Source organism: Prevotella phocaeensis (assembly GCF_900065875.1).
Lineage (GTDB): Bacteria > Bacteroidota > Bacteroidia > Bacteroidales > Bacteroidaceae > Prevotella > Prevotella phocaeensis.
The window spans coordinates 1-57,671 of record NZ_LT160624.1 but is presented as its reverse complement, the minus strand read 5'-3'; the positions used below and the strand labels follow the sequence as shown (position 1 = coordinate 57,671).

45 protein-coding genes, 4 tRNA genes and 1 pseudogene (1 of these 50 running past the window's edge) are annotated in these 57,671 nt (G+C 40.9%); 17 read left to right on the top strand and 33 right to left on the bottom strand.

The features are described from left to right. The 5 genes from BN3912_RS05675 to abc-f form a co-directional block, all read left to right on the top strand. Positions 1 to 1,215, top strand: partial view of a sodium-translocating pyrophosphatase gene (locus BN3912_RS05675; protein ID WP_023983282.1) — the 3' portion only. The gene continues 987 nt to the left of window position 1, outside the view; only the last 1,215 of its 2,202 coding nucleotides appear in the window; its start codon lies off the left edge, out of view; its stop codon occupies positions 1,213 to 1,215. A 493-nt stretch (positions 1,216 to 1,708) separates the two neighbouring features. Continuing rightward, positions 1,709 to 2,497 (top strand): Cof-type HAD-IIB family hydrolase, encoded by a 789-nt coding sequence (locus BN3912_RS05665; protein ID WP_023983284.1) that lies wholly within the window; start codon positions 1,709 to 1,711, stop codon positions 2,495 to 2,497. An 80-nt stretch (positions 2,498 to 2,577) separates the two neighbouring features. Continuing rightward, positions 2,578 to 3,321, top strand: a complete 744-nt coding sequence (locus BN3912_RS05660; RefSeq protein WP_023983285.1) for a TIGR02757 family protein — start codon at positions 2,578 to 2,580, stop codon at positions 3,319 to 3,321. A gap of 16 nt (positions 3,322 to 3,337) precedes the next feature. Continuing rightward, on the top strand, positions 3,338 to 3,937 hold the full coding sequence (gene yihA, locus BN3912_RS05655; RefSeq protein ID WP_023983286.1) for a ribosome biogenesis GTP-binding protein YihA/YsxC: 600 nt from the start codon (positions 3,338 to 3,340) through the stop codon (positions 3,935 to 3,937). Then, a complete protein-coding gene (gene abc-f / locus BN3912_RS05650; RefSeq protein WP_023983287.1) occupies positions 3,938 to 5,719 on the top strand; it encodes a ribosomal protection-like ABC-F family protein in 1,782 nt (593 codons plus the stop codon). Positions 5,720 to 5,992: 273 nt separating this feature from the next. Here abc-f and BN3912_RS05645 read toward each other — a convergent pair whose 3' ends face one another. The 15 genes from BN3912_RS05645 to BN3912_RS05570 all read right to left on the bottom strand — a co-directional run bounded on the left by BN3912_RS05645 (position 5,993) and on the right by BN3912_RS05570 (position 23,636). Next, entirely contained in the window at positions 5,993 to 8,026 is a 2,034-nt protein-coding gene (locus BN3912_RS05645; protein WP_023983288.1) for an NAD(+) synthase, read from the bottom strand. 20 nt (positions 8,027 to 8,046) lie between these two features. After that, on the bottom strand, positions 8,047 to 9,267 hold the full coding sequence (locus BN3912_RS05640) for a DUF2027 domain-containing protein (RefSeq protein ID WP_023983289.1): 1,221 nt from the start codon (positions 9,265 to 9,267) through the stop codon (positions 8,047 to 8,049). 20 nt (positions 9,268 to 9,287) lie between these two features. Next, complete coding sequence (locus BN3912_RS05635; protein ID WP_023983290.1) at positions 9,288 to 10,502, bottom strand: S-adenosylmethionine:tRNA ribosyltransferase-isomerase; 1,215 nt, start codon at positions 10,500 to 10,502, stop codon at positions 9,288 to 9,290. Between the two features lie 16 nt (positions 10,503 to 10,518). Continuing rightward, positions 10,519 to 11,220, bottom strand: a complete 702-nt coding sequence (locus BN3912_RS05630) for a phosphatase PAP2 family protein (RefSeq protein WP_023983291.1) — start codon at positions 11,218 to 11,220, stop codon at positions 10,519 to 10,521. Between the two features lie 30 nt (positions 11,221 to 11,250). Next, positions 11,251 to 13,842, bottom strand: coding sequence for a BatD family protein (locus BN3912_RS05625; protein ID WP_023983292.1), 2,592 nt, complete (start codon positions 13,840 to 13,842; stop codon positions 11,251 to 11,253). Positions 13,843 to 13,889: 47 nt separating this feature from the next. Further along, positions 13,890 to 14,585, bottom strand: a complete 696-nt coding sequence (locus BN3912_RS05620; protein ID WP_023983293.1) for a tetratricopeptide repeat protein — start codon at positions 14,583 to 14,585, stop codon at positions 13,890 to 13,892. A gap of 5 nt (positions 14,586 to 14,590) precedes the next feature. Then, entirely contained in the window at positions 14,591 to 15,613 is a 1,023-nt protein-coding gene (locus tag BN3912_RS05615; RefSeq protein WP_023983294.1) for a vWA domain-containing protein, read from the bottom strand. A gap of 43 nt (positions 15,614 to 15,656) precedes the next feature. Next, positions 15,657 to 16,655, bottom strand: a complete 999-nt coding sequence (locus BN3912_RS05610; RefSeq protein WP_023983295.1) for a vWA domain-containing protein — start codon at positions 16,653 to 16,655, stop codon at positions 15,657 to 15,659. Positions 16,656 to 16,706: 51 nt separating this feature from the next. Next, the gene (locus tag BN3912_RS05605; RefSeq protein ID WP_394332701.1) at positions 16,707 to 17,798 is read right to left on the bottom strand and encodes a hypothetical protein; all 1,092 of its coding nucleotides are present in this window, start codon (positions 17,796 to 17,798) and stop codon (positions 16,707 to 16,709) included. Positions 17,799 to 17,855: 57 nt separating this feature from the next. Next, positions 17,856 to 18,728, bottom strand: coding sequence for a DUF58 domain-containing protein (locus BN3912_RS05600; protein ID WP_023983297.1), 873 nt, complete (start codon positions 18,726 to 18,728; stop codon positions 17,856 to 17,858). 38 nt (positions 18,729 to 18,766) lie between these two features. Continuing rightward, positions 18,767 to 19,762: an AAA family ATPase gene (locus BN3912_RS05595; RefSeq protein ID WP_023983298.1), complete on the bottom strand. Its 996-nt coding sequence runs from the start codon at positions 19,760 to 19,762 to the stop codon at positions 18,767 to 18,769. Between the two features lie 346 nt (positions 19,763 to 20,108). After that, positions 20,109 to 21,644, bottom strand: a complete 1,536-nt coding sequence (rny, locus tag BN3912_RS05590) for a ribonuclease Y (RefSeq protein WP_023983299.1) — start codon at positions 21,642 to 21,644, stop codon at positions 20,109 to 20,111. Between the two features lie 112 nt (positions 21,645 to 21,756). Next, positions 21,757 to 22,059 carry a cell division protein ZapA gene (locus tag BN3912_RS05585; RefSeq protein ID WP_004370285.1) on the bottom strand — a complete coding sequence of 101 codons (303 nt, stop codon included), beginning with the start codon at positions 22,057 to 22,059 and terminating at the stop codon, positions 21,757 to 21,759. A 9-nt stretch (positions 22,060 to 22,068) separates the two neighbouring features. Beyond that, positions 22,069 to 22,362: a hypothetical protein gene (locus BN3912_RS05580; RefSeq protein WP_016665154.1), complete on the bottom strand. Its 294-nt coding sequence runs from the start codon at positions 22,360 to 22,362 to the stop codon at positions 22,069 to 22,071. A 644-nt stretch (positions 22,363 to 23,006) separates the two neighbouring features. Then, positions 23,007 to 23,636, bottom strand: a complete 630-nt coding sequence (locus tag BN3912_RS05570; protein WP_023983301.1) for a hypothetical protein — start codon at positions 23,634 to 23,636, stop codon at positions 23,007 to 23,009. A gap of 201 nt (positions 23,637 to 23,837) precedes the next feature. Between BN3912_RS05570 and rfbA the strand changes: the two genes are divergently transcribed. From rfbA to BN3912_RS05555, 3 genes are all read left to right on the top strand, one after another. After that, the gene (gene rfbA / locus BN3912_RS05565; protein WP_023983302.1) at positions 23,838 to 24,713 is read left to right on the top strand and encodes a glucose-1-phosphate thymidylyltransferase RfbA; all 876 of its coding nucleotides are present in this window, start codon (positions 23,838 to 23,840) and stop codon (positions 24,711 to 24,713) included. A gap of 15 nt (positions 24,714 to 24,728) precedes the next feature. Next, entirely contained in the window at positions 24,729 to 27,236 is a 2,508-nt protein-coding gene (locus BN3912_RS05560) for a GumC family protein (protein ID WP_023983303.1), read from the top strand. 73 nt (positions 27,237 to 27,309) lie between these two features. Next, positions 27,310 to 27,738, top strand: coding sequence for a BT0820 family HAD-type phosphatase (locus BN3912_RS05555; protein ID WP_004370279.1), 429 nt, complete (start codon positions 27,310 to 27,312; stop codon positions 27,736 to 27,738). A 576-nt stretch (positions 27,739 to 28,314) separates the two neighbouring features. Here BN3912_RS05555 and BN3912_RS05550 read toward each other — a convergent pair. The 7 genes from BN3912_RS05550 to ileS form a co-directional block, all read right to left on the bottom strand. After that, a complete protein-coding gene (locus BN3912_RS05550; protein ID WP_036859147.1) occupies positions 28,315 to 29,961 on the bottom strand; it encodes a dipeptidase in 1,647 nt (548 codons plus the stop codon). Between the two features lie 7 nt (positions 29,962 to 29,968). Next, the gene (locus tag BN3912_RS05545) at positions 29,969 to 31,543 is read right to left on the bottom strand and encodes a M23 family metallopeptidase (protein WP_394332700.1); all 1,575 of its coding nucleotides are present in this window, start codon (positions 31,541 to 31,543) and stop codon (positions 29,969 to 29,971) included. A 99-nt stretch (positions 31,544 to 31,642) separates the two neighbouring features. Further along, positions 31,643 to 32,491, bottom strand: a complete 849-nt coding sequence (gene nadC, locus BN3912_RS05540) for a carboxylating nicotinate-nucleotide diphosphorylase (protein WP_023983306.1) — start codon at positions 32,489 to 32,491, stop codon at positions 31,643 to 31,645. Positions 32,492 to 32,497: 6 nt separating this feature from the next. Beyond that, positions 32,498 to 33,439 (bottom strand): DUF4296 domain-containing protein, encoded by a 942-nt coding sequence (locus tag BN3912_RS05535; RefSeq protein WP_023983307.1) that lies wholly within the window; start codon positions 33,437 to 33,439, stop codon positions 32,498 to 32,500. Then, on the bottom strand, positions 33,432 to 34,133 hold the full coding sequence (locus tag BN3912_RS05530) for a lipoprotein signal peptidase (RefSeq protein ID WP_394332699.1): 702 nt from the start codon (positions 34,131 to 34,133) through the stop codon (positions 33,432 to 33,434). Before BN3912_RS05530 ends, BN3912_RS05535 begins: the two co-directional genes overlap by 8 nt. Before the next feature lie 3 nt (positions 34,134 to 34,136). After that, positions 34,137 to 34,517, bottom strand: a complete 381-nt coding sequence (locus BN3912_RS05525) for a TraR/DksA family transcriptional regulator (RefSeq protein ID WP_004370273.1) — start codon at positions 34,515 to 34,517, stop codon at positions 34,137 to 34,139. Between the two features lie 49 nt (positions 34,518 to 34,566). Continuing rightward, positions 34,567 to 38,172 carry an isoleucine--tRNA ligase gene (gene ileS / locus BN3912_RS05520; protein ID WP_023983309.1) on the bottom strand — a complete coding sequence of 1,202 codons (3,606 nt, stop codon included), beginning with the start codon at positions 38,170 to 38,172 and terminating at the stop codon, positions 34,567 to 34,569. 152 nt (positions 38,173 to 38,324) lie between these two features. Here ileS and BN3912_RS05515 point away from each other — a divergent pair, with 152 nt between their 5' ends. The 4 genes from BN3912_RS05515 (at position 38,325) to BN3912_RS05500 (ending at position 42,203) form a co-directional block, all read left to right on the top strand. After that, complete coding sequence (locus tag BN3912_RS05515; RefSeq protein WP_023983310.1) at positions 38,325 to 40,703, top strand: TonB-dependent receptor; 2,379 nt, start codon at positions 38,325 to 38,327, stop codon at positions 40,701 to 40,703. A gap of 3 nt (positions 40,704 to 40,706) precedes the next feature. After that, on the top strand, positions 40,707 to 41,966 hold the full coding sequence (locus BN3912_RS05510) for a type IX secretion system plug protein (protein ID WP_016665157.1): 1,260 nt from the start codon (positions 40,707 to 40,709) through the stop codon (positions 41,964 to 41,966). Positions 41,967 to 42,028: 62 nt separating this feature from the next. Next, positions 42,029 to 42,101, top strand: a tRNA-Thr gene (locus tag BN3912_RS05505). Between the two features lie 29 nt (positions 42,102 to 42,130). Beyond that, positions 42,131 to 42,203 (top strand) — tRNA-Gly (locus BN3912_RS05500). A 151-nt stretch (positions 42,204 to 42,354) separates the two neighbouring features. Here the strand turns inward: BN3912_RS05500 and BN3912_RS05495 are convergent. The 7 genes from BN3912_RS05495 to dnaB form a co-directional block, all read right to left on the bottom strand. Further along, positions 42,355 to 43,032, bottom strand: coding sequence for a tetratricopeptide repeat protein (locus BN3912_RS05495; RefSeq protein ID WP_023983311.1), 678 nt, complete (start codon positions 43,030 to 43,032; stop codon positions 42,355 to 42,357). 105 nt (positions 43,033 to 43,137) lie between these two features. Further along, positions 43,138 to 44,199, bottom strand: a complete 1,062-nt coding sequence (gene leuB, locus BN3912_RS05490) for a 3-isopropylmalate dehydrogenase (protein ID WP_023983312.1) — start codon at positions 44,197 to 44,199, stop codon at positions 43,138 to 43,140. A gap of 4 nt (positions 44,200 to 44,203) precedes the next feature. After that, entirely contained in the window at positions 44,204 to 45,775 is a 1,572-nt protein-coding gene (locus tag BN3912_RS05485) for an alpha-isopropylmalate synthase regulatory domain-containing protein (protein WP_023983313.1), read from the bottom strand. Further along, positions 45,754 to 46,344 (bottom strand): 3-isopropylmalate dehydratase small subunit, encoded by a 591-nt coding sequence (gene leuD, locus BN3912_RS05480; protein ID WP_023983314.1) that lies wholly within the window; start codon positions 46,342 to 46,344, stop codon positions 45,754 to 45,756. The genes BN3912_RS05485 and leuD overlap by 22 nt, the downstream gene beginning before the upstream one ends. A gap of 32 nt (positions 46,345 to 46,376) precedes the next feature. After that, on the bottom strand, positions 46,377 to 47,768 hold the full coding sequence (gene leuC, locus BN3912_RS05475) for a 3-isopropylmalate dehydratase large subunit (RefSeq protein WP_023983315.1): 1,392 nt from the start codon (positions 47,766 to 47,768) through the stop codon (positions 46,377 to 46,379). A gap of 43 nt (positions 47,769 to 47,811) precedes the next feature. Then, positions 47,812 to 49,314 carry a 2-isopropylmalate synthase gene (locus tag BN3912_RS05470; RefSeq protein ID WP_023983316.1) on the bottom strand — a complete coding sequence of 501 codons (1,503 nt, stop codon included), beginning with the start codon at positions 49,312 to 49,314 and terminating at the stop codon, positions 47,812 to 47,814. Between the two features lie 316 nt (positions 49,315 to 49,630). After that, positions 49,631 to 51,136, bottom strand: coding sequence for a replicative DNA helicase (gene dnaB, locus BN3912_RS05465; protein ID WP_023983317.1), 1,506 nt, complete (start codon positions 51,134 to 51,136; stop codon positions 49,631 to 49,633). Between the two features lie 482 nt (positions 51,137 to 51,618). On the opposite strand from dnaB, the gene BN3912_RS05460 reads away from it, so the two are divergent. The 5 genes and pseudogenes from BN3912_RS05460 (at position 51,619) to BN3912_RS05440 (ending at position 55,578) form a co-directional block, all read left to right on the top strand. Next, positions 51,619 to 52,953: an NADP-specific glutamate dehydrogenase gene (locus tag BN3912_RS05460; protein ID WP_023983318.1), complete on the top strand. Its 1,335-nt coding sequence runs from the start codon at positions 51,619 to 51,621 to the stop codon at positions 52,951 to 52,953. Between the two features lie 139 nt (positions 52,954 to 53,092). Continuing rightward, a tRNA-Asp gene (locus BN3912_RS05455) sits at positions 53,093 to 53,166 on the top strand. Between the two features lie 36 nt (positions 53,167 to 53,202). After that, positions 53,203 to 53,276: transfer RNA gene (locus BN3912_RS05450), tRNA-Asp, on the top strand. Positions 53,277 to 53,633: 357 nt separating this feature from the next. Further along, positions 53,634 to 54,674, top strand: a pseudogene (locus BN3912_RS05445) (site-specific integrase); the annotation flags it as partial. Positions 54,675 to 55,314: 640 nt separating this feature from the next. After that, positions 55,315 to 55,578: a hypothetical protein gene (locus BN3912_RS05440; protein ID WP_023983321.1), complete on the top strand. Its 264-nt coding sequence runs from the start codon at positions 55,315 to 55,317 to the stop codon at positions 55,576 to 55,578. Between the two features lie 18 nt (positions 55,579 to 55,596). On the opposite strand, the gene BN3912_RS12440 is transcribed toward BN3912_RS05440, so the two are convergent. The 4 genes from BN3912_RS12440 to BN3912_RS05420 all read right to left on the bottom strand — a co-directional run. Beyond that, a complete protein-coding gene (locus BN3912_RS12440; protein WP_196808016.1) occupies positions 55,597 to 56,085 on the bottom strand; it encodes a hypothetical protein in 489 nt (162 codons plus the stop codon). A 150-nt stretch (positions 56,086 to 56,235) separates the two neighbouring features. After that, on the bottom strand, positions 56,236 to 56,640 hold the full coding sequence (locus tag BN3912_RS12435; protein WP_023983323.1) for an RNA-directed DNA polymerase: 405 nt from the start codon (positions 56,638 to 56,640) through the stop codon (positions 56,236 to 56,238). Beyond that, positions 56,621 to 57,232: an RNA-dependent RNA polymerase family protein gene (locus BN3912_RS12430; RefSeq protein WP_196808017.1), complete on the bottom strand. Its 612-nt coding sequence runs from the start codon at positions 57,230 to 57,232 to the stop codon at positions 56,621 to 56,623. Before BN3912_RS12430 ends, BN3912_RS12435 begins: the two co-directional genes overlap by 20 nt. A gap of 173 nt (positions 57,233 to 57,405) precedes the next feature. Continuing rightward, the coding region (locus BN3912_RS05420; RefSeq protein WP_195906771.1) for an ATP-binding protein at positions 57,406 to 57,671 on the bottom strand (266 nt) is incomplete at its 5' end.

Genomic DNA, 57,671 nt, shown 5'->3' with positions numbered 1-57,671 from the left:
AACATGGAGAATTGGATGGGATTATCGTTCTCTGTTATCAGTGGGTTGCTCGCCGGTGTCATTATCGGGCAATCTACAGAATACTATACCTCACAAACTTATAAGCCTACCCAGAAGATTGCCGAGGCTTCACAAACCGGTTCCGCGACCGTAATTATAAAAGGTATCGGTACCGGTATGATTTCTACTTGTATACCGGTTGTAGTTATTTCCGTTGCAATCATGATGAGTTATCTCTGTGCAAACGGTTTCGATATGAGTATGAGCGCCCAAAGCATCAGTCGTGGTCTTTATGGTATCGGTATCGCTGCAGTAGGTATGCTTTCTACTTTAGGAATAACTCTTGCCACAGACGCATACGGTCCTATCGCCGATAATGCCGGTGGGAATGCCGAGATGAGCGGATTAGGTGAAGATATCAGAAAGCGTACCGATGCTTTAGATGCCTTAGGAAATACTACTGCAGCAACTGGAAAAGGGTTTGCCATCGGTTCTGCCGCACTTACAGCCCTCGCTCTTCTGGCTTCATACATTGAAGAAATCAAGATTGCAATGATTCGTGCCGTAGAACAAGGCGAACAATTCATCAGTGCAGCCGGTACGGTGTTCGATCCGAAATCGGCAACAATGACAGATTTCATGCAATTCTTCCAAGTAAACTTAATAAATCCGAAAGTGCTTGTAGGCGCATTCATCGGTGCAATGGCAGCCTATCTTTTCTGTGGTCTCACCATGGGAGCGGTAGGAAGAGCTGCAGGTGCTATGGTTTCAGAAGTACGCCGTCAGTTCAAGGATATCAAAGGAATTCTTGAAGGCAAGGCAACTCCTGATTATAGCCGTTGTGTGGAAATATCTACTCAGAGTGCACAACGCGAGATGGTTCTGCCTTCTCTTTTGGCAATCATTATTCCCATCATCGTAGGTATAGTGCTTGGAGTAGCGGGAGTATTAGGACTTCTTACAGGAGGATTGGCAGCCGGTTTCACATTGGCCATATTTATGGCTAACTCCGGTGGTGCATGGGATAATGCCAAGAAGATGGTAGAAGAAGGCAACTTCGGCGGAAAAGGCTCTGCATGCCATAAGGCGACTATCGTTGGCGACACTGTCGGAGATCCGTTCAAAGACACTTCAGGGCCATCGCTCAATATTCTTATCAAGCTCATGTCGATGGTAAGTATCGTAATGGCAGGCCTAACCGTAGCATTTATTTAATAATATTGTGGCGTTCTCAATATTTTTTATTACTTTTGCGGCATATTATAATGAAAAATATGTTAACAACACAAAATTCACATAGGGGAAAGAATCATCGCCAACGTCTAATAAACTTAGACAATATGCAGATGGAACAAAAGCGGAGATTGCGGAAAAGACGTACCAAAAATCTTATCAACATTCTCTTCGTTACCATGTGCATTCTTGCCTTACTTATTATTGTTGCTATTATATTTTCATATACAATAGATAAATAAACGATAAGATAAAAACAGGAAATAGAAACAAGAAGAAGAACAAGAATATTCCCTCTTGTTTCTATTTTTATATTGCCAGCTACATTAATCCTACATCTAAGGTTCTTACCCCTTATTGGTAATTTCGTTGGATATATCATTAATCATTGTTACATATACACTTTAATATTGAAAAATATCGTATCTTTGTATCCTATAACGTATATCATAATTCAATAATAGGATAATATAATATGAGCAAACATAAGGCGCTTTTTTTCGATATAGACGGTACTTTGGTGAGTTTCCAAACACATTCCATTCCCGAATCGACTATTCATGCTTTGGAATTAGTAAAGAAAAACGGCCTCAACATATTCATTTCTACGGGTAGACCAATACAAATAATCACGAATCTAAAGGCTATAGAGCATCTTATCGACGGCTATATTACTACAAACGGGGCTTACTGTTTTGCCGGAAAAAGAGAAATTTGTTGCACACCTATTCTCTCCAGCGATGTAGAAACTTTACTTAAAGACGCTACAGAGAAAGATTATGCGGTGATTGTGGTGGGCGAAAAAGACATTGCCGTATATAATTACAAAGATATCGTAGACAGGTTGTTTCGTGTAGGTTTTAATGTTACGAATATCGATTATAACCTACCGGTTGAAAAAGTGTTACACCAAAGGATATTACAACTTACACCTTTCATCCCCCAGCCCATAGAAGATTTGCTCATGCCACAGTTGTGTAACTGTGAATCAGAACGGTGGCATCCCGAGTTTACCGACATTACTGTAAAGTGTACCGATAAGGGTAGCGCATTAAAAGCTATGGCTTCGGCATTGAATATCGATATTAAAGATACGATGGCGTTCGGTGATGGCGGAAATGATATTAGCATTCTCCAAAGTGCAGGAATAGGTGTTGCCATGGGAAATGCAGACGATCATGTAAAAAGCTATGCCGATTACGTAACTACCGATGTAGACCACGATGGCATCTTGAATGCTTTCAAGCATTTTAATCTAATTTAATTCAACCGAAAGTAAGAAAGGACAGAAAGAATACTCCCCATAATAGAATTTTGTACGAGTTATAAATAAGACGCTAATCAATGACATTAGTACCCGAAACAAAAGAAATTTTACTGAAACATGCTGCCATGTATGAAACGGAAGACTTTCTGACTACTGATCCGAGTTACTTTATGCATCAAGTAAAGCAACCGCATAATCAGGAGACGATGGCACTTATCGCATCAGTTCTCAGCTACGGTTCGCGCAAACAATTCTTCCCTAAAATACAATACATACTCAACTCTTCCGAAGGAAATGTTTACGATTGGATTAAGTCGGGCAAATATATAACCAACATACCCGATAACAATCAATGCTATTACCGTCTACACACCAACCATTCCATATTCGTATTTCTGCAAGTTCTGCAAAGACTTATTACTGATTACGGTAGCCTGAAGCACTATATTACTGCCGAAGCTCATGACGGATATACGGCCATCAAGGCTATTTGTAAGTACTTTTCCATGCAATCGGCCCATCATATCATCCCGAAAGATACAACTTCTGCATGCAAAAGAATTTGCATGTTCCTCAGATGGATGGTTAGAGATGACTCTCCTGTAGACTTGGGATTATGGGCCGACATCATAGATAAACGTACACTTATCATACCTTTAGACACGCATGTATTGCACGAAGCAAACAAATTGGCGCTTATCCAAAGCTCTACAACCACGATGTCTACAGCCCGAAAATTAACAACAATCCTGAAAGAGGTGTTCCCCGATGATCCTTTAAAAGGAGACTTCGCCCTTTTTGGATATGGTATCAATCATTAATATTTATTGAAGTATAATGGAAATAAAGAAATCTGAATTTGTAATATCCGCGCCGACGATTGGCAAATGTCCTAATGATAATAAGCCGGAATATGCTTTTATCGGTCGGTCGAATGTAGGCAAATCGAGTCTTATCAATATGCTCTGCAACCATAAAGGTTTGGCTAAAACTTCGGCTACACCGGGCAAGACCTTGCTTATCAACCACTTCATCATCAACAATGAATGGTATTTGGTTGACCTTCCGGGCTATGGTTTTGCCAAACGTTCCAAGAGTGTGCAGAAACAGTTGCAGCAGATGATTTCATCGTATATACTGCAACGCGAGCAATTAGCCAATGTGTTCGTGCTGATAGATATCCGACATGATCCCATGACAATAGACCGTGAGTTCATCGACTGGCTGGGAGAAAGTAGCATTCCCTTTGCTATCGCCTTCACGAAAGCCGACAAATTGGGTTTCGTAAAGGCAAGACAGAATGCGGAAAAATGGATGAAAACACTACAAGACCGATGGGAAACGCTTCCTCCCTACTTCATTACAAGTGCCGAAAAGAAACAAGGACGCGACGAAATACTCGAATATATCGAAGGTATCAACAAAACATTGAAGTAAATGGCAAATCCTATTCCATACTTAGACGTACAGAACCTCACGAAATCTTTCGGTGCCCAAGTTCTTTTCAGCGACATTTCGTTTTCAATAGCCGAGGGACAACGCGTTGGACTTATTGCACAAAACGGTACAGGCAAGTCCACCCTGCTCTCGATTCTTATGGGTAAAGAGGGCCACGATTCGGGTTCCATCATATATAAACGTAATCTGAAAGTGAGCTGTTTGGAGCAATCGCCCCAATTTGATCCCGCAGAATCGGTATTGGATGCGTGCTTTAATCACCACGGAGATCCCGACAAGGTACTTAAAGCGAAGCAGATACTCACTCAACTTAAAATTTCAGACCTGCTTCAACCTATGGGACAGCTCAGCGGTGGGCAGCAGAAACGCGTAGCATTGGCCAATGTACTGACCACAGAACCTGATTTTCTTATCCTCGATGAGCCTACCAATCACCTCGATTTAGAAATGATAGAATGGCTAGAAGGCTTTCTATCGAGGGGAAACAGAACTCTGTTGATGGTTACACATGATCGTTTCTTCCTCGACCGCGTATGCAATCTTATCCTCGAACTCGATAACAGAACCTTATACACTTATAGAGGCAATTATAGTTATTATCTCGAAAAGCGACAGGAACGCATAGACAACACACGGGCAGAGATTGCAAGGGCAAATAACTTGTACAGAACCGAACTCGAATGGATGAGAAGAATGCCACAGGCACGCGGGCACAAGGCCAAATACCGTGAAGATGCGTTCTACGATCTTGAGAGAAAGGCTAAACAAAGGATTGAAGAACGGCAGATACGTCTCAAGGCAAACAACGTATACATAGGCTCAAAAATCTTCGAATGCCAATATGTATCGAAAGCATGGGACAAGAATAACGTTATTCTGAAAGATTTCTATTACAATTTTTCGCGTTTCGAAAAGATGGGAATTGTAGGAAGCAACGGTACAGGAAAGTCTACTTTCATTAAGATGCTGCTTGGGCTGGTACCGGTAGATTCCGGTAAGTTCGATATTGGAGATACCGTGAAGTTCGGCTATTTCTCGCAAGACGGGCTCAAATTCGATGAACAACAAAAGGTAATCGATGTTATTACCGATATTGCCGACTATATAGATTTGGGTAAGGGAAGACACATGACTGCCTCGCAATTCTTGCAATACTTCATGTTTTCGCCCGATCAGCAACATAACTACGTGTACAAACTTAGCGGGGGCGAGCGGCGCAAGCTGTATCTTTGTACGGTGTTGATGAGAAACCCGAACTTTTTAGTGCTCGATGAGCCGACAAACGATCTTGATATTCAGACATTACAAGTGCTCGAGGAGTATTTGCAAGACTTTCCGGGCTGTGTGATTATCGTCAGTCATGACCGTTATTTCATGGATAAAGTGGTAGACCATCTGTTGGTATTCAAAGGAGCAGGCGTGATAAAAGACTTTCCCGGGAACTACACCCAATATCGCGAATGGTCATCGTTGCAAAGCAAAGAAGACGAAAAACCTCGTAATGAAAAACCTGAAAAGGATAAGAAAGACCATTATCAAAGCAATAAACGCAAGATGTCTTTCAAAGAGAAACGCGAATTTGAACAACTTGAGAAAGACATAGCCATACTTGAAGCCGAGCAGAAACAATTAGAAGAATTGCTTTGCAGTGGAAACCTCTCCGTCGAAGAGCTCACTGAAAAGAGCAAACAACTACCTGCAATTAAGGAAGAACTCGATGAAAAAGGCATGAGATGGCTGGAATTATCGGAACTGGCATAAAACCATTTTCTAACAAGAATATTCCCTTAACCTGACAAACAATAACAATCTGAAACACAACATATTATTTTACATTAATTTATATCGTAGTGCGTTCAAAGAATGTAAGACAAAATGGTTTGACTTTTATAATCCTTATATATGCTTATATGCTTCTATTATTTTCTTTCCATGGTGTTATAATGGTATTAGATTATGTATATAACAAGCATACATGCACAATCTAACACCATCAAGCGTTATCCGTACCGCATCGCTTTACGGCAAACGTCGCTACAATGTTTCGCATTCTTCTATCCAAAGTTTACTTACTGCATCGCTCGGCATGCGCCAATCGCCCCGTGGACTTAGGCTTACACTACCGACTTTCGGCCCATCCGGTAGACACGAACGCTTGAACTGTTGCGAGAAAAATCTGCGAAAGAATGTTCGGAGCCAGTGTTTTATCACCTCATCCGTATATTCACTATGTGCATCCTTCCCCATTTCATCAGCATACCCCTGCCGTGTAGCAAAAGCCTTCTGTGCAAGTATAAAGATTTTACGTGGGCGGAAACCGAAACGCAGGAAATAATAAAGAAAGAAATCATGCAATTCGTACGGACCTACAAGGTCCTCGGTTTTCTGTTTGATCTGACCGTCGGCATCGGCAGGTATCAGTTCAGGCGAAATCGGAGTATCCATAATATCCGCCAGAATGTCCGAGACATCACCCATCAGCGTTGCTACATAATGCACAAGATGGCGGATCAGCGTCTTTGGAATACCTGCATTCACACCATACATCGACATGTGGTCGCCATTATAGGTAGCCCATCCCAGCGCCAGTTCAGACAAATCGCCGGTACCGACAACCAGTCCGCCGACTTGATTGCTCAAATCCATTAGTATTTGAGTGCGCTCACGAGCCTGCGAATTCTCGTAAGTGACGTCATGAACGGCAGCATCATGCCCGATATCTTCGAAATGTTGGGCTACACTCTTGGCGATATTGATTTCACGAATGGTGATACCAAGCCGTTGCATAAGACTTATTGCATTGCGATAAGTACGGTCTGTGGTTCCAAAACCCGGCATAGTAACGCCGATAATTCCTTTGCGATCGAGTTTAAGCGTATCGAACGTGTTCACACATACAAGCAAAGCCAGCGTAGAGTCGAGCCCTCCACTCACACCGATAACCACCTTTGTACAACCCGTATGCACAAGCCGTTTGGCAAGCCCCATCGACTGAATGGTGAAAGCCTCGTCGCAACTTCGTTTCATATCGGCACTCTTAGGGATAAACGGATGAGGATCTACGTACCTTTCCAAGATAAAATCGCGTTCAACTTTCATTGGGTAAAGCGTGTGCAACACGGCGGTAGAACGGTGTTTCACATCGCCTCCCGACAGTTCGGCAGCTATTCCGTAACCATCGCGTTGCTGTAACAGCGAAATATTCCGCACGGCATTCACGTATGTTGAATTAGTACGTCGCTCCGAGCGCAGACGGTCGATATCTATTTGCTGTACCTGTATCTGATTTTCGAGAGCAAAACGTTTTCCCTGCGCCAACAGATGTCCGTTCTCATAAATCAGCGCATTACCTCCATAAACCACGTCTTGTGTACTTTCTCCGAACCCGCTGCTGCTGTATATATATCCGGTTATTGTACGTGCACTTTGCTGTGCCAATACACTCATCAGGTAGTTATGCTTGCCTATCAGTTCATCGCTTGCGGAAAGATTGAAGATCAATTCGGCACCGGCAAGCGCCAGATGATTGCTCGGAGGTACCGGCGCCCATACATCTTCGCATATCTCTACACCGAAATTAACGCCATCATCGGTAACAAAAAGTTGAGGCTCCGGAGTAATTTCTATCTTCTGCCCTGCAAAACGAACCACAGTAGGCTTCAAATCTTGCGATGATGCAAACCACCGCTTTTCGTAAAACTCGCTGTAATTGGGCAGATAAGTCTTGGGAACAATGCCGACAATCTGCCCTTGTTGGATGACTACAGCGCAGTTAAGCAATAAGTCGCCGGCCACGATAGGCAAGCCTACGATGCTGACAATGTCGAGCTGACGCGTGAAATCGAGCAAATGGAACACGGCATCTTCGGCAGCATCGAGCAACACCTGCTGACGAAAAAGGTCTTGACAACTATATCCGGTAATGCTCAACTCGGGAAAGACAATTACTTCTACTCCCTTTCCTTCTGCCTGAACAATCAATGTTTCTACCTGTTCCAGATTATATTTACAGTCTGCTACCCTAATCGCAGGTACGGCAGATGCTACTTTTATAAATCCCTGTTTCATTTTATTTCGGCATTAAGATATCAGCGTATAGTTACTTGAGTGGCGCCATATCCGTATTCTTGGAAACTGGCGTCTTGATACAGATACCGCTTATAACGGTAGTTGAGTTCGTGTATGATTGCGCTTCGAAGTACTCCTTCACCCTTTCCATGAATAAAAACGATCTTTTGTCCTTTCTTGCTACTGTAATCGGCAAGGGTATCACGGAACTTTTTCAATTGATAATTCAGAATATCCGCATTATTCATACCGGCAGTAGTTTCAAGCAATGCTTCGGCATGGAGGTCTATCACGACCGTGTCTTCATCGTCCCGATGCTTTATCCGAAACGGGTTCGCTTGTTTTCTTCTATCATCATATCTCCTTACATAGCTGTTGTTATGACCAGCAGAAGCATTAGAGGACACTGTACTTGCAAGCTGATTATCGGAAGACTTGGCATACATTTGCTCTTTCAAACTTTTAGCATCCGTTACAAGAGGACGGGCCGGCTTATCGTTTTCGATAATGGTATAAAGCAAAGCCGGCTGCTCAAAGAAGTCGTTTTCTTGGAAAGTATGCAATTTATAGAACTTGACATTATCGATACGGAACTGGACATCTACCGATGGTTTCAAGATAAACGATTTGTCGCGCTTATAAGCAACGAGCTGAACGGACACATGTTCTAAGGAATTCAGGTCTTCACGTCCGAATTCCTCGATAAACTCTTTGGTATTAGGCTCTATTTCTCCCTGCGATTTCAGCGACCAGTTCTGCCCTTCGGCGGTCATATAAGCGTATTGCATATAGTAATTACTATCGTTTACAAAATAACATTCGAAACGAGTATTTGTAATTTCCTTGATATCGACAGGCACAAACGCGAGATATGCACTTAGCAAATTTCCGCCTTTACGCTCCTCCAAAGGCTTCTGAAACGATATCTCTCTATCGGCAGGATCATAGCTTTCTACGTTCATATCTATCGCCTCATCCATTCCTTCCTTTATTTTAGCTTTCACAGACTGCCCGTCTACGGCTGCACCGCCCATTTGCTTCGCAGATAGAGCCGATACTGTTTTGTCGATAACCTTGGCAATACTGTAATCTTCATTCTCTATCACCACCACATCGCGAATAGATGTAGGTATCTGAAAACCGTCTTCATCTTCTACCAATACGATATTCTTGCCTTGGAAACCGGCTATCTTTCCGCCACCGGTTTCACTGAGAAACCGAACTTTATCTCCTATTTTCATAATCTGTACTGTATTATAAGTTAAGGAATAAGCAAACTGCTGTCGCCATAACTTAAAAACCTAAAGTCGTGCGACAGAGCATTATCGTAGATTGTACGCCAATCTCCATGCACAAAAGCACTGACCAAAAGCAACAAGGTGCTCTGTGGTTGATGGAAATTGGTTACCAACATCTTTACTATTTTATATTCATACCCGGGTGCAATAATAATTTGAGTAGACGAATGCAACGCACTAAGCCCGTTTCTATCCAAGTAATTGAGCACATTTTTGATAGCTTCCATAGGCGTAAGCGCTGCCTTTGTTTCATAAGGAGTCCACTGCCCGACATGAAGTTCCTCCTCTGTAGCGTCGGGATGTGCAGCAAGGTACACACCCATGTAGTAAAGGCTCTCCAGCGTGCGCACACTTGTAGTACCCACAGCAATGGCCTGACAATCGTGTTTCAATAGCTTTTCAAGTGTTTGCCTATGCACACAAATGTACTCAGTATGCATCTTATGGCCTTCTATTTCATCGCTCTTCACCGGTTTAAAGGTTCCTGCTCCTACATGTAACGTAAGTTCTTCGCGGTCTATACCGTGGGTATCGAGGTCCTTCAATACACTGTCAGTAAAATGAAGACCGGCAGTAGGCGCCGCCACAGAACCTTTAATCTTGGAGTAAACAGTTTGGTAAGTCGTCTTATCACTCTCTTGCGTATCCCTATTCAGGTAGGGAGGTATAGGTAGTTCGCCCGCAGTTTCAAGGATTTCGGCAAACGATACTTTGTTATTATTCCAGCTAAAATCCACCCAATGGCCAGTACCATATTCTTCTTTTCTGGCAGCTATAAGCGTAAGACGATGCCCATTTATTTCGAAATCGCGCTTTAGTGTTCCCTCTTTCCACTTCTTTAAATTACCAATCATACAAAGCCACGAACAATGTTCGGAAGTTTGGAACATCAATTCATAATCTGTAGGATCGACAGGCTCAAGTAAAAATACTTCGATCAGTGCCCCCGTTTCTTTACGAAAATGTATTCTTGCCTGAATAACCTTCGTATTATTGAAAACCATCAGAGCACCTTTCGGCAAATATTCGGGGAGATTATAAAATAAATCATCACTCACTTTGCCATGTTTATAGACAAGCAATTTACTATGATCGCGTTGCGAAATGGGAAATTTAGCAATACGTTCATCGGGAAGTTGGTAATTGTAATCGCTGATATGTATATGTTTTGTATCCATCAATTTAGGAAAGACATTAAATATAAAATACGAACAATGCGCGGAGAACTGCATATATAAGTATCAGACAGATAACCGTGATCACGATATTGATATCGGTAAGTACGTAACCTGTAACAGTATATTGTGATGACACATAAATGTTTTGGGGTGATATGCGATTATAAACGTACCTAAAAAGAATATAAGAGAGCGTTCCGCAAATGGTTCCCCACAACAAACCTACCAAGATATCTAAAGGATAATGCACTCCTAAATATAAACGGGTATAGCAATTCAAGACAGACCATCCGATCATAAAAACGGTAAAAATCCTATCCTTCACAAGCAAGCTGAAGAACAAGGCCAAAGAAAAGGTATTAGCAGCATGAGCAGAGAAGAAGCTATAGCCTGTTTCACGCATATTGCCGACGATATCAATAGTATATTTAATGATAGGATCATTACTCGGACGGCTCCGTGCCACAAGGGGTTTCATTATTCCATCGGCCATTCCGTCTGCAAGAACCACACATAACAATGCACAACCGATAATCAGACATATTTGTCCCATCGTCTCATTATTCTTGACAACAAGGTAAAACAAAGATAAATATAAAGGCACCCATGTCAGACCGGATGTAAATATTGCCATCAAACCATCCAAGAATAGGGAGTCGGAACCGTTGAAGAAACCTAACAACATCCTATCTGCCTCTATCAATCCTTGTATATCCATCAATCGATATTATTTTATACGCGTTCTTTCTTAGATTTCTTCAATCTGCGAAGTCAATATCCATCCTTCCCTACCATCGGCAAGACGTATTCCACGCCACCCCTTCATACTATCATCAGTGACGTCTACACGCGTGCCTTCGTGTATCACAAACTCATCATTACCACTATGTACAGGCGTATTTTTTATACCGGCCGAGGGGACTATAACGACAGCTCCCGTTCGTTTTTCAAACTGCAATTTCTGTTGATAAGCCAATACATTGCTTAAAAGAAAAAGTAATACGAAAGCTACTCCGCCATAAAAACCAATCTTGCGCAGCACAAGACGAGGCCCGAACAAATAGAGCAACATTAAAATTAGCGCAATAATCAATGAACTGACAGCTGTTACAGCCCACTCATCGACACTCATCAAATTAACAAGCGAATGATACCAAGTAATAAAAAACATTTCACTTTCCGGCGTAATCTTATCTATCGTACGACTACGTGCGAACTGCAAATTGAAACGAATATCCTTATCTCCGGGCGATAACACATAAGCACGTTCATAAGCCAATACAGCTTGTGTGATATTATTAGTACGGAAATAGGCATTACCCAGATTATAATATAAATCTGCAGATACCCCCTGCTTTAGCAATTCTTCGTAATCTTTAATTGCTTGTTGGTAATTACCTTTACGATATTCCGTATCGGCATTTTCTTTTGTTATTGCCAATGAAGACAATGGCACGAAAATAATCAGTAACAACAACAGCACGGTACGATTCGTAAAGATACGACCTTTCGATCCATGTCCCTTCTTCATTACTCTTTCAATATCCATAATTGCAGTCATTGCCGACTCGAAAGTCTTGTTCATATTGCCGGCTGTATCTCCGGGAGCATAACGTTCAAATTCACATTCATCAAGCGCAGAAATGAACTTGCCGACCGTTTCATCGTTTACCCGATACCGATGCAAATTATCTGCAATATTCTCTCGCGACAGTTGTTCTGCCGGCATATTCAATTTATCGCTTACATATCCCCAAAGAGCATGTAGCACCTCATCGTAGAATTCGTTCTGCCTACCAGCCAACATCAGGCTATTGGCTTTCTTCAATCGTTTGGTTGCAACTTTATTAGCCTTTTTACCACGCATCTTTACAATATCTGCATTATCAAGAGCTCTTTTACGGAAAATAACAAGGAGCGTTATAAAAACCATCAATAAAAAGAGAAGACAAATCCAATAGGTATTACTTCCATAGAAAAATTCCCCATCCTTATGTAAAACGGTTGCGCCTAACTTAAGTGCGTGGATATCCTTGTCTTCTTCCGAAGAATAATCGGTTATGGCACCTCCTTTCCCATCCCCTTTCTCTACCGTTACACGAAAAGCCTGCGTTTTGATAGTCTTATAAGCATTAATAGATGTGTCATAATAAGTAAAAGCGATTGCCGGAATAGTATAATTTCCTTGGTTACGAGGAACTACAAGGAAATCATATATCATATTTCCCTCTACTCCATTCTCCGTAAGTTTAGTTTTATCGATTATTTTGGGATCATATTTATCAAAATCTTTCGGTAAGTGTAATTCGGGTTGCTTTATCAACTTCAGATTACCAATACCGCCAACAACTACACGTAACGAAACAGGATCGCCGGCTTTCACTGTATTATGATTTATCTGGGCAGTAATATTAAATTTACCGACTCCACCGGAGAAGTCCGCCGGGCGTTGTGGCAACGGATCTACTTGTATGGCAACACTCGGAGCCACAATATTACGTTTGACTTCCACATAACCGGAACCTCCGTTAAAGAACGCCTCGAAAGGATCGACAGAACGGTTTTCCTGAACCACTATACCCTTAAACGTGATGCTCGGAATTTCAAGTTTACCCGTCATTTGAGGATACATTACATACTGACTCCATGTTACACAGCGGTAATTCCTTCCGTTTACTTTCTCTATATGAAAACTCTTCTGTTGCGGGAGCTTTACTTCTTGAGTATGGAAACCATTAAGGTCGGGCATCTTACCTTCAAGTTGTGTCAACTCAACCAAAGTATAAACTTTATAAGTAAGCAAAATAGGTTCCTGCTCATGCACTCTCCTTTTATTAGCACTAACCTTAATAAAAAGATCGTTACCCGAAATGGCAGAACCGGCAGAACGCACCTGTGAGCCGTCATAGTCGTTATGCATATTCGGAGCTCCGCCATTGTTACGAGCTTTCCCCGAGACACTTATTCTGACAGCTTTCGATGCAATTGTTCTCCCTCCAACAACAGCATGAGCAGCCGGTATCGTAAAAGTACCATTTTTAGAAGCATAAAGCGTATAAGTAAAAGTTATGGACGAAGAGCTGCTTGTATGCCCATTAACCATTTGATAACTTGATTGTCGGGAGGTGTATGGCCCTGCAATAACTTCCAAGGCTGCAGGAATATTACCGGCTCTAAAATCTTCCACTTCATCAGTGCTAACCGTATATGCAAGTCGGAAATTTTCTCCGGCAGCAACTTGTGACGGAACAGAAACAGAAATAGCTTGTGCGTAGACTGTTCCTCGACCGTATACAACGGACATTATAAGAATGAATATATATCTGAAATAGTTATTCATAATGGCCTTTATTAACATATATCTACCAACACAACGATGCCTTATAATCACCAATTTTTCTGTAAACGCTTGGAACGCTGCTGTTGCATAGATTGTCTGAGCCGTTGTTGAGTGGCCTTTTCTTCCTGCATAGCTGCATTCAAAAGCTGTTCTGCATTGTCTTTACTCATTTGGTCTTTAGGTTGTTGTTGCTGTTTATCCTTGTCTTTATCTTGTTTATCTTTGTCTTTATCCTTATTTTGCTTTTGCTTATCGTTATTCTTATTATTTTTTTTATCTTTATCTTTGTTCTGATTTTGTTTCTGGTTCTTAGAGAGCTTTTTGCAAAGAGCAAGATTATAGCGAGTTTCATTATCATTAGGATTGTTCCTCAAACTTTCTTTATAAGCCTCAATAGCTTCATTGTACATCTGATGTTTTTGGCATACAACCCCAATATTGTGATAGATCATGGCCTTTCTTGCCTTTCCGCTCTCTGCTTTACCGGCATTCTGAAACTGAATGACTGCGGCCGAATCTTTCTGTTGCTGCATCAAGGCGCAACCCAAATTATACATAGCCTGTACATTATTGGGATTTTTCCCTAATGCTTTACGGTACTCTACTTCAGCTTTCGTGTAATTTTGCTGCCGATACAATCTGTTTCCACTGCGAATGGACTGTCGATCGGTCTGCGAGTAAGCATTATTACATAACACCAAAACAAGCATAACAAATATGTAGCGTAGAAAATTATTCATCATTCCAATCATTTCTTTTTAAACAACCGTACATTTTTCAACAGCGGATTTTTACTTTCAAGAATACATACTTCTGCAATCAGAAGCAACAATGCAAGAATACCGAAAGCAATAAATTGCTCATCATACGCACTGTAGATCACGCTATCGCTCTCCCCCTTTTGGAGCTTGGTCAACTCATCGTTTAACTTCTCCTGTGCATCGCTCGTATTATCTACATGGATATAAGTTCCGTTGCCGGCCTGTGCAATCTCTTTACACATCTGTTCGTTAAGTTTGGTCATTACAGTTTGGCCGGATGCATCCTGCAAATAACCGCCATTGCTCATAGGTATAGGAGCCCCATTCGTACTGCCTATGCCTAATATAAATATGTTATACCCCTTGGCCCTTGCTGCCTTAGCTGCCTCAATGGCACCGCCTTCGTGGTCTTCACCGTCGGTAATTACTATGATAGCTTTACCCACTTTATCTTGTTGGGTAAAACTCTTCGATGCCAAATTAATAGCCCCGGCAATGTCGGTTCCCTGTGTTGCTATCAAAGAGGGATCGATATTTTGCAAGAACATCTTGGCACTTACATAATCACTTGTTATCGGCAACTGTACGAAAGCATCGCCTGCAAATACTATCAAGCCTATTTTATCATTAGTAAAGTTATCTACTAAATTCTCTACAAGCAATTTGCTTTTGGCAAGACGCGAGGGAGTAACATCCTCGGCCATCATAGAATTCGAGATATCTAAAGCTATAATGGCTTCTATACCGTTACGCTTTTCATGTGATACTTTTGTCCCCATTTGCGGGCGGGCAAGCATAACAATCAATAAAGCCAAGGCGGAAAGAAGTAATGAGAACTTCACTGTAGGTCTATATTTAGATACGTCAGGAGTTAATCTCCTAATTAATTCAATATCTCCGAATGCTCTCAATTTCTTTTTCCGACGCTCCCATACGAAAAATCTGATAACAACCAATACGGGTATTATCAATAAAAGCCAAAGATATATGGAATCTTCAAATCTAAACATACTTACTTAATCATTAATTATCAACAACTTAATAAGAACGTAATCAAGGTATTCTCCTAAATACTATCGTCCTTAATAGTATCTCGAGCAACAGACATAAGATTGCTGCTATGGCAAAAGGTTGGTAACCTTCATAGCGTTTTGAGTATTTCTTAACGTCCATCTTCGTCTTTTCCAGTTTATCTATGTCATTATAGATTTGCTTAAGTTCACGATTATTAGTTGCTCTGTAAAAGTTTCCATCAGTAGTTGCAGCAATATCACTCAATGTTTTAGTATCTATTTCTACTGGGATATTGACATATTGTATGCCACCGGCAACAGGCATCGGATATCTTGCCACCTTATTCGTACCCACACCTATAGTATAGACTCTTATACCAAGACTTTTCGCTATCTGTGCCGAAGTCATCGGAGATAAATCACCCATATTGTTACTTCCATCGGTTAATAAGATAACTACCTTGCTCTTTGCCTTAGAATCTTTCAGCCGCGAAACTGCATTGGCAAGCCCCATTCCCACGGCCGTACCATCTTGTATCAATCCACGGGCAGCAATATCGGTACGAACATTTTGCAATAGATTGAGCAAAGAAGCATGGTCTGTCGTCATCGGGCATTGCGTAAACGCCTCGCCGGCAAATATTGTAAGGCCTATGTTGTCATTAGGACGCCCAGCTATAAACTCTGCGGCAACAGCCTTTGCAGCCTCTATTCGATTAGGATGCAAATCTTCTGCCAGCATCGAAGTAGAAACATCCATTGCCAGCATAATATCTATACCTTCTACAGACTTTTTATCCCACGCATTATGTGTTTGGGGACGAGCGAGTATGATGATAATAAGCGTAAAGGTGATACACCGAAGTAATATTGGCAAGTGGATCAACCGAATGCGCCAACTCTTCGGTGCAAACTGATAGGCATGCGTATCACTCAGCTGCATCGTTGGCTCGCTCTTCTTACGATACATAAAATACCATAAAATATATGGTATCAGCAACAGCAGTAGAAGGAAATATTCTTTGTTTACAAATTCCACTTTTCTTTCATTTAAACGTTTGAAGCTGCAAGAAGAAAGTCAAAAAGACTGTTACAACAACAACTCATAACAATTATATACCACGTAAATAAGCAGACCGGCAACTATAGCAGCAATTGCATACAGCAATATCTTGGTAGTCAATCTGTCGTGTCTCGACCTAATATCATCGGCACTAAGTTCCGGAACAATGCGTTCTTCTGTGGGCTGTCCTTCTATCTTAGTCTGATCGATAAAGTTTATCGCATTGACCAAATTCAAATCGTTTTCGTTGATCTGTGTAGAATATTTGGCAAACTTTACAAGGTCTGCCGTCTGAAAAAGTTCCCGAAGTTCATCGATCATCTTCCGATCACCCGCCTCTTGCAGCTTGAATATGATTTCGGAACTTGTCATCTCCATGGCATTGAACCCGAACCGCTCTTGTATATACTGCCTTAATGTATCGGTCAGAAGCGTATAATACTCCTTTTGATTTTCAGATATATTCATGCGATCAGACTTGATTTTGTCTATTTCGTTCATAGCACGTTGATGCGCAGGAATATGTTTTACGATCCTAATATGCGTGATAATCGGCTTGTTCTGCTTTAGCCTTATAAAAAGATACCCTCCTATTGCACATAATATTACTACAAGCAAAGATAACCAAAACATCGGGCTCCATTCTTTCCAAAGGAAAGGATTATTTTGTACATCTTTCGGAGGAAAAAACTGATTGGGATGCAATGTATCCACATCCATTGTAACAACCTTTAATGCTACGGTATTTCCTTCTACGTTTTTGCCATCTATTTTTACTTTAATTCCCTGTATCGCATAAAGTTTTTCATCAAACGAAGTAATGGTATACGTCTTGGAAACCTTTATCATGCCATTGTCCAACGATGTCGTATCACCGGTGGAAATATCAAGTAATTCTACTCCGGGAACGAGATAATGCAAAGGTTTCAATGCCGGGAAGATAATACGAGCACCCTTGTGAGCGGTTACGTCCACGGTTAAATGAGCCTGTTGTCCGATCATAATTCCAACTGAGTCGACTTTCTGTACAACAGATACCTGCGACATGACCGTTAATGCATGAATTGCACATACAAGCATCAATACTATATGTTTAAAATATCTCGATCTCACCAACATTTATATATTAATATCTCACTTCAAAAAAACTCAAATTACCGATTTGCTCACACCCCGTCAGTTTCCTCTTTGTGCAAAAAGAAGCATCATTGCTTTTACATAATCCTCATTTGTTGCAATACTTATCCAGTCTACATTGCTTTTGGCAAACGTCTCCTTCAGTTCATGCTCACGCTCTAACCAATAGCGGGCATGCACCTTGCGAAGTTTATTCGAACCGGTATCTATAAACATCTCGTATCCGGTCTCAGCATCCTTTACTTTCATCAAACCGATATTAGGTAAAGATTTAGCAGCCGGATCGTACACCTGAATAGCCACGACATCGTGCTTTCTATTAGCGATTTGCAATTGATTCTGGAAACTGTTCTGTGAATAAAAATCGCTTAACACAAATGCTGTACAGCGTCGTTTCATCACTCTTGTAAGACATTCTATAGCTGCACCGATATCGGTTCTCTTGCTTTGTGGATGAAAATCGAGCATTTCTCTTATAATATAAAGTATATGTTTACGCCCCTTCTTAGGAGGAATATACTTTTCTATTCTGTCGGAGAAAAATATCACGCCGATCTTATCATTATTTTGAATGGCGCTGAAAGCAATCGTCGCTGCAATTTCTGTTGCCATATCCCGCTTAAATTGCCGCCTTGTTCCGAAATCCAATGAACCGGAAACATCAATAAGGAGCATTACCGTAAGTTCGCGTTCTTCTTCGAACACTTTAACAAACGGGCGATGGAAACGAGCCGTAACGTTCCAATCGATATCACGTACATCATCGCCGAACTGATATTCCCTTACTTCAGAGAAAGCCATGCCTCTTCCTTTAAATGCCGAATGGTATTGTCCTGCGAAGATATTTTGACTCAATCCTCGAGTCTTAATCTCTATTTTGCGTACTTTCTTTAATATCTCTTGCGTTTCCAAACTCTTGCTTTTTATAAATTTGCAATGTAATTAACTTCTTATGGTACTTCCACCTTATTGATAATCTTACTTACAATATCCTCACTGGTCACATTGCTTGCTTCTGCTTCGTAACTTAATCCTATACGATGCCGCATCACATCATGCGCTACAGCCCTAATATCCTCTGGAACAACATAACCGCGATGCTTGATAAAAGCATACGCACGGGCTGCCTTGGCCAAATTAATACTTGCACGAGGAGAACCGCCGAATGTTATCATATCTTTTAGTTCGGGCAATCCGTAGCGCTCCGGATAACGACTTGCGAATACGATATCGGCGATATATTGTTCTATTTTCTCATCAATATACACTTCATTCACAATCTTACGTGCATTCAATATCTCGGCAGCCGTCGTAACAGGCTTAACCTTCGGGAGCTCTCCCTGCAGATTTTCACGGATAATCAATTTCTCCTCCTCTATCGTCGGATATCCGATAACTACTTTCAACATAAAACGATCAACCTGAGCTTCCGGCAACTGATACGTTCCCTCCTGCTCAATGGGATTCTGGGTGGCCATTACAAGAAATGGATTAGGAAGCGGGAAGGTGGTTTCACCAATCGTTACCTGATGCTCTTGCATAGCTTCGAGCAATGCACTCTGCACCTTTGCCGGGGCTCTATTGATTTCATCAGCCAACACGAAGTTGGCAAACACCGGCCCTCTTTTTACTTGAAACTTTTCGTCTTTCTGCGAATAGATCATTGTTCCCACAACATCCGCAGGAAGCAGGTCGGGGGTAAACTGTATGCGGCTGTAAACTGCGTCTATGAGTTGTGATAGAGTTTTTATTGCCAATGTCTTTGCCAAACCGGGCACTCCCTCAAGTAATATGTGCCCATCACTTAACAATGAAATGAGCAACGAATCTACCAAATGCTTCTGCCCCACTATTACACGGTCCATACCTGCCACTAAATTGGTAACGAAACCGCTTTGCTGTTCTATCCGAATATTCAATTCGCGGATATCAATCGCTTCTGCCATATTTTTTAATATTTATCTTTTTAAAAAACTAAGCGCAAAAGTACAATATAAAAAAGATAAGTGCGAATGAAGCAAACTAAATTATATTAAAAATATATCTGAAACCTTATATTTTAAGAACTTTTGACTTATATACATATCTCTGAAAACCACCGATTTCAGAGATTATAAACGTCTAAGATAGCCCATCTGTTTATAGTTCACAAACCTATATTTCATTATCAATACACATACTGCTCATTAAAGTCTTTTACGTAGACTGCCCACAAAAAACCGAACAATAAAAAAGGTGATCTTTTACGGATCACCTTTTCAGCACACTTCTATAACTATAATCTTTTATCGTTTATTTGGCATAAGCAATTGAACGAGTCTCACGAATAACCGTAATTTTAACCTGTCCCGGATAGGTCATTTCATTCTGTATCTTATCTGCTATCTCCGACGAAAGCTTCTCCGTCTCTTCATCGGTCATTTTGTCTGCCCCGACAATAACACGGAGTTCGCGCCCTGCCTGTATAGCATAAGTCTTTGTTACCCCGGGATAACTCATCGCAATAGCCTCAAGATCATTCAAACGTTTAATGTATGCCTCTACTATTTCCCTCCGTGCGCCCGGACGTGCACCCGAAATAGCATCGCAAACTTGTACGATCGGAGCAAGCAACGTATTCATCTCTATCTCGTCATGATGAGCACCGATTGCATTACAGATATCCGGTTTTTCTTTATATTTCTCTGCAATTTTGGCTCCATAAAGGGCATGTGGCAATTCACTTTCCTCATCCGGCACCTTTCCAATATCATGCAGAAGTCCTGCACGCTTGGCTTTTTTAGGATTTAGGCCCAATTCAGCCGCCATAATTGCACATAGATTTGCAGTTTCACGCGCATGTTGCAAAAGATTTTGCCCGTACGAAGAACGATATTTCATCTTACCCACAATACGAATGAGCTCCGGATGCAACCCGTGAATACCAAGGTCGATCGTTGTGCGTTTTCCTGTTTCTATTATTTCCGTATCAAGTTGTTTTTTTACTTTGGAAACCACTTCTTCTATACGAGCAGGATGTATACGCCCATCAGCCACCAATTGATGGAGTGCAAGACGGCAAACTTCACGGCGAATAGGATCAAATGCAGAGATGACAATAGCCTCCGGAGTATCATCAACAACAATCTCTACGCCCGTTGCAGCTTCCAAAGCTCGGATGTTACGCCCCTCTCTTCCGATAATACGTCCTTTGACTTCGTCATTATCAATATGAAAAACACTTACGGAATTTTCTATGGCTGTCTCTGTAGCTACACGCTGTATGGTTTGTATAACTATCTTCTTAGCCTGTTGATTAGCATTGAGCTTAGCCTCATCAATAATTTCATTGACATAACTTGCAGCATCTGTCTTTGCCTCATCTTTCAAACTTTCTATCAAACGATTCTTTGCTTCTTCGGCACTTAACCCAGATAATTCTTCAAGTTTCTCGCGTTCTTGCGACTGCATCCTTTCTAACTCACTCTGCTTTACAGACAACAATTTTTTCTCATTATCCACACGTTGCTGACTTTGCTCCACTTCTAATTTACGACGCCCAAGCTCTTCCTGCCGCTGATTTAGGCTCAATTCTCTTTGCTTTAGCTTGTTTTCGCTCTGCTGTATCTTCTGATTTCGCACTTGGACTTCTTTCTCGAGCTCTGACTTTTTATTCAGAAACTTTTCTTTTACCTCAAGGAGTTTCTTTTCTTTTATCACTTCAGCCTCTTTTTGAGCTGTAGAAATAATTTCATTATATTTTCCTTTCAGGATATACCTAAATATGAAATAGCCAGCGCAGCCGCCGACTATTACTGCAATTAACCCAGTTATTATTATTCCAACCATTCAATTATATTTTAAGTTTAAGTACTTTTCTATCAACACACGTAATCCGCACATTAACCTAAAATAACAAGAAGCGTATTTTGAATATTAATTTTAAAAGAATAAATCTCTGTTACTCTCTTAATATATCTTCAATTTCAGAAGTCAGTTTCTCAAGTGTATTACTATAAGGTACCGTATCATTACGTTCCAGTTCTTTCTCATAGCGTAATGCAATATCGATCAACGCCATATACAGCAATTCCTTATCACTTTTTTTTCCTTTAAAGAATTGCGCGTAAGTATTTACTGTATCCGTTATAAGTTTCGCGGCATCACGATAAAACTTCTCATCTTCGCGAACTACATTTACGGAGATTTCCGTATCGTATACGTGTAATCTTATATGTAACTTGCTTGAACTGCCTTCTGTCATCACATCCTGTTATTTCTCACTCAGTAGCGTGATACATTTATTTACATCTCTGATAAGCTTAGCTAATCGTTTCTTTGCTCCATTCATATCGGCATCAGAAATTTCGATCATCTTTGCCATCTTCAGGCTATTGTAATCATTTTCTGCTTGAGTTAACCGTGCTTCAAGCTGTTTTATTCTTGAATCACGTTCATCAACCATCTCGTACAAATCATTATTTTCTTTCTTCATCTTAGAATAATGGAGAATCATTTGCCTTACACGAGTGGAAAATGTAGTTAAAGTCTTCTCATTAGAATTCACAATGATTTACAATTTTGTGCAAATTTAAATTAATAAATTGATAAATGCAAATTATTTCCTGTATTTTTTGAAATCAAGAAGAATTCATGCCAAACTTCAGAAAAAAACAAACAACCCAAATAACATTATTTAACGCTTTCATGATATATTATCTTACAACGATTGTTCTTCTTTAATCAGGGTTGTATGCTACAACCTTACTAACAATCGTTAATATCATAAATCCTTTTAGAATTACGACAGAATATCTTTTCTGCACATATATCCTTTATATTGTCTGTTTTTTCTGTCATACTTTCATGACAGCTAAAAGTTATTGAATATAAAAGAATTATATCTGCATCTAAGCTGAAAGCAAGATAGAAAGAAGTCAAATAAACATAATGTATTTCCATCTTACACCTACCTTGTATGAAAGATACAAAGTAGGTGTAAAAGGTCACAAAAGATAAGCTTTGTTTTTAATTGATAGACACATGAACCTTTTCTGCATATTAGTGTCATGATATCATATCAAAATTATCATCTTTTAAATGATTATCAACATTTTACAATAATACCGGCAAATGGCAGGAAACAGTATGTTTTCTTATTTCATTATTATATCACAAATCTGCTCCATCTACATTTTTGGCTTTCGGTAATTACTTGCTTTCATTTTTAACTTTTGATTTCGGTTCTTTCTTAGCAAGCATTACCACTTGATAAACAAAGTCTGTAATCCATTTCTGTGAAAATCCTAAACGCTTATCATACTGTCTGATAGCAATAACTGTTTTCATGACACCGATATCAGAGAAGTCGTTCTTATTGAAAATATCATTGACCGTTTTCTCCGTCATCGTATAAATAGCACTCTTAAAAAAAGAAGGAATACGTAGTTTGAATTTCATCAGATTTCCCATCAGCATAACGATATCTTGAGTAAACCCTTGAAATTGTATCAAATAAGGTTGTACATCTTGTAATTTATGGCAGTTCTTACGGATGCTCTGATCGATTTCCTTAAAGAAATTATCATCAGTCTTATATAACTCCTTTAACATTTTCTTACAATGAATCTTCTCCCCTATTCCCAATTTATTATTCACCGTTGGAACACGAAGTGTTGTTTTAAACATTCTAAGGTCCGGAAGCATTGCCAAATTATTAATGCCGATATTTGAAGCCAATGAGGCTTGGAAGTACACTCTTACAAGCATCATGTAGTTTTCCATTCCTACTGTAGCCTTAGGATTTTTATCTTTTCTAAAAAGATTTGTTAAAATACTCATGTTATTTATTTAACTTATAATTATCGTTTCACAATAGAATTCAACTTATTTCTATTGTGCAAAGTTAATTGAATTATCAGGAAAATCAAAACGAAAAGTAACATTTTTCTTTAATATATAGCCTACTTATACTTTTTATTAGTATCTTTGTACGCTTATTTGTGTAAAATACGATAAGCCTTTTTAAATAAGAGCGCAAGTATGAAAGGAATAGTTTTAGCAGGAGGATCGGGCACACGCCTTTATCCTATTACCAAAGGTATCAGTAAACAATTGATACCGATTTTTGATAAGCCCATGATTTACTATCCCATCTCGGTTCTTATGCTGGCCGGAATTAGAGAAATACTTATCATTTCAACTCCTTTCGATTTGCCGGGATTTAAGCGACTATTAGGCGATGGGCATGAGATTGGCATAAAATTCCAATATGCCGAACAGCCTTCACCGGATGGTCTCGCGCAAGCTTTCATCATTGGAGAACGATTTATCGGTTCCGACAATGTATGTTTGGTCCTTGGAGATAATATATTTTACGGAGCAGGTTTCACCAATATGTTGGAAAATAGCGTTTACAATGCAGAACATAATAAAGCCTCTGTCTTCGGATATTATGTTAATGATCCGGAACGTTATGGAGTTGCCGAATTCGATCATGAAGGGAATTGCCTCAGTATAGAAGAAAAGCCGGCACTCCCTAAGAGCAATTATGCTGTTGTCGGATTGTATTTTTATCCCAATAGCGTGGTAGAGATTGCCAAACATATCAAACCGAGCAAACGTGGAGAATTGGAAATAACAACTATAAATCAAGAATATCTAAAACAGTATCAGCTAAAAGTACAAACACTTCCAAGGGGCTTCGCATGGTTAGATACCGGTACTCACGATAGCCTTTCTGAAGCAAGTACTTTTATTGAAGTCATAGAAAAGCGTCAGGGGTTAAAAGTTGCATGCCTCGAAGAGATTGCTTTTAAAAAAGGGTGGATCGGTAAAGAACAATTAAGAGAGTTAGCCCTTCCCATGAAGAAGAACAGCTATGGAAAATATCTATTAGAGTTAATTGGAACTAAATAATATACATTTATTATAATGGAAGAAAACAAGAACTTACTTTCTGCAGAGTTTTTGGAACGAGAGGAAAAATCAACATTCGATTTCCAAACCATCTACACTGCACTTATTTTAAACTGGAAATGGTTTGTAGTTTCACTAATCATCTGTTTGGGAAGTGCTGTCTTATATCTGCGATATACCACTCCGGTTTATCAAGCATTCGCAAAACTGCTTATCAAAGATGAAAACAACTCAAAAAGTAGAGGTGGAAGTAATGCCCTTCTTAATAGTGCTTATATGGGAATGATTTCCAATTCGGCCGGTATTGATAACGAAATGGAAATACTAAGTTCGCTGACACTTGCGGAACAAACTGTACGCGATCTTAAACTTTATGTCACCTATATGGGAGAAGGCAGAATAAAAGACCAGCTAATTTATGGAAGACAGGCGATTAATGTCGATATAGATCCCGCTCATCTAAACCTACTTAAATATCCTATCAACTTAACAATACAACGTACAGGCAATCAATACTATGTAACGGGAAATTATTCTGTTGAAAATTCGGAGGGAAACACACGAGAAAATTATAGTATCAACAAAACTATTTCAACATTCCCATCCACCATTAGCACACGTGCAGGAATCCTTACCTTAAGTAAAAATTCCTACAATAATTTATCCGATGGACAACATTTAATAGTAGCCATAACTCCTCCCCTTACCATAGCCCATAAGTATGTAGCAATGTTTTCTACTAAGCAGGCCCCAAAGACCACAACGATAGTCCAGCTGATGCTTAATGATGAAATACCGCAACGTGCTATAGACTATCTGAAGCAACTCGTAGTATGCTATAACCGACAGGCCAACGAAGACAAAAATGAGATTGCACGCCGTACAGAGATGTTTATAAATACGCGTCTTCAAAAGATCAATACCGAACTTGGCACTACGGAAGGACAATTGGAAAACTATCAAAAACGGAACAATTTAGTTGATTTAAAGCTAAATGCAGGTCAAGCGGTTACAAATGCAGATACATATAATCAAAAACTCGTAGAGGCTAACACGCAAATATATTTGCTCAATAGCATCAGCGAAGAAATAAACAATCCGGTAAATAAATATCAGCCACTGCCATCGAATGTTGGATTAAACGATCAAAGTGCAACCTCACTTATCAACAAATACAACGATATCGTTATGCAGCGTAACAAACTTTTACGCAGTGCTTCCGAAACGAGTCCTACGGTCATACCATATACATCGCAACTTGACGAGCTCACAGGAAGTATCCAGCGTGCCGTCAGCATAGCACGCCGCAACTTGGAAATACAGCGTAACAGTGTTGCATCGCTATATGGAAAATATCAAAGTCAGATACAGGAGACTCCCGGACAACAGAAAACAATGCAGCAAATAGGACGCCAACAGGAAGTGAAAGCAGGATTATATCTGATGTTATTACAGAAACGCGAAGAAAATTCGATTTCATTAGCTGCCACAGCCGATAAAGGAAGGCTGATAGATACTCCGCAAATGGCCGGTCAGGTGAGTCCCAAAAAATCGATGATTTTGCTCATTGCCCTACTCATTGGCCTCGCTATTCCATCATTGGTAGTGTTTCTTATTCAGTTCTTCCGTTACAAAATCGAAGGACATGATGACGTTGTCCGGCTCACCAAACTTCCGATTTTGGCCGATGTGGCTGTTGCAAGCGATACTGCGAAAACTAAGGCCGACATTGTTGTACACAAAGACCAGAATAATCAGATGGAAGAAATTTTCCGCAGTATACGTACAAACTTGCAATTCATGATGAAAGAAGGCGAAAAAGTTATACTCTTCACTTCCACGACATCGGGCGAAGGCAAAACTTTTATTGCAGCCAACCTCGCTGTAAGTTTCGCTTTACTCGAAAAGAAAGTCGTTTTAGTAGGTCTCGATATTCGTAAACCACGATTAGCCGAACTTTTTGAAATTGACGACCATCATCATGGTATCACCAATTTACTGGTAAAAGATAATCCCAACTGGACTGATATCCAAGCGCAGGTACTGCCGTCGGGCATTAACAACAATTTAGACTTACTTATGGCTGGTCCAATTCCGCCCAACCCCACCGAATTAATCTCAAGAATTTCCTTGGAAGATATCATAAATAACTTAAAACAACATTACGACTACGTGCTTATCGATACAGCGCCGGTCGGCCTTGTTACCGATACTCTGCAGATTGGGCGCATAGCAAATGCATCCGTATATCTGTGCAGAGCCGATTATACGCCAAAAGAGAGTTTCAGGCTCATCAATGATTTGGCATTCGAACAAAAGCTGCCCAACATGTGTATCGTACTGAATGGCGTAGACATGTCTAAGAAAAAGTACGGCTACTATTATGGTTACGGTAAGTACGGCAAATATGCCCGCTACGGCCATTACAGCTATGGCAACAATAAATATGGAAGCTATGGCAACTATGGCAATTACAGCAATAGCCACTATGGAGATAAGAACGACACTTCGGTCAAACTCTGATAAACTCGGCTGAAGCAACCGTAGAGCAGGTAATTCTCCTGCTCTTTAATTTAATTCATTCACGAATAGAATAATGATTATCGCAGTAGATTTCGACGGAACGATCGTAGAACATAAGTATCCAGAAATCGGAGAAGAAATTCCTTTCGCTACCGAAACGCTGAAAATGTTGATCAAAGATCATCATCGTTTAATATTATGGAGCGTACGCGAGGGCAAATTACTCGAGGATGCGGTAAACTGGTGCAAAGAGCGCGGAATAGAATTTTGGGCCGTCAATCGAGATTATCCGGAAGAAAACGGTACAGACAACAACAACCATTACAGTCGCAAACTCAAGGCCGATTGTTTTATCGACGACAGAAACGTCGGAGGCCTGCCAGACTGGGGCCAGATATATCAGATTATTTCATCCGGCAAAAGTTATCGCCGGATTATTAAAGAAGCAATGGGAACCGTGGCCGAAGCTCCGCGAAAAAAGCATTGGTGGCAAAGAAAATAATATCTACGCTAATTCTATAAAATATTATTCAGAAGAAAACAGGCAGGCTTTCGACTATGATCGAAAACTCGCCTGTATTGTAATATAACCATCCGATAATTATAACCTATTTTAAATCCAAGAAACTCGCTCGACGGCATCAAAAAACAATTTTTGGTCCAAGAAACTCGCTCGACAGCATCAAAAAACAATTTTTGGTCCAAGAAACTCGCTCGACGACATCAAAAAACATTTTTTGGCCCAAGAAACTCGCTCGACGGCATCAAAAAACAATTTTTAGCCCAAGAAACTCGCTCGACAGCATCAAAAAACAATTTTTGGCCCAAGAAAGTCACTCGACGGCATCAAAAAACGATTTTTGGCCCGAGAAACTCGCTCGACGGCACCAAAAAACGATTTTCAGCCCAAGAAAGTCGCTTGACGGCATCAAAAAACAATTTCTGGTCCAAGAAACTCGCTCGACGGCAATCCTATCATATTTTAATCTTATCCCAAACATGAATTCGAAAACGCAGAGCATTAAGAGTATCGCAAATAATCGTTGCAACACCGTTTACACTTAAGAACGTACAGAAATTATTTTTGAACCGCGGGCACTTCGAATTTATCGCCCGTACTTTCTACAAGCTTTCGGGCAAACGAACGAGGATAGCCCGGACGGATAACACGTGCTCCCAATCCCGTTTGTGTGCGCCGGAATATGCCGTGATCGTCGGGACGAACGGCCATATCATTATATTTCACGATCAAATAGGTGGCTAACTTCTTCCATCGGTCGAGCATCTGCTGCGCCTGTGCATTACTGTAGTCGTTAAGGAACTGCAAAGCCATAGATTTATTTGAACTGTACAATTTCAAGGCTTCAGCCTCTATACTTGGCTGCTGTTTAAAATAGGCAGCTTCCAAACTGTCTCGCACCTCCCTAAGCGACGGGAAGAGCTGAGCGTATCGGGGATACACCATATTGCTCACCCAATTGCATACCCAAAAAGCATTTTTATCGGAGAAGGTTACGCCGTCGGCACCCGCGGTATTGTAACATTCGGGCTGCACGGTGTTGCCACAGTAGATTGGCGTGTAGGCAATCATGTTACCGTCGTCGTTGCCAAACCATAACACGCCGCCGATCTCGCGCGGCAGCCAGCTGCGCATCTGTGCAACGTACGAGAAAGCGGTCTGCTGCGTGCTCACAGGGCGCTCATTGAAATACTTCTTTCCATCCACCTCGAACATCAGTGGCGTAGGGCGATACGGCATCTGCCAGAGTCCTCCGCCGATATCCGTACTGTCGAGCGCAAGTGGCGTGCCCTCATAATGATCACGCATGCATGCCTCTATATCCTGCACGCTCACCTTGCGGTCGGGCATTATCCATAGGGGCATATCTTCGGCATGCTCATCTTTTCCCAACGCCCACGGCAGATATTTGCTCATATCCTTGAAATGATTAAAGAAACTCCACACCCTTGCATCGCAGAAACGGCGGCCCGAAAAATCGGGCTTGGCATAGGTTTCTTTCCATGAAAAATCGGCATCTTTTCCTGCGTACCAGCCCATCTTGCGGGCATAGTTTACAACATCTTTGCTGTACATTACGTTGTTTTTATCCTTCATGTTGAACTTTCCGATACGACTTTGGTTAGCATGAGCACAAATAGCATCGTCGGGAATGCGCACAGCCACCCATACCACACTGTTCGAACCAGCACCTTTCCCCATCATTTCCATAATCCAAGCCTCATTAGGATCGCAGATTGTGAAAGTTTCGCCCTCGCTATTATAACCGTAACGCTCGGCTAAAGATGTCATCACACGTATCGCCTCGCGTGCAGTTTTGGCACGTTGCAGTCCGAGATAAATCAACGATCCATAATCTATCATACCCGTAGAATCCACCATTTCTTCGCGCCCACCATAGGTAGTCTCCCCTATCGTCAGCTGATACTCGTTGATGTTGCCGATAACATTATAGGTCTCGGCAGCCTCAGGTATTGCACCATGATACACGTTAGTGTCCCAATCGTAAATTTCGCGCATCGTACCTGCCGGATGCTTTGCCGCAGGATAGTGACAAAGCCCGATGAACATGCCATAGTCGTCGGCATTGTATGTGCAGATGACAGAACCATCGGCAGATGCCTTTTTGCCGACAATAAAATTAGTACAGGCCAACATCTTCATGGTTCCCAAAACAACCATCAAAAGTAAAAATAGCTTTTTCATCATCTCATTAATATTTTATTTGACTTGTAAATATACGTACATTTCCGCGATTATCCTGCAATATGAATTTGAACCGGTGCAGTTTACCTGTCCGACGAATTGGCGTTTCCTGCAGATTACACCTTACCCACGGACTCTTAGGCACCTCTTTAAACAAAATAAACCGCCCATCCATATAGCCTTTATAGCTTTCTATCCCACTCTGACTGTCATTAACACCAAGCGTAACAATATGCTTTTGGTTCCATGTCCCTTGATTGACGGGGGTTATCGTCGGCGGAATATCATCGTAAGCAATCTCGTAAGTAGCCCCTAATTCACGTGCTTTACCATGTACCCATCCATTCTTATAGAAACCGCCCATAAACCGATCTCGCGAAGAATGGGAAACGATGTAGAGCTTCGAGGGATCGGACACGGTTTTCTTCAATCTGATAGCAAGGCCGGCATAATGGAACAAGGGAAGTGAGGTGTGCGTAAGCGAATACTGATCTGAATATATTCCACGCCTGATGGTAGGCGATAATTCTTTATCTTCTGCCAAAAAACCAATACCAAACGACAATTGCATACCCGGCAGTTGGTAAAAGTTCGTAGTATTCCACCTCAAAGTTCTAAGCGGATGCTGCTGTATTGCTTGTTTAGTCAAAGGTGCACGTTTGGCGGAAACTGTAAAACTGTATTTCCTCTCATTACCTTTAAAATCCGTCAAAATATAAGTCAACAGATAATCCCGCTCTTGATTAAAATCGACAATTCCTCTTTCTTTATTGGTCGTAAATATCGGCAACGAAACTCCAGACTTCACATAAGAACGCATGTACCACACGTTGTATCTAAGAAAATGCTCATAGTCGCCCCAACTGTTTACCATCAAATTTAAATCAGCAGGAATACATTTCACATCACTCTTGAACGCCAATGTGCCATCAACATAAAGTTCCGTTTTCCTGACTCCGTACCGATTATAGGTCGACTCCATATAATCGTTAGCCCAAATACCAAATCCCACCTTTCCCCAAGCTGTAAACTTTCGCTCTAAATAATACGACGTAAAAGGGAAAGACCGCTTGCCGGCACCACCACAGAAACTTCCTTCTCCAGCAACAGGATAGACCATAAAACCATGTGCCATAGGAGGTAAAGCATCTTTAACTTTCTCTCCGATAAAATCCAAAGGATCCATCATATCCCAAGAATGCGTATGATGGACTTCAAGATGCAAATGTGGCGCCTGAGAAGCACCGCTATTACCGCTGACAGCAATTAACTGTCCTCTTGATACAGGTATCGCCGTGGGAGGAAAAACCAATGTCACGTTGGCAGATTGATGCGCATACTGCCGTTGCTTTACGTTTGCTTCGATCTGCGGAGCGAACTTCTTTAAATGAGCATAAACGCTTGTATATCCTTCCGGATGACGAATATAAACGGCGTTGCCATATCCTCCTACACCGACCGTAACACAAGATACGTAGCCATCCCCGATAGAAAAGATCGGTTTTCCCTCTATTCCACCGGTCTTTATATCTATACCTCCATGGAAATGATTAGGCCGTGGTTCTCCGAAATTCCCAGCCAAAGAGATTTCATAATGTACCGGAGATTGATACGCAATGACTGATAATAATAAACAAACAAGTAGGTTCAATGCAATTAAACTAAATAAGTAACAAGAATATCAGCATGCTTTAAACGACATATCCAGCCCCTTTACCGAATGCGTCAAGGCCCCTACCGAAATAAAATCTACGCCCTGTTCCGCATAATCTCTGATTGTATCATACGTAATACCTCCCGAAGATTCTACTTCATAGCGCCCTGAAATCTTGTCAACCGCTTTTTTAGTATCCGCAACAGAGAAATTATCAAGCATTATACGATGTACACCTCCACATTCGAGCACCTGTTTTAATTCTTCAAAACTGCGTACTTCGATCTCTATTTTAAGATTTAAATTCTTTTCTTTCAAGTATCTGTGGCAGCGATCAATGGCATTGACAATCCCTCCGGCAAAGTCTATATGATTATCTTTCAATAATATCATATCGAAAAGTCCTATACGATGGTTCATTCCTCCGCCGATACGCACGGCTTGCTTTTCGAGCATTCGCATTCCCGGAGTAGTTTTTCGAGTATCCAAAATATGTGTTTTCGTACCTTTCAGTTTTTCCACATAACGGTTTGTCATAGTTGCAATACCGCTCATACGCTGCATTACATTTAGCATGAGACGCTCGGTTTGCAATAAAGAACGTATCTTTCCGCTCACTTCCATTGCAATATCTCCAGCCTTCACCTTGCTTCCATCATTAATAAAAACTTGCACTTGCAGAGTTGGATCAAAACGATAGAAGATGTTCTTGGCGACTTCTACACCTGCCAAAATCCCATTTTCTTTGATCAACAAAAGCGATTTGCCTAAAGCCTCTTCGGGAATACAGCACAATGTTGTATGATCACCGTCTCCAATATCTTCGGCAAAAGCCAAATCTATCAACTTATCTTCTAACTCATTTACCGATACCATAAAAATTTATCTCCTAACATTTACCTGCTTTTTCAATGGTAGAGCATTGCCGCCATCTATTACCATTTGCGGTGTTTCTAACTCACGCGCAGCAGACGATTGTTGCATATTCGCAGAATCCGATTTATGTATGCTATCCGTATCTACTTTTATAGTCTTGTCATTAGGCTCATGAATTCTTATCAAACGAATATTATAGACAATCATCATACGCAACGTTGTAGATGATCGTAACTGGCTATTCGCACCATCATTTAACAAAAAGAAGCCTTTTATTTCCTTTATCCCTAAATGATTGTCATCACCAACTTGTACAGAATAATGATTGGACGAAGACATATGAATAATCTGATTGGCAACACTATCATTCGAAAAGACAATAGCCAACGCAGCAACTCCATCTCTCATTCCCTCTTGAAATATAAATTGTGTATCAAAATTCAATACCAATCTATCTCCTTTATGATATGCCGTATCGGCTTTTATGGAATAAGACTTCAAATTGAACGAGTTGTATTGAGATAATATTGCTGTTTTAGCTTCACTCCAAACATCTGCAGTATCACCTTTAGAACTTATCATGCCATATTTATTTATATCATTAGCTGTCGCTCCTAACGAAACAGCTTCGGCACCGATACGTTCTGCCAGATGTTCATAGATTTTATGCAATTCTTCCGTATGTCGAGCATAATATACCATTGAAGAGTCAAAATCAGCATTACTTACATTATATTTCTTAAGTATTGCTGTCTTATACATTATCAGCGAACGGTAATCTCCATTCTGATTACTCATACCATCGGCAAGATGATAGTCATATAGAATATCTTCCATATCGTCCGGCTGTATATACTTACTTGGCACAGACGGTTTACAGGAAAATTGTAATAATACCAGTACGAAAAGAAAGAAATACGTCTGATACCGTCTTTCCCTATTATACATTCTCTTTCTTTTCCTTTTCAGCATCGATATCTTTTGCATTCTTTTCCCACTTCGTTCCATGAAAAAGAACGACGGTAAAACTTTCCAAGTCCTTACGACAAAACAAAAGAAGCAGTACTACACCTACACTGATAGACGCATCTGCAAAATTGAATACAGGTGAAAAGAATATAAATTCGTCGCCTCCCCAGACAGGAACCCAATCGGGCCATGTCGTTATAATTAATGGAAAGTAGAACATATCGACAACCTTCCCCATTAGAAAGGGAGCATACCCTGTCCCAAACGGCACAAACTGTGAAATTGTATATGGCGTAGACTCTGTAAATATCAACCCGTAAAACATAGAGTCGAAGAGATTACCTATAGCTCCGGCCAATACCATGGAGAGCATTACGACGTAACAAGTCCTATGTTTTAAATGAACAAGTTTATAAATATAGTATCCTATAAAGCCGCTTGCCATAATACGGAATACACTTAGCACGACCTTATTTAAAAAAGTCATTCCGTATGCCATGCCATTATTTTCGATGAAGTTTATTTGGAACCAATCCGTAATAAAAATAGATTCCCTTAACGACATATTGGTCTTGACCATGATTTTTACAATCTGATCGATAACAAGGATACCTACAACTATAATAATAGCAAGCCACCCGTCATGACACTTCGTGCCTCTTTGCATCTCCATTGCTCAATGTTTACGAGCATTCTTTGATGCCACGCTCAACGTTGCATGAGGAACAATCCTCAAACGTTCTTTAGGTATCAATTCTCCTGTAATACGATCAATCCCATACGTTTTATTCTCAATTCTTACAAGTGCAGCCTCCAACCCTTGAATGAATTTCTGTTGTCTACCGGCCATCTGTACTAATTCTTCCTTAGTTTGGGTAGAACTTCCTTCTTCCAGAGCTTTGTATGTCGGCGATGTATCATCAACATCATTGCCGTCCGCATTCATAATCTGTCTCATCATTGCATCATAATCTCGACGAGCCAACTTAATTTTTTCATTTATAATAGCGCGGAATTCTTCTAACTCCTCATCGCTATACCGTGTTTTCTCTGCCATATTTTGATTGCTTAAAGACTATTTAACCGAAATCGAATAGTCATAATTATTATATTTTTTGTATCTTAATATTCAGTTTAAAGTCTTCGAAGTCGGTTTCTACACCATCATTAGAAGCTATTTCGACAACATCGGCCAATACTTGCGTTTTTATATATTCACCGAAATGCCGAATTGCAGCATTACTGAATTCATTGGAAGAAACCTGCACATTAATTCTATCGGTAATTTCCAATCCTGACTCTTTACGAAGATTTTGTATTCGGTTTATCAATTCGCGAGCCATACCTTCCTGCTTCAGTTCATCTGTCAGTTCGACCTCTAAAGCAACAGTAAGATTTCCTTCATTTGCAACAAGCCATCCGGGAATATCTTCACTGATTATTTCTACATCAGATGCCTCTATAGTAATATCTTCACCTGCGATTTTCAAACCGATAGAGCCGTTTGCTTCGAGCGTAGAAATCTGGTCTTGCGATAATTCATTGATCTTTGCAGCAACATCTTTCATTAATTTACCGAACTTCTTCCCCATTACTCTGAAGTTACATTTCACTTTCTTGACGAGGATATTCTGCCCTTCAATAAAGTTTAGCGACTTTACATTGACTTCATGAATAATTAAATCCTTTACTGCTTCGATATGGAGCTTTTGACTTTCATCTACAGCAGGTATCATTATCTGCTGTAATGGTTGGCGCACCTTAATATTAACCTTGCGTCTTAATGCCAAAGTCATCGAGGTTATTTTCTGTGCCATCTCCATGCGTGTCTCAAGTTCCTTATCAATAAACCTCTTATTTGCAACCGGATAAACATCAAGATGCACGCTCTCCAACTTTCCTCCCAAGTCATGATACAACTGATCCGCATAGAATGGCGCAAAAGGAGCTAGCAGTTTAGCTACCGTCATCAAACACTCATACAAAGTTTGATATGCAGAAAGTTTATCTTCGCTCATCTCCTTCCCCCAAAAGCGTTTGCGATTAAGGCGCACAAACCAATTGGAGAGATCATCATTAACAAACGAATCTATCAGCCGGCCGGCACGTGTAGGATCGTATTCTATTAACTCCGTATCAACATTCTCTATCAATGAATGCAATTCAGAGAGTATCCAACGATCAATCTCCGGACGTTTATCAAAAGCTATCGGTTGTACTTTCGGATCGAAACCATCCACATTTGCATACAATGCAAAGAATGAGTATGTGTTATATAATGTACCGAAGAACTTACGACGCACTTCATCTACGCCTTCCGGATCGAACTTTAAATTATCCCACGGCTCCGAATTCGTCATCATGTAGAAACGAACAGGATCGGCACCATACTTGCTCATCATCTCAAAAGGATCTATTACATTCCCCAGATGCTTACTCATTTTGTTGCCTTTTGCATCAAGTACGAGTCCCGTAGAGATTACATTCTTGAAAGCGACGCTATCGAATACCATCGTAGCTATGGCATGTAAGGTAAAGAACCATCCTCTTGTCTGGTCTACTCCTTCATTGATAAAGTCCGCAGGATAGTATTTCGGCGGAATTGCAGTTTTATCGTAATTGCTTTCAATCATAGCCTTACGATCACTCTCTGTACCATAAGCCATTTCGCCCTCGAACGGATAATGCAATTGGGCATAAGGCATAGAACCGGAATCAAACCATACATCGATCAAATCTGTTTCGCGATACATCGGCTTACCCGTACTGCTTAACAGCACTATATCGTCCATGTAAGGACGATGGAGGTCTATCCTATCATAATTATCCTGTGCATATTCTCCCGGAACAAATCCTTTTACTTTCAACGGGTTTACCTTCATCAAACCTGCTTCTACACTCCTATCAATCTCATGATAAAGTTCTGCGACCGATCCGATACAAATTTCCTCGCCGTCTTCATCCCTCCATACAGGAAGCGGAGTACCCCAAAAGCGCGAACGACTTAGGTTCCAGTCGTTCAAGTTCTCAAGCCAATTCCCAAATCTGCCGCTACCTGTCGATGCTGGTTGCCAATTAATGGTCTTATTCAGCTCCACCATACGCTCTTTACAAGCAGAGTCTTTGATAAACCAACTATCGAGAGGATAATATAATATCGGCTTATCCGTACGCCAACAATGGGGGTAATTATGCACATGCTTCTCTATCTTGAAAGCTGTTCCTGCCATTTTCATCTCCATACAGATAACAACATTCAAGTCTTCCGCACTTTCCGATGCCTTTACATCCCACACTCCGTCAGGATTGAACTTCGGATCGTAAGCATTTTTTACATAATCTCCGGCATGAATACCGTATTCCTTAAGATCGACACACTTATCTACAAAGTTCTTATCCAATTCTTCTACAACGTAATATTTACCTTGCAAATCGACCATAGGGCGCGTTTCGCCTTTCTTATTAATCAAAAATATCGGAGGAACATTGTAGGTATTGGCAACTCTCGCATCATCCGCACCAAAGGTATTCGCAATGTGTACGATACCGGTCCCGTCCTCTGTAGTCACATAATCTCCGGGAATAACACGGAAAGCCTCCGACTCCATTTCTACAAATCGGTTCTTCCCGCTCTCGTCTTCAAACACCTTATCTGGATGAGCAGTAGCATATTGCTTCACAAAATCAGAAGCATTCGCATCGAGTTTCTGGCATGGTTTTACCCAAGGCATAAGCTGCCGATACTTTAAACCCACCAATTCCTTGCCTTTATACTTACCTATAACCTTATAAGGAATAACCTTATCGCCCTTTTTATAGTCTTCCAGCTTCATTTCTCTGCCTTCCGGTTTCAAATAGGCATCCATACGAGCTTCGGCCATGATAATGGTTATCGGCTCTGCATTATAAGGATTATATGTCTGAACAGCCACATAATCGATATTGGGCCCCACACAAATAGATGTATTCGAAGGCAAAGTCCACGGCGTTGTCGTCCATGCAATAAAATAAGGTGTCCCCCATTTCACCCATTCTTCCTTAGGGTTCAAAGCCTCGAACAATGCTGTAACCGTAGTATCTTTTACGTCACGATAGCATCCGGGCTGGTTCAATTCGTGAGAACTCAACCCTGTACCGGCAGCAGGAGAATAAGGTTGGATCGTATAACCTTTGTATAGCAGCCCTTTATTATACAACTGCTTCAGAAGCCACCAAAGTGTTTCGATATACTTATTATCATACGTAATGTAAGGATGATCCAAGTCTACGAAATATCCCATTTCCTCTGTAAGCTCGCGCCATTCTTTCGTGAATTTCATCACGTTCTCGCGACACTTACGGTTATAATCCTCAACAGAGATATATTTCTCGGATTTCTTATTATCAATGTCCTTCTTGGTAATGCCTAACTCCTTTTCAACGCCGAGCTCTACGGGTAATCCATGCGTATCCCATCCTGCCTTCCGATGAACCTGAAAGCCTTTCATGGTCTTATACCTATTGAACGTATCTTTAATACTTCGCGCAAGTACATGGTGAATACCCGGATGACCGTTAGCCGAAGGTGGCCCTTCAAAGAATACGAATTGCGGACAACCCTCACGTTCCTCAATCGATTTGTGAAAGATATCATTTTTCTTCCACTCAGCCAATACTTCTTTATTCGTCTTTGTTAAATCGAGACCACTATGTTCGGCAAATCTCTTAGCCATCTTTATACCTTCGTTTTATTATATAATAATATTTTGGTGGGCAAAGATAGTAAAAAATAATTTCATGTACAAATTATATACTTATTTTAATATACACCTTATAATTTAACATCCATACAATATAAATACGATAAATACGTTATTTGTAACATATGAGAAAGAAGTATTCGATTTTATATATCATACTATTGCTGCATGCCATCTGCAGTACAGCGCAGACTTTCACCCTGCAAGGTAAGGTTACAGACGAAGATCAAAATCCCGTGGAATTAGCTACAGTCTCGGTATTAAAGCAAGGAAAAGTAACTCTTACATCGTTAAACGGAAAGTTCAGCATGCAGTTACATTCGGCAGACTCTGTTGTCGTTAAGTTCTCTATGATCGGTTATAAAACCAAGACACGTGTATTGAGAAAACCAAAAGGTACACAAAACCTTCAAATAATGCTGTATTCAGACAACACAACTTTAAATGAAGTGCAGATTACGGGGCAACGTATACAAAGCGGACAAACGCAGGAACTGAAAAAGGAAGACATGAAATTAGCGCCAAATGCTTCGGGTAATGGTGTAGAAGCTCTGATACAGAGTCAGGCTGGCGTATCTACACACAGCGAACTTTCCTCACAATACAACGTTCGCGGAGGCGCCTTCGATGAAAACAGCGTATATATTAATAATGTAGAAATATATCGTCCGTTTCTCGTAAGAAGCGGGCAACAGGAAGGTCTCTCTATTATAAATCCGGATATGGTAGAAAAGATCGGCTTTTCAACCGGCGGATTTGAAGCCAAGTATGGCGACAAAATGTCTTCAGCCCTCGATATTACCTATAAACTTCCTAAAAAATTCGAAGCTTCAGTGGCAGCAAGTCTGTTGGGAGCAAGTGCATACGTCGGCTTTGGAAATAAGAAATTATCGTGGTCTAACGGCATCAGATACAAGACAACCAAATATTTGTTGGGCACTCTTGAAACCAACGGAGAATACAAACCTTCTTTCTTAGATTACCAAACCTATCTTAATTATAAACCCAACAGACGATGGACGATCGATTTTATAGGCAACATTTCCGACAACCACTACAACTTTGAACCGGAAGACCGTGAAACTAAGTTCGGCACATTGCAAAATGTAAAGTCATTCCGCGTCTATTTCGACGGACAAGAGAAAGACCTTTTCAGAACATATTTCGGAACATTGGGCATTAGGCGCAACATCACCGACAGCACTTCGATCGCCATATTGGCGTCGGCATTCTCTACAAAAGAGCAAGAAAAGTACGACATTCAAGGACAATATTGGCTCACGCAGACGGAAACAAGCGAAAATCTCGGCGTTGGAACCTACTTCTTGCATGCACGCAATTACCTGAAAGCGCACGTCGAAAGCGCAAAGCTCATGCTTAGCCATAAAACCAAGAAGCATAATTTCGAGGGAGCATTCACCTTCAAACGTGAACATATCGAGGAAAAGTCTGTTGAATATGAGATGCGAGACTCGAGTGGTTACAGCATTCCTCATACCGGCAGAGACCTGAATATGGTATATTCGTTACGCGCACGCAATACACTTGATGCAAATCGCATAGAGACTTATCTACAAGATACTTATAGGTTTACGAGCACCAATTCCCATGCATTCTTTACACTGAATTACGGTGTACGGATAAGCCATTGGAGTTTTAATAAAGAAACCATCATAAGTCCTCGACTGTCTCTCGGCATTATTCCGGCATTCAACCATAATGTAACCATGCGTTTTGCCACAGGCATCTATTATCAGGCACCATTCTTCAAAGAATTAAGAGACACTTCGACCGTCAACGGAGTTACCTATGCTCGGCTCAACGAGAAAGCTAAAAGCCAGCGTTCCATCCATTTCATCGCCGGTTTCGACTACCGCTTCTATCTTAATCAACGACCATTTAAATTCACAGCTGAAACATATTACAAGGCTTTAAGTAACCTTGTTCCCTACAGTGTGAACAATGTAAAGGTAGTATATTATGGCGATAACATCGGTAGCGGGCATGCTATGGGGATTGATCTTAAACTGTACGGAGAATTCGTGCCCGGAACAGATTCTTGGATCAGCTTGTCTGTCATGAATACGAGAATGAAACTCAATGGCAAGAGCATCCCCTTACCTACCGATCAAAGATATGCTGTCAATCTGTTTTTTACCGATTATTTTCCCGGAACAGAACGATGGAAGATGTCGCTGAAGCTGGCTTATGCCGATGGGCTGCCTTTCTCGGCTCCACATAAGGAAATAGAAAACAACTCATTCCGTGCACCTGCCTATAAACGAGCAGATATCGGAATGAGTTACAGGCTGCTTAATAACGAACATAAAACATCAAACAGCATATTCAGGAACATATGGTTAGGCATAGACTGCCTGAACCTATTCGGCATCAGCAACGTAAATTCGTATTATTGGATTACCGATGTCACCAATCATCAGTATGCTGTACCTAACTATCTCACGGGCAGACAAATCAACGCACGTATACTTTGTGAATTTTAAACTATGCATATAAGAGGATTACAACATACCTGTATCATGGCTATCTTTATGATATATGCCATCATTTGTAAGGCTCAACGGAACGTAATCTATAACAGTCGCATTGCTTCATTGCAGGTAATGGTTGGCAATAATTGGCTCGTTCCTCCTATAACCAATTTAAACGATCTGGCCAAGACGCCTATCAATATCTCTTTCGATGACATGACACACGAATATCACCGTTACACTTACTCCATTGAACATTGCGAAGCAGACTGGAAGACCTCGGAAAATCTTTTTGCAAGCGACTATATTGAGGGCTTTAGCGAAGGCAACACGATAGATAACATAGCACAATCTGTTAACACAAACCAGCTTTATACCCACTATTCCCTATCTATTCCCAACGAACGTTGCGCCATCAGAATGAGTGGAAACTACCGACTTACCGTATACGATGATAACAATCATCAGGAACCGGTCCTTAGTGCATGCTTCTGGATCGTAGAACCTATTGCCGGTATATCTCTCTCCGTATCTACCAATACCGATATCGATATCAATAATTCCCACCAACAAGTTTCCATGAACCTGAACTATGGCCCGCTAAACGTTACCGATCCGCAAAATCAGATACAAACCGTAGTCATGCAAAACGGCAGGTGGGACAATGCTGTTATCAATAGCAAACCGCAGTATATTACAAACGACGGACTGCGATGGAGCCACAACAGAGACCTTATTTTTGCGGGGGGAAATGAGTACCGCAAGTTCGAAACGCTCGATGTAAACCATCCTACCATGGGAATAGAGACCATCGACTGGGACGGAAGCAACTACCATGCTTACGTATGGACCGATGAACCACGCCTAAGTTATATATACGATGAAGATGCCAATGGTGCCTTCTGTATCAGAAACAGTGATAATGTGGAGAACAATACGGCATCCGATTATCTTATTGTACACTTCCGTCTGAAAACTCCACACCAAACTGGCGACATATATCTCAACGGTGCGTGGACGAATGATAGGTTTTTGCCGCAATACAAAATGCAATACAACGATACGCAAGGCTGCTATGAAGCGGCCGTAAAACTGAAACAAGGCTACTATTCGTACCAATATTTGCTTATGAAACCAGATCATACACTCGTTCCCGTACCGTCTGAAGGCAATTTCTACCAAACAGAAAACCGATATCAGGCTCTGGTATATTTCAAAGGCATCGGAGAACGCACCGACAGGCTTGTAGGCTATAACAGCATACGTATAAAATAAAACGACAAAGAATTTGGTTGTTACAAAAAAATCTCATATCTTTGCACACGCAATTACGAAATGCCGATATGGCTCAGTTGGTAGAGCAATTCATTCGTAATGAATAGGTCCCCGGTTCGAGTCCGGGTATCGGCTCACTCAAATCCTATTGTTTCACTTAATATGCGGTAGTAGCTCAGTTGGCAGAGCGTCGGCTTCCCAAGCCGAAGGTCGCGGGTTCGAACCCCGTTTACCGCTCTTTTCCTGCTCTACTTTTATATTTTCGCGATAACAGCATGCACTTCTGCGCGTATTACGCCATGCTTCTATCGTTGACAGGCATTATTCCTACCTATGCTGTTCGGCATGCCTATATGCGGCATAAACCGTCTTCTCTATAAGCATTACCCTATTTTCTCACCTTTTTGTAATACTCGTTCAAGCTGTTTCTCGGTATTCCCAATGCTACAAGGCGGTCTAATTCTTTCCTTGCTTCCTGCTTCCGGTTCAGTCGTATCAATAAATCTGCACGATTAAGGATGTAGTCTGTATTGCCTGTATCTCTTTTTACAGCTTCTGCATAGTCGTATTCGGCTAATTCGAGCATATTCCGTTCGCATTCGATACCGGCACGCGCCGCGTATGCAACGGCACTGTCGGGATACTGTTCGACCAACCTGTTGATCTGTTCCATTGCTTCTGTGTAATGATGATCTTTCTGGTTCAGCAGTGCTAAGCCCAACTGTGCCTCGAAGTTGCCGGGAATAATCTTCAAAAGATTATTGTAATCCATTCTTGCAAAGCTGTATCGTCCTTGTTTCTCATTCACATACGCCCTATAATATAGCGCCGCAATATTATCAGGATCACGTTTCAGCACCCTATCATAAGTTTCTTGTGCATACTGCCACTGCTGTAACTGTATATTCCACCCGGCTTTTTTAAGACATAAATCTATACTGTCGGGATGATAAGCCAACTGTTCCATCGCCACAGCCAAAGAATCTCTGATCGGATTTGTACTCTGTGCATAGCTCTTGCATATCGCTATAAGGCCGAAAAACAGGAATAAAATTTTCTTGAACATGATGCTCTAACAATAAAACACCGCAAAGATATGCAAAAAAATGGCAGATGATATAAATACCGTCTGCCATTAATTATTTTAATTCTTAATTGCTATTTTTTCACATCATGCCTTTCTTATATAATCCACAATCCATGCTCCAACCTCTTTGGTTCCATAGGGTGTGCCTCCTTCAACTTGTATCTCGGGTGTACGCACATTAGCATCAAGACTTTCATCTACGGCCTTTCTTATCAATGCGCCCTCTTCTTTCAAGTCGAAGTGTTCGAGCATCATCGCAACAGACAGTATCTGTGCTATCGGATTAGCAAGGTTCTTTCCGGTTGCCTGAGGCCAACTACCATGCACAGGTTCGAACACCGGCGTGTGTTCACCTGTAGATGCGGAAGGCAACAGTCCCATGGAACCGGAAATACAGCTGCCCTCATCGGTCAGAATATCGCCGAAAGTATTTTCCGTTACCATTACATCGAAAAACGTAGGCTCGGCTATCATACGCATCGCAGCATTATCTACAAACATATAGTCGGTTTCCACATCGGGATATTCCGGTGCAAGTTCTTTGGCTACATGGCGCCACAAACGACTCGAAGCAAGCACATTAGCCTTATCAACCACCGTAAGATGGCGGCGACGCTTGCGTGCATATTCATAAGCCACCCTAAGAATACGCTCAATTTCCGGACGGGTATAATAGTTCGTATCATAGGCTTTGTCGTTATCTTGATACTTTTCACCGAAATACATTCCGCCAGTCAACTCACGAATGCAGATGAAATCGGCACCCTTTATAAGCTCGTCTTTTAACGGAGACTTATGTAATAAGCACTTAAATGTCTGTACCGGCCGTATATTGGCAAACAATCCGAGTCGTTTACGCATAGCCAAGAGTCCCTGTTCTGGGCGAACTCTCGCCATTGGATCATTGTCGTATTTCGGATCGCCCACCGCTGCAAATAAAACGGCATCGGCATTCATACACACTTTATAGGTTTCTTCCGGAAATGGATCACCGATCTTGTCTATCGCATGTGCTCCGCATATCGCCTCCTCATACACCACTTCGTGATGAAACTTCTCGGCTATAGCATCCATTACGGCAACACCTTGCTTCATTATCTCCGGCCCTATACCGTCACCGGCCAACACTGCAATCTTTAATTTCATAAGTTTACTCTGAATTTTGTTTATCTTCTATGATGTTCAACATCTTAAAAGTAGCCTTGATTGCTGCCTCTGTTTGATCGGCATCAAGACCACGCGTGCGCAATTGTTTATCTCCATTCTGCCATGTAATAACGGTTTGGACCAGCGCATCCGTCCTACCTCCGGGAGGAATTGTTACGGCATAATTGGCAAGCGTGGGGAATGTACGGTTCAAATTGTCCCTGTAAATCTTGCGCAATGCTTTTACAAAAGCATCGTATTGACCATCTCCGGTAGAGTCGGCTTCATATTGTTGTCCATCCACCTCTATCTTAATACTGGCAATCGGTTTCAATCCATAAGAAGTAGAAACCATATAACTTACAAGTTTTACTCTATTCTGTACGGTATCATGCTTTAATACATCGCTTACTATATATGGAAGGTCATCCTGTGTAACTAATTCCTTCCTGTCTCCAAGCTCGGTAATTCGTTGCGTAACCTTACGGGTTTGCTCCGGTGTAAGCTCAAGTCCTAACTCACAGAGATTTTTTGCAATATTGGCTTTTCCGCTGTTTTTCCCAAGCGCATATTCGCGCTTCCTGCCGAAACGCTCGGGTACAAGGTCATTACAATAAAGATTATCCTTGTTATCACCATCGGCATGTACTCCCGCGACCTGCGTAAATACATTCTCACCCACAATGGGTTGGTTAGGTGCCACGGCAATACCGCTGTAACTTTCTACCAACTTACTGATCTCGTTCAGTCTGTTTTCGTTAATATTAGTCTTTGCCTGAAATTGATCCTTCAATATAACTTGTACGCTTGCAAGCGGTGCATTTCCGCAACGCTCTCCCAGTCCGTTAACCGTAACATGCAACCCTTTGCAACCACTTAATACCGCCGCAAGCGAATTCGACACAGCAAGATCGTAATCATTGTGGGCATGGAAATCGAAATGTTGATCGGGGAAATGCTTCAACATTTTACGCATATATTCCACACATTGTAGGGGATTCATAATTCCAAGCGTATCGGGAAGAAGAAATCTCTTTATGTTAGTGTGCACAAGCTCTTTCATTACCTGATACACATATTCGGGAGAATCTTTCATTCCGTTACTCCAATCTTCCAAATAAAGATTTACCGTCATGCGTTGTTGCTCGGCATATTCCAGTTCTTTCAATATGTCCGAGATGTGTTCTTCGGGTGTCTTATGCAACTGTTGCATGCAATGTTTCAAGGAACCTTTAGCAAGTAAGTTGATTACCCTGCCGCCACAATCACTTATCCAATCTATAGATTTCTTATTGTCTATAAACCCCAACACCTCTATACGGCCGAGCATACCGTCACGCTCCGCATTACGACAAATCATTCTTACAGCATCTTTCTCTCCTTCAGATACCCGTGCCGAGGCTACTTCTATCCTATCGACGTTTATGTCATGCAGCAACATGTGGGCTATCATCAGCTTTTCATGCGGCAAAAACGAGACTCCGCTGGTTTGTTCCCCATCTCGAAGCGTACAATCCATGATCTCTACCACCGGAGGAGTACGCCTATATCTGCTTATTTGTTCTGCTGTTCCCATTGTTCTATCTTATCTTTGTTTTGGAGGAGATAATCAATATCATCCAATCCATTCATAAGACAATGCTTTTTATAGGCATTTATTTCGAAATATTCGCTGCTTCCGGTCGCCATATTGGTCACAGTTTGATTAGGCAGATCGACTTTTACCTGTGTTTGGTGATCTTTGTCGATGCTCTCAAACAACTCTTTAAGGAACATTTCCGATACAACTACCGGCAATACGAAGTTATTCAATTCGTTATTTTTGTGGATATCGGCAAAGAAAGAGCTGATTACAACCCTGAAACCATAGCCGGCTATCGCCCATGCAGCGTGCTCCCGACTCGATCCGGAGCCGAAATTCTTGCCCGCAACCAATATTACACCGCCGTAAGAAGTATCGTTCAGTACAAAATCTTCTTTAAGCGAACCGTCTTTGTTATATCTCCAATCACGAAATAAATTATCTCCGAACCCCTCTTTATCTGTCGCTTTCAGGAAACGGGCAGGGATGATTTGATCCGTATCCACATTCTCAAGCGGAAGCGGAACGCAAGTCGACGTGATTATATCAAATTTCTGTTTCATATCTATCCTAATTAATCGTGTGTTAATCCATCCTACAATCGACGCGGATCGGTAATTACTCCTGTTATAGCTGCCGCTGCTGCAACCAATGGGGACGCCAATATCGTCCGGCTGCCTGGTCCTTGACGCCCTTCAAAGTTTCTGTTACTTGTCGATACACTGTACATTCCGGCGGGAATTTTATCGTCGTTCATAGCCAAACAAGCACTGCATCCCGGTTGTCGAATAGTAAAACCGGCAGCTTCTAATATTTTATCAAGCCCTTCTTCACGTATCTGTTTATCCACTGTCCAGCTTCCCGGCACCAGCCATGCTGTAACATGATTGGCCTTTCTTTTTCCTTTCACGATCGATGTAAACGCCCGGAAATCCTCTATTCGTCCATTTGTACAAGCCCCTAAGAATACATAATCGATCTTATGACCTAATAGCTTTTCCCCCGGGTTCAATCCCATATATTCAAGAGACTTCCTAAATGAGGCTTGTCCAACTTCGGGAATTTCGTCCAATGCGGGTATTCTTTCTGAAATACCGATACCCATTCCCGGATTGGTACCATAAGTTATTCTCGGCTCGATATCCGCAGCATCAAAGTCAAGTTCTCTATCAAATACTGCGTCTTCACCACTTTTCAAAGTTTTCCAATATGCAATAGCCTTGTTCCACTCTTCTCCTTTCGGAGCATACTCTCTGTTTTTAAGATATTCAAAAGTCTTCTCGTCCGGCGCAACGAAACCACCTCTCGCTCCCATTTCTATAGAGAGATTGCAAAGAGTTAGGCGTCCTTCCATACTTAAATCACGGACTACCTCGCCGCTATATTCCACAAAATAGCCCGTAGCACCAGATGTAGTGAGCTTCGACATAAGATATAGCGCAACATCTTTCGCAACAACACCGGCTTGAAGTTTGCCATTGATATTGATACGCATAGACTTTGGTTTCTGTTGAAGGATACACTGCGACGCCATTACCATTTCTACTTCCGACGTCCCGATACCAAAAGCTATCGCTCCTACGGCCCCATGCGTACTGGTATGCGAGTCCCCACAAACGATAGTCATACCCGGAAGCGACAATCCTTTTTCCGGTCCGACCACATGAATGATACCGTTGTCAGGCGTATTCATCTTGAAATCGGCAACTCCAAACTCCTCTGTATTCTTATATAAGGTATCAATTTGTTTCCTCGATATAGGATCTTCGATCGGTTTATCTTGATCATGCGTCGGTGTATTGTGATCCGGCATGCAGAATATCTGCTTCGGACGAAAACACTTCAGCCCACGTTCACGAAGTCCGGCAAATGCCTGAGGTGACGTAACCTCATGACAATACAACCGATCTATATACAATTGCGTGGGCCCGTCCTCCACCTGTTGCACAATATGTTTATCCCAAATCTTATCAAATAAAGTATTCATTGCAATATAATATAATTATTTCATATTAAACTTCTCGTCTGTTTTACTTGTGGCGGAACTTATTAATACAGTCGATATATGCCTCTACCGATGCCGTAACAATATCGGTATTTGCGCCAAAGCCATAATATATGTTTCCGTCATATTCCACTTGCATGTGCACTTTGCCCACATCATCGGAACCTTTCGATATGGCTTGTATCGTAAATTCCTTAAGTATCATCTGCTTTTGGATAATCTTTTTCAGCGCACAGATAGCGGCATCCACCGGTCCGTTACCGGTCGAAGCCTCTTCGAACTTCTGTCCGCTGATGTCAAGTCCAATACTTGCAACACTTCTTACCTCCATTCCTGTCGTTACTTGTAGGAAGTCGAGTTTCACGGCATGTGCCTCTGCTGCATCTGCACCGGCAAGCATCAATAAATCATCATCGTTGATTTCTTTCTTCTTATCTGCCAATTTCAAAAATTTCTGATAAACATTATCGAGTTTGGTATCGTCTTCCATATCGATGCCATTTACATGTAAACGATATTTCAACGCCGCTCTACCACTACGGGCTGTCAATACAATCGCATTATCATCGAGTCCTACCTCTTTCGGATTTATAATTTCGTAGGTAGAAACATTCTTCAATACGCCGTCTTGATGGATACCGCTCGAGTGGGCAAAGGCATTTCTACCCACAATAGCCTTATTGGGTTGCACGGGCATATTCATTAAACTCGACACCATGCGCGATGTGGGATATATCCTTGCAGTATTGATATTCGTATCTATATTCAAATGTTTATGACATTTCAATATCATGACAATTTCTTCAAGAGATGTATTTCCAGCCCGCTCGCCTATACCGTTAATGGTCACTTCTGCCTGACGTGCTCCGTTCAAGATGCCACTGAATGTGTTTGCAGTGGCCATTCCCAAATCATTATGGCAGTGTGTAGAGAGAATTGCCTTATCTATCCCATCCACATGTTCGACCAAGTATTTTATCTTAGCTCCATATTCTTCCGGTAAACAATAGCCTGTGGTATCGGGAATATTGACAACGGTAGCGCCAGCTTTTATCACCGCTTCTACAACTCTTGCCAAATATTCGTTATCCGTACGTCCGGCATCTTCTGCATAAAATTCTACATCTTCAACATACTTCTTAGCACACTTCACGGCAGCCACAGCCCGCTCTATAATTTCTTCTCGTGTGCTATTGAATTTATATTTTATATGACTGTCGCTTGTTCCGATACCTGTATGAATACGTTTACGTTTTGCATATTGAAGTGATTCGGCTGCAACATCGATATCTTTCTCCACAGCTCGAGTCAATGCACAGATTGTTGGCCACGTAACGGCTTTACTTATTTCAACGATAGAATTAAAATCTCCCGGCGACGAGATGGGAAAACCGGCCTCGATTACATCTACTCCTAACTGCTCCAACTGCTTGGCTATCTGAATTTTCTCTATAGTATTCAGCTGGCAGCCGGGCACCTGTTCGCCATCTCTTAAAGTCGTATCAAAAATAAATAATCTATCACTCATCATTATTTAAATTATTATTCGATCGCCAAATATGTAAAAAAGCCTCTCACACCCACATGGAAGTGTGAAAGGCTTCTATTTATTTCTTCATCTGTTATTACATGCATACCTCAACACTTCCAACTACAAGGATATAGTCGAATACCAAGAATGCTAATAATAATCTGTGAAGTAATCATTCGCTTATTCGTTTATTAAACTTGTGCAAAGGTATAATAATATTTTAAACAATCAAAATAAAATAATACATTTTTCACATTTATACATCAAATCAGCTAATTTATACGCTTATTTTATTTTAAACCGTAAGTTACAATTAAAAAGGAGCTCCCCCATTGTTCGGTTGTATATCGAACGGATCTTCATCCCTGTTCATCTTGGAACCAAGAATTTCGCCGTTAATCGATGGACCTATCGAAGCCATATAGGCATCTTCGGGATTTTGGAAGCGCGTAAACTCGCCTTTGAAGTTCAAAAGAACATCGCCGGTTGCCCCTTTACGGTGCTTAGCTATAATAATCTGCGCCATTCCGTGAAGATCGTTTCCTTTCTCGTCCTCGAAGATATGATAATACTCCGGTCTGTGAACGAAGAGTACCATATCCGCATCCTGCTCTATAGCCCCCGACTCACGCAAGTCACTTAGCTGAGGTCGCTTCCCTTCCAAGCCCTCTCTATTCTCTACAGTACGGTTTAATTGCGATAAAGCCAATATAGGTATTTCCAGTTCCTTGGCCAAACCTTTCAGCGAACGCGATATGGTAGAAACCTCTTCCTGCCTGCTTCCGAACTTCATTCCATTTGCATTCATCAGCTGAAGGTAGTCTATCATGATGATTTTTACTCCCTTTTCTCTGACAAGACGCCGTGCCTTTGTGCGCAATTCGAATACAGATAAGCCGGGCGTATCGTCGACATAAATAGGCGCTCCCGTCAATTTACTTAAATTCTTATCCAGCCGTTCCCACTCATCCTTAGCCAGCTGTCCGCTCAATATCTTATTGCCGGCAATCTCACACGTATTGGAAATAAGGCGTTGCACCAACTGCACATTACTCATTTCCAACGAGAAAAAGGCTATAGGTTCACTATAATCTACAGCTATATTCTTGGCAATGCTCAGTGCAAACGATGTTTTACCCATGGCCGGTCGGCCGGCTATAATAACCAGATCGGCACTCTGCCAGCCCGCTGTTATCTCGTCGAGCTTAGTATATCCCGAAGGTATTCCTGTAAGTCCCTCCGTATTAGCCGACGCTTTCTGCAATATTTCGATGGTACGCTTTACAACAGGTTCTATTTGAGTATAGTCCTGTCGCATATTCTTTTGCGACAATTCAAAGAGCGAACCCTCTGCCTCCTGCATCAGTTCGTCTACATCGATTGTCTCGTCGAATGCCTTTGTTTCTATAACACTGGCGAAAGAAATCAATTGGCGAGCCAAGAATTTCTGTGCAAGAATATGAGCATGGTATTCTATATGTGCCGAAGAAGCCACATGAGAGCTGAGTTCTACGATATAAGCAGGCCCCCCAACATCTTCAAGAGTGCCCTCGCGTTTCAGTTCTTCGGTAACAGTCATGATATCTACAGGCTTCTCCTCCATATTCAAAGCCTGTATTGCATTGTAAATTTTCTGATTACGTGGCTCGTAAAAAGTTTCCGGACGTAATACTTCACTGACCATTGAAAACGCATCTTTATCAATCATCAATGCCCCCAGAACCACTTTCTCTATGTCGAGTGCCTGCGGTTGAAGGTGCCCGAACGAACTATCGAGCGGTTGCTGACGCCTCTTTCGCTTATTATCTATATCTGGCATTCTAATATTATATTGGATTGCAAATTTACACAAAAACTTTCAAGGTATCAACAATACTTGCTAACTTTTTAAACTCTGCCTTGCAACAAAGCCGGCAACAGGGATATTCTTTTCCCTCCATCTATGGTCTACAAAACTTATACAAACATTGTAATAGAAAGCCATATAAACCCAATAAGAAAATTACACATAACATCTACCGCAGACAGATACACCATATAAATGCAATATACCGCACTCCTAAAACAGAAATATCATGCAAGTATGTCAGCCCAATATACAAACTGGCAGGCACACACCCGTCTTAATATAATAATGTATAGAGAATAAAAAAGGCACAAAACAACGACCAGCACTTACTATTTTCTATATTTTCAGAAAATAAACTTACTTTTTGTTTCATTTTTCACAGAAAACAAATAACTTTGCAAGTAGAAGATAGCTTTTAAAAAGATTTAGATAACGTTTAAAGTAAAAAGATTATGAGAGCGACAGAAGTATTAGAAAGCCTAAAAAGAAGATTTCCCAACGAACCCGAATATATTCAGGCAGTGAGTCAGGTGATAGGTACGATCGAAGATGAATATAACAGACATCCCGAGTTCGAGAAGTCTAATCTGATCGAACGTCTATGTATTCCCGACCGTTTAGTGCAGTTCCGTGTTACGTGGGTAGACGATAAAGGCAACGTACAAACTAATATGGGTTATCGCATTCAGCATAATAATGCCATTGGACCATACAAAGGAGGCTTACGTTTCCATGCTTCAGTGAACCTTTCCATTTTGAAGTTCCTTGCTTTCGAACAAACCTTCAAGAACTCTCTTACCACTCTACCGATGGGAGGTGCCAAGGGTGGTTCCGACTTTTCGCCCCGTGGCAAGAGTAATGCAGAGGTTATGCGCTTCTGTCAGGCATTCATGAGCGAACTATACCGCCACATCGGTCCCGATGAAGACGTTCCGGCAGGCGATATTGGCGTAGGAGGCCGTGAAATAGGCTATATGTTCGGGCAATACAAAAAGCTAACCCACCAATTCTGCGGCATACTTACAGGTAAGGGACAAGAGTTCGGAGGCTCGCGTATCCGCCCCGAAGCCACGGGCTACGGTAATGTTTATTTCCTGCAAAACATGCTGAAAACACGCAATATAGACATTGCCGGTAAGACCGTTCTTGTATCTGGAGCAGGAAATGTTGCCCAATATACGGTAGAGAAACTGATCGAACTCGGTGCGAAACCCGTCACAATGTCAGACTCCGATGGGTACATTTACGATCCTAAAGGTATTGATCGTGAGAAACTCGATTATATTATGGAGTTGAAAAACATAGAGCGTGGCCGTATTCGTGAATATGCAGATAAGTACGGAGTGAAATATGTAGAAGGAGCGAAACCTTGGTTCGAGAAGGCAGATATTGCCCTTCCCTCCGCTACACAAAACGAAATAAACGAAGAAGCAGCCCAAGCGCTTATTACAAACGGTGTGTTTGCCGTGTCTGAAGGTGCCAACATGCCATCTACACCAGAAGCTATAAAAGTGTTCCAAGATGCAAAAATCCTCTATGCACCGGGCAAAGCAGCAAACGCAGGAGGCGTTGCAGTATCTGGTCTTGAGATGAGTCAGAACTCTGAACGCTTGCGTTGGAGCCGTGAGGAAGTAGATGCAAAACTTCACGATATTATGAACGATATTCACGAGAATTGCGTAAAATACGGAAAGACTTCCGATGGATATGTAAACTACGTTAAAGGAGCCAATGTTGCAGGCTTCCTGAAAGTTGCCAAAGCCATCATGGCGCAGGGCATTGTATAATTATCAATCGTTTATGGACAGTACGATTTCGTTCCTCGTACTGTCCATTATTTTTATGAAAAAACGGAACATATATTTGGTAGGGAAAAAAAATATCGCTATCTTTGCACCCGCAATCAAAACGATTGGCGTATTTAGAGGTGCGTTAGTTCAGTTGGTTAGAATGCCTGCCTGTCACGCAGGAGGTCACGAGTTCGAGTCTCGTACGCACCGCTTCACACTACCTATCGTAAAGACTTGCATCAATCGGGTGCGTTAGTTCAGTTGGTTAGAATGCCTGCCTGTCACGCAGGAGGTCACGAGTTCGAGTCTCGTACGCACCGCTTTAAGTACTCTGAAAATAGTATCAGAGATTTCTAAAGAAAATCATAAGTATCATAACTTCAGGGAGTTATGATATTTTTTGTTTTATACCATTTCCTCTTTTCAGAGTATGTGTAGATACACTAAAATATCCCAAAAGACTCCACAGCGGCTACAATTCAGCTACAGAATTTTTTGAATTTCAAAAATTGTAGCCAAGAGTGGCTACAGAGTACATCAGGAGTACGTAATAATTGCTCATCATTTGAAAATTATGTTGAACTTTGCAGCATGGCTGTGGATACAAATGGCTACACAACTTTTTAGTTTTGGCTACACAAAATTCATGCTATGGCTACAATTAAAAATAAGTATTTATGAAGTCAATTTTTAAGTCAACCTTCTATCTTAGAAGTAATTACGTGAACAAAAATGGAAAAACTCCTGTGATGTTGAGAATCTATCTCAATAATGAACGTCTCTCAATAAAATCAACAGGAATCTCTGTTTTGAAGTCTTTTTGGGATATTGATAAGGAACGTCTCAAAGGTCGAACAACTGAAGTGCTGAGGACGAATTTGCAACTCGATAATATCAGTAATGGGTTGCTTAATACCTTCCGTCGTTTGGAATTTCAGATGATTTGTGTTTGGAACGAATCAAAGAAGAGTTCTTAGGGAAAAAGGAAACATAGATACGTTTATGGCTCTTTCGATAAACATAATGATGATTTCCGCAAACAAGTAGGAATCTCTGTATCTGCTACCACCTTGCGGAAATACGAATTATGCAAGCGTCATTTTACAAATTTTTTGAAACAGGAATACAACCGAACAGATATAAAGCTGTGTGAACTAACTTATACAGTCATCTATGACTTCGATATTTATCTCCAAACAGTTGCTGGGCAATGTCGTAATACTGCAACAAAGACAATGAAGATTTTCAAGACAATAACCATTTTAGGTCAGAAATTGGGTGTGCTACACCATGATCCATTTGCTAATTACCGCTTTCGCATGGAGCATGTCGACAGAGGCTTTCTTACTGATGAAGAGATTCTCAAAATTGTAAATAAAAAAATTACGATACCTCGCTTATCTCTTGTCCGTGATATATTCATATTCTCATGTTTCACGGGTTTATCATATATAGATGTTGCCAATCTTGCACCAGAACATTTGGTTAATATGGATGATAAACAATGGATTATGACGAAGAGACAGAAAACTAATGTGGAATCTAATGTTCTGCTTCTTGATATTCCAAAGCAGATTATAGCTAAATATAGTAATAATACTTATCATGATGGTAAGCTGTTTCCTATATTAAGTAATCAAAAAATGAATGCCTACCTGAAGGAAATAGCTGATATTTGCGGTATTAGCAAAAATCTGATTTTCCATGTCGCAAGGCATAGAGAATTTTATAAACACCAAATAATCAATAGATTAAATTGTTTATCAATGAAGAGAGGTAACGATAAGGAAACCAGCGAACTTCTATACTATACCTTATTTTGCCATTTCAAAGACCACTTTGTGTATTGCAAAGATATGGGTATATCGTGAGAAAAAAGAATTTTCTCCGAATTATTTTCGTAAAGCCGTCTGTTGGGACGGCTTTTTATTTTCCGTGTATTCCGTTCCTATGATAAAATGCAGTCCCTGGAGACTACTTTTTTGTTTTCGCCCTGCTTCTTTGCCTGCACATCTTCCACTTATACCAATATATTATGTCGGGGGCGGTTGTTCGTTGTCAGCGGCAAAGGTAATTCCGGGCTTCTATGGACAAAAAAGGTCGGGGCGGCAAGCCGTTTAGACGACAATCTCCACACTTTCATTTCATTGCAGGTAGTATTCTCGCCGTAAAACCTTGTTTGTCCTAAGCCCTACCTTTTTACGCCACTGAAACGAAAACGACCGACCCGACGAAAAGACGCATAAAAAATGTCGGATATGCGATAAGCAGGGAAAAAGAAAAAGAAAAAGAAAAAGAAAATGGAAACTCAACTCTCTCACCTCTGAAATCCGCATAAAATCAAAAAAATCAGACAAGATGAAACTGAGATACAAAATATCAATTGGGGTGGCACTTGCACTCGCAGGCTCTCTCCTTTGGGGCGGAAACGTCTGGCTTTGGTTGACAGGGATATGTGTGGGAAATTTCCTCATTCGGCTACTCCTTACCATCGCTTTGGCTATCACAGTGTACATTCTGACTTATGCCCTCATTATGGTTGCACTTTATGCTCCTATTTTGTATAAAGAATGGACCCAATTGGAACGTAAATTGGACTTTTCCTACTCACCCCGAAGTTAGGACGGGGCGGATAACCGTTCAAGAAGAACAGACAGAGTAAAAATGGTCGGCAGATTTGCTGCCCACTTTTTCTTTCATGAGCTTCGGGCGGAAGAAGAAAGGAGCAAAGAAATCCCAATAAAGAAGCATCTCATTACTTTTGACTTGAGACAGCTCAAAAGTAACAAAAAGCCAACGCAAACTATTTTTTATGGAATGATAGTCATCATAGAGAGTGTATAAAATATCCACTTCATCATCTTTTATCATTTCATCCATTTTTGCAAATATTGTTTTGTCAAAGATGGACGTTGGAAGTATTAGTTTTTTGATTTTATTATTCCCATTAAACCAACTATTATCCCAAATCTCAATACTTTCTCCCCTCACGATACTGCACAACGCTTCCTTAAAGCCAAATTTATCAACACTGTCTTTTAGCATCCTTTGTAACCAAATTTGAGCAAATTCTGAATTTGGTGTTTCCATTAAACGTTTATATATCTTATTTGAAATGGATAACTTCATCTTTTCTTCTGTGTTCTTTAGTATTTTACTAATGATAGAACAGCATACAGGTATTGCTTTAGGATTATGAAGCATAATATCAACTGTTATGCTGATAATTTGAATGGATTTTTCTTTGTCTGATATTTTCTTATTTAATTCCGTTAATCCTCAAACGATACTTCCAGAATTGGGATACATAAGACTATGCTGATGAATCAATAAAAATTGCTTTTGTAGTGTTAGGTCACCTTGATTAAGCTGAAACCATGATAATTTATCAGGTTTGACAGAACTTGATATGATATTCTTGTTCTCTCTTGTTTTCGAGGAATTTAATTTTAATCCGAAAGGAACGATAAGCTTCGACAATAGCCTTAAAATCATCTCTCCATCATTTGGAGCATTTACGAAAATCTTATAGTCATCTCTGTATCTAAATATATTGTAGTTCTTTATTTTATTTTTACTTATTTCGACTGCGAGCAATTCATCAATATAACCTAAAATTATTTCTGTAATAAAATCCATCAAAACAGAATCTTGAGGAATTCCATTAGTTTGCCCATACTGCATATTTCTTATCTATTTTATTTCCTAATAATTTTCCATCTCTTTGCTTTTTTGCAATGTCAATTGTTTCAATAGCCCATGCTATAGAATGAGTGTATAGTGAGCCATAACAATCAGCAATATCTGTATCACATGAAAATTTATAATCCAATGATTGGTTTATAGATTCTTGTTCTATGTTTTCCCACCATTGAAGTATCTGTTCTGCCTTATCTGATTGTTTGCTCCTTGCTTCTACTGGAATACTAAAACACTTTATCTTATCGTCGTTCTGAAAATCATGAAATCTGCCCAATAATTTCTTCCAATTAGCTTCCTCTGTGATTTCTTTGACTGATAGAACATAAAGAAAGGGATGTATTATTTGTAGTGGACGCCAAGAAAGTTTTCCATCTTTGTTTGCAAATAGTATATGGTTTACTTTTTCACAGTTTCTTAGATTGCTTTCGGAATAAAAAGTTGAAACATCTTGTACTTTATCTACAGCCTTACTTATTTTACCTAATAGCTTAGCAAAAGAAAAGTATTCAGGAAGATCTATGTTGCAATAACTTTTGTCTTTTAGAAAGAATTCCACTGCTTCTTCATGAGACATTTCAAGTATTGATTTTCGACGCATACACTCAAACTGAAGTTTATTTTTGGCAAAGATACTGGAAAAGCCACTCAACTTTGACCCTTTTGGGCAAACAAAATTTGCCCATCTTGGGTACCGTATATTTAACCCTTGTAAAGTCCTTGTGCAGGGGTCAGTTTTATTTTACCCTTTTAGATACTTTGGTTTTTCTTTGCCTTTAACTTACGCATGCTTTCACCGTATAATTCTATGGTACGCGCCGTATGGATGATGCGGTCAAGAATGGCATCGGCTATTGTCGGATCGCCTACCATGTCATACCAGTTGGAAGCCGGGTACTGTGAGGTGATGATGATAGATTTTCTTTCATGCCTGTCTTCTATAATCTCGAGCAGTATGGGACGTTCCTTGGCGTCAAGAGGCACAAGGAACAGGTCATCGAGGATAAGCAGCTGGC

Bases quoted from the DNA above. Each gene is read 5' to 3' on its own strand.
- BN3912_RS05485 (WP_023983313.1), bottom strand. From the start codon at position 45,775: ATGGGAACAGCAGAACAAATAAGCAGATATAGGCGTACTCCTCCGGTG.
- BN3912_RS05570 (WP_023983301.1), bottom strand. From the start codon at position 23,636: ATGAGTATTTTAACAAATCTTTTTAGAAAAGATAAAAATCCTAAGGCT.
- yihA (WP_023983286.1), top strand. From the start codon at position 3,338: ATGGAAATAAAGAAATCTGAATTTGTAATATCCGCGCCGACGATTGGC.
- BN3912_RS05605 (WP_394332701.1), bottom strand. From the start codon at position 17,798: ATGTTGGTGAGATCGAGATATTTTAAACATATAGTATTGATGCTTGTA.
- abc-f (WP_023983287.1), top strand. From the start codon at position 3,938: ATGGCAAATCCTATTCCATACTTAGACGTACAGAACCTCACGAAATCT.
- leuB (WP_023983312.1), bottom strand. From the start codon at position 44,199: ATGAAATTAAAGATTGCAGTGTTGGCCGGTGACGGTATAGGGCCGGAG.
- BN3912_RS05640 (WP_023983289.1), bottom strand. From the start codon at position 9,267: ATGAAAATAGGAGATAAAGTTCGGTTTCTCAGTGAAACCGGTGGCGGA.
- BN3912_RS12430 (WP_196808017.1), bottom strand. From the start codon at position 57,232: ATGTCTCATGAAGAAGCAGTGGAATTCTTTCTAAAAGACAAAAGTTAT.
- BN3912_RS05555 (WP_004370279.1), top strand. From the start codon at position 27,310: ATGATTATCGCAGTAGATTTCGACGGAACGATCGTAGAACATAAGTAT.
- BN3912_RS05630 (WP_023983291.1), bottom strand. From the start codon at position 11,220: ATGGATATACAAGGATTGATAGAGGCAGATAGGATGTTGTTAGGTTTC.
- BN3912_RS05620 (WP_023983293.1), bottom strand. From the start codon at position 14,585: ATGATGAATAATTTTCTACGCTACATATTTGTTATGCTTGTTTTGGTG.
- BN3912_RS05510 (WP_016665157.1), top strand. From the start codon at position 40,707: ATGCATATAAGAGGATTACAACATACCTGTATCATGGCTATCTTTATG.
- BN3912_RS05635 (WP_023983290.1), bottom strand. From the start codon at position 10,502: ATGGATACAAAACATATACATATCAGCGATTACAATTACCAACTTCCC.
- ileS (WP_023983309.1), bottom strand. From the start codon at position 38,172: ATGGCTAAGAGATTTGCCGAACATAGTGGTCTCGATTTAACAAAGACG.
- BN3912_RS05665 (WP_023983284.1), top strand. From the start codon at position 1,709: ATGAGCAAACATAAGGCGCTTTTTTTCGATATAGACGGTACTTTGGTG.
- BN3912_RS05645 (WP_023983288.1), bottom strand. From the start codon at position 8,026: ATGAAACAGGGATTTATAAAAGTAGCATCTGCCGTACCTGCGATTAGG.
- leuD (WP_023983314.1), bottom strand. From the start codon at position 46,344: ATGAAACAGAAATTTGATATAATCACGTCGACTTGCGTTCCGCTTCCG.
- rfbA (WP_023983302.1), top strand. From the start codon at position 23,838: ATGAAAGGAATAGTTTTAGCAGGAGGATCGGGCACACGCCTTTATCCT.
- BN3912_RS12440 (WP_196808016.1), bottom strand. From the start codon at position 56,085: ATGAAGTTATCCATTTCAAATAAGATATATAAACGTTTAATGGAAACA.
- BN3912_RS05495 (WP_023983311.1), bottom strand. From the start codon at position 43,032: ATGTTCAAGAAAATTTTATTCCTGTTTTTCGGCCTTATAGCGATATGC.
- BN3912_RS05560 (WP_023983303.1), top strand. From the start codon at position 24,729: ATGGAAGAAAACAAGAACTTACTTTCTGCAGAGTTTTTGGAACGAGAG.
- BN3912_RS05550 (WP_036859147.1), bottom strand. From the start codon at position 29,961: ATGAAAAAGCTATTTTTACTTTTGATGGTTGTTTTGGGAACCATGAAG.
- leuC (WP_023983315.1), bottom strand. From the start codon at position 47,768: ATGAATACTTTATTTGATAAGATTTGGGATAAACATATTGTGCAACAG.
- nadC (WP_023983306.1), bottom strand. From the start codon at position 32,491: ATGGTATCGGTAAATGAGTTAGAAGATAAGTTGATAGATTTGGCTTTT.
- BN3912_RS05515 (WP_023983310.1), top strand. From the start codon at position 38,325: ATGAGAAAGAAGTATTCGATTTTATATATCATACTATTGCTGCATGCC.
- BN3912_RS05470 (WP_023983316.1), bottom strand. From the start codon at position 49,314: ATGAGTGATAGATTATTTATTTTTGATACGACTTTAAGAGATGGCGAA.
- BN3912_RS05460 (WP_023983318.1), top strand. From the start codon at position 51,619: ATGAGAGCGACAGAAGTATTAGAAAGCCTAAAAAGAAGATTTCCCAAC.
- BN3912_RS05585 (WP_004370285.1), bottom strand. From the start codon at position 22,059: ATGACAGAAGGCAGTTCAAGCAAGTTACATATAAGATTACACGTATAC.
- BN3912_RS05530 (WP_394332699.1), bottom strand. From the start codon at position 34,133: ATGGAGATGCAAAGAGGCACGAAGTGTCATGACGGGTGGCTTGCTATT.
- rny (WP_023983299.1), bottom strand. From the start codon at position 21,644: ATGGTTGGAATAATAATAACTGGGTTAATTGCAGTAATAGTCGGCGGC.
- BN3912_RS05615 (WP_023983294.1), bottom strand. From the start codon at position 15,613: ATGTTTAGATTTGAAGATTCCATATATCTTTGGCTTTTATTGATAATA.
- dnaB (WP_023983317.1), bottom strand. From the start codon at position 51,136: ATGCCAGATATAGATAATAAGCGAAAGAGGCGTCAGCAACCGCTCGAT.
- BN3912_RS05440 (WP_023983321.1), top strand. From the start codon at position 55,315: ATGAAACTGAGATACAAAATATCAATTGGGGTGGCACTTGCACTCGCA.
- BN3912_RS12435 (WP_023983323.1), bottom strand. From the start codon at position 56,640: ATGCAGTATGGGCAAACTAATGGAATTCCTCAAGATTCTGTTTTGATG.
- BN3912_RS05595 (WP_023983298.1), bottom strand. From the start codon at position 19,762: ATGGCAGAAGCGATTGATATCCGCGAATTGAATATTCGGATAGAACAG.
- BN3912_RS05535 (WP_023983307.1), bottom strand. From the start codon at position 33,439: ATGTATAATAGGGAAAGACGGTATCAGACGTATTTCTTTCTTTTCGTA.
- BN3912_RS05525 (WP_004370273.1), bottom strand. From the start codon at position 34,517: ATGGCAGAGAAAACACGGTATAGCGATGAGGAGTTAGAAGAATTCCGC.
- BN3912_RS05660 (WP_023983285.1), top strand. From the start codon at position 2,578: ATGACATTAGTACCCGAAACAAAAGAAATTTTACTGAAACATGCTGCC.
- BN3912_RS05625 (WP_023983292.1), bottom strand. From the start codon at position 13,842: ATGAATAACTATTTCAGATATATATTCATTCTTATAATGTCCGTTGTA.